The organism is Plantactinospora sp. B5E13 (assembly GCF_039871775.1).
Lineage (GTDB): Bacteria > Actinomycetota > Actinomycetes > Mycobacteriales > Micromonosporaceae > Plantactinospora.
Window position 1 is genome coordinate 1 of sequence record NZ_JBDPLT010000017.1, and the last position, 55,350, is coordinate 55,350.

Below are 55,350 nucleotides of genomic sequence, written 5' to 3' on the forward strand. Positions count from 1 at the left end.
TGACCGCGAGCCGCGCACCGGTGGTCAGTGGCGCGGCACGCGGTACGCCATCCAGGCCTTCAACATCCGGAACATCTGCCCGACGGTGAACTCGCGCATGCACGAGTCGACCGAATAGTCCATGAAGTTGTGGACCGGGTCGCGGCCCCACCGGGTCGGGCAGCTGTCCCGGCCCACCGGGCAGCCGAAGCCCGGTTCCGCCTCGGCCGGGGTGTCGTCGACGTCGTCACCCCGGCCGACACAGCCCTGCTGGAAGGTGTGGTAGAGGTTCAGCCAGTGCCCCACCTCGTGGGTGGCGGTGTCGCCTTCGTTGTACGACTTCTCCGTACCGCCGGGCAGCGACTCGGCGAGGATCACCACCCCGTCGTACGGGTCCAGCTTCCGCTCCGGGAAGGTCGCCCAGCCCAGCAGGTCGTCGGCGAGCAGCCCGGTGTAGATGTTCAGGGTCTCCTTGCCGCCGACCCGCAGCGCCCGCTTCATCTGCACCTCGGCCGGACTCTCCGAGACGATCGGGTACCAGGCCGGCCTGACCACCCGGTTCACCTTCTTCAACCGGAACCGGAACGGTGTCGAGGCGCCACCGGTCCGGCCGGCGAAGGAGTCGTTCAGGACCTTGAGCTGCGCCTCGATCATCGACTGCGGGATGTTGCCGCCGGCCCGGGTGCGGTCCTCCATCACGACGTGGAAGACCACGTCGATCGTGGTCCGGATGGTCTGGTGCAGGGCGGGCGGGGCGATTCCCACCTGCTCGGCGTACGTCGCGTCCAGGTCCCGGTCCCGCTCGGCCGCCTCGGCTGGAGTGAGCACGTTCGGCTCGACCGCGTACGGGCTGCCGGGGCGTGCCTTCGCGGTAGCGTGGCCGACCTGCGGGTCGCCGCAGTCGGAGTCGTTGGTGCCGGCTGCCGTGCCGCCCAAGGCGGCTGAGCCACCGGGGCGACCGGACGCGGCCGCAGGGGCCACCGGCACCGCCGTGGAACCGAGCAGGAGTACGAGCGCGGCGGTCGTGACGCCGAGCAGGCGTACCGACCGTCGATGTGTGTGCAACGCCATTGCCTCACCCTTTGCCTCCGCACAGTGGCCATATGACAACTGAGTGCCACTGTTGCAAGTGGGGCGGACGTTACCCGTGGACCTGACCTTTACAAACGACCACTTCCGGCGTGGTTTCGGCAGACCTGTCACCAACGGACAGCTTGTCCGCAGCCACGCCGGAGCCGGCCCCGGTGAGTGCGCGAACGCCGTCAACCAGGTACAGTGGGGGCCGCTCGCGGGTGTAGTTCAATGGCAGAACATCAGCTTCCCAAGCTGACAGTGCGGGTTCGATTCCCGTCACCCGCTCCACAAGCTGAGGCCCAGGTCAGAGAGCAATCTCCGATCCTGGGCCTTCGCTTTTGTGGATCACTGTCCGGCCGTCGTGCCCCCTGCGTGCCCCTCCGGTTCCGCGTGCCCTTCCGTGCCTCCGTCCTGTGGCCGGCCGGATCGGTAGGCGGGCCCCTCAACCCTGGACAACCTTTGCGATCTGCAGGGCGCCCTGGGCGGGCGTGAGGTGCGTGGTGTCGATGACCTCGGTTCCGTCGGGTAGCCCCACGTGCGAACCGCCCTCGCGTAGGGCTCGAGGTATCTGCGGCGGAACGGGGAGGGGATGGTGTGTTCTTCGGTGAAAGCCGTTTCCGGGTCCCGTCATGGCTGCCCCGTCAGCGAGCGAATCGCTACCAGCGCGTGATAGGCCAGTAAGCCGGCTACCGTCCGGTGACACGATGACGTCATCGCCGGCCCAGTCCTGCGGCGGATCCCGGCCTCGTGCCAGGGACCAACCCGTGCGGTTCCGCTGACCAGCTCTCTCACCGCTCGCCCCAGCGGTCGACGCTGCCGATGCGACCGCCCTGCTCGGCAACCCCGCCCCGCCCGATCACGGCGCCACCCGCATCCAGCGCCTCGATCGTGACCCCGGCGGGCTGCGCGACCGTCATCACCACACCGGCGTCGCGTACCGGTGCCTCGGCGACCGTCTCACCGTCTGGGTCGAGGACCCGCAGCGTGGCAGCGTCGGCCGGCGTGACGACCAGTACCGTCGAGGTGTCCTGTCCCAGCCGCACCGCGAGTACCGAGGACGGATCGGTCGGATCGGTGTCCGTTGTGAAGGATTGCCCGGTTCCCGTCGCGCCCCCGCCATCCGGGCGGTCGTACACGATTTTCACCTCGCCCAGCCACCCGCCGCGTACGGCCGGCGCGGCCGAGACCACGGCGCGACCGTCGAACGGTCCGTTGAGGTCCGCTTCGGTGCCGACGGTGCGGCCGTTCCAGATCACCTGCGGCAGCGCCTTGATCGCGTACCCGTTCCCGCCGGCCATGTCCGCGATGGCCGCCCGGGACAGCTCCCGGTCGAAGGTCCCGCGGACACTGCCGACGGCCTGGTCGAGTTGTGCGTCTGTGAGAGGGCCGCTGACGAGGCTGCCCGGTGCCGGTTGGGACGCCCGCACCACACCGTCACAGGTAACCTGCCACCACTCGGGGCGCTGGGTCTGCTGCGTGCGCACGATGTAGGAGCCGGTGGGTTCCGGCTGCCAGGCGGTGGCCTCTGGCAGGGGGGCACTGGCGAACTCGCAGCCGGTGGGGGCGATGGCAATCGAGATCGGCTCGACCGGCTCCACGCCCTCGCTGGGCACGGTGATGCTCATGAGGGGCTCCAGCCCGTCGCCCGTCTGGTGGCTCGACGTGGCGACGAGGGCCGCCGCGCTGGCTCCCCTTGGTGCAACGAGCCAGGCGTGTGCGTTGGGCCACTGGGTGGAGGTGTCCGGCTGGGCGAGCGCGAACGCGACCAGGGCGATCCGCCGTGGGCCGACGTCGTCAACAAAGAGCACCTTGATGTGACGTACGGGTGCCTTCACCCGGTAGCCTCCCGCTCGCTGCCGCTCCGCGATCCGGTCCGCGAGGTCGGCGACGAAGACGCTGTCCGCCCCCACCGCCCCGCGCGGCGGGGATTCCGCCAGCCGTTCGGCCCACCTGAGCATCGACTGCCAACCCGGCTCGGGCTCGGTCGCCGACAGGTCGCCACCGCGACTGGGCCCGATGACCGTCGCGCCGGTCACCGACAGCGCGGCGGCCGCGCAGAGCCCCACCGCGGCGCGACGCCGGCGCCGGCTCCGCTGGAAGCGGGCCCGCACCCGGCCGTACGGATCGGGTTGCGGTCGCAGCCCGTCGGTCATCTCGGTCAGGGAACGTCCGACCAGGTCGTCGATCGTCACGCGTCTCTCCCCACTGTTTTCGCTGATTGGTCGACCGGGCTCAGCACGACCCGCAGCCGGGCCAGGCCGCGCGACGCCTGACTCTTCACCGTGCCGATCGAGCAGCCCAGGGCGGCGGCGACCTCCGCCTCCGGCAGGTCGGCCACGTAGCGCAGCACGACCACCGCCCGGGTACGGCGCGACAGTGACCGCAGCGCGGCGTCGAGGGCCTGGCGCTGGGCCACCCCCTCCGCGATGTCGCCCAGGGATCGGTCCGGCGGCGTCGCGGTTGTCACCTCCCGACGCCGGTACCGGTGCCACAGGCTGATGTGCTGGTTGACCATCACCCGCCGCAGATAGGCCATTGGATCGTCGACCCGCTTCCACCGGCGCATCACCTTGACCAGCGAGCCCTGGAGCAGGTCTTCGGCTTCGTGGGCCGAGCCGGTCAGCAGATAGGCGATGCGAAGCAGATCCATGTACCGCGCATCGACGAACTCCCTGAATCCGTCGTCATCGCCGGGCATCCGGCCTCCGTCTCGTCTCGGCTATCCGTTACGACCCGGGCAGTCGCAGAAAAGTTGAGATCGGAGGCGAGGTATCTACGGTGGAGAGCCTGCGGCTCCCGGATCAGGGTGGCTGCAGCGCCGACGACTGCCGTCACAACCCGACGTCTCAGGAGGAGATGACCGGCTGCTCATGCTCGATGCCGAGGGCACTGAGGGTGCCGGGGGCCGGGTGGCGGAACAGCGCGTGCGACCTCGGCTGCGGTCTGGACCAGCTCGTGGTCGACGGGGTGGGTCTGCGTGGTCATGTCCTCTGCCTTCGGCGAGCGTCAGGCACCGTGCGTACCGTCTTCCCGATCTCGGCGAATCGGTCCGGGTGATTCTAGGCCCGAGTCGCCAGGTCAACGACGCCGTGCATCGTCTGGACCACGGCCATCGGCGTCGGGTTCGGGTAGGCGCGCTCCCAGTGGCCCACGTGCGGGCCGCCGTGGCGATGAGGACCAGTTCGTCTGCCGTCGAGGTGTGCTCGACGATGTTGTCCAGGAGGTGTCTCAGGTAGGTTCGTTTCGTGTCGAGCAGGGACCTTCCGTCGTCGGAACCAAGGTGGGACGGGCCCATCGAGCGGTACCGACACGACGTGGACAGATGGACTGTCGGACAGCTACGTGCCGCGCTCGACGGGCTCCCGGACGACATGGTGTTGAGGGCAGAGGTCGCTTACGGCCCGAGCTCTGATCATCCCGACCCGTGGGGCAATGACCAGTTCGTCGTCACCGACGCCATCGTCGACGATGGCGAACACCTCTGGTCGGATGAGTTGGTCATCCGGGTGGACTATTCCTCTGACTGGTATGTGCGACCCGTGAGCTCAGCACCTGGGGACGACTTCGGCACCGTCCCGTTACCTTTTTGATCGTCCCCAGCCGGGGACTCCTCGGTCGCCCGGCCCGGTATGACTTACTGCCCCTGTCGTACGGATGATCCGGGGGGTGTTGTCGCCGGGTCGGGTGGCGTCGGCGGACCGCTGATAGGGACCCGGCCGCCCCGCCTGGGGTTGGTCTCTTCGTAACGTGGATGCCGGCAGTCCGACGCTCAGACCCGGCGGCCGAGGCCACCGCATGGAAGGGAGGCGAGGGATGCGCGACGGGTTCGGCGTCTTCGTGGGACTCGACGTCGGCAAAGAGGGACACCACGCGGTCGCGCTGAGCCGCGATGGTAAGCGGCTGCATGACGCCACGCTGCCCAACACCGAGGCGGGACTGCGCAAGCTGTTCGACAAGCTCGGCCGGCACGGCCTGATCCTGGTCGTGGTCGACCAGCCCGCCTCGATCGGCGCGCTGCCCGTGGCCGTCGCGCGCGCGTGTGGGCATCAGGTGGCCTACCTGCCGGGTCTGGTCATGCGTCGGCTGGCCGACCTGCATCCCGGCACGGCCAAGACCGATGCCCGAGACGCGTACGTGATCGCGGATGCCGCCCGGACCCTGCCTCACACGCTGCGACGGGTCGACACCGGCGACGAGGCCCTGGCCGAGTTGGAAGTCCTGGTCGGCTTCGACGACGACCTCGCCGGTGAGGTCACCCGGGTCGCCAACCGGATTCGTGGACTGCTCACCCAGATCCACCCGCCGCTGGAACGGGTCCTCGGCCCGAACGTGCAGCACAAGGCAGTCCTGGAGTTGCTGTCGCGGTGCGGCGGACCGGCCGGGCTGCGCAAGGCCGGCCGGGCGAAACTCCTCGAAATCGTCAAGGCCCGCGCACCTCGGATGGGTACCCGCCTGGTCGAGCAGATCCTCGCCGCGCTCGACGCGCAGACCGTGATCGTGCCCGGCACCACAGCCGCTGAGACCGTCCTGCCCCGCCTGGCCGACAGCCTGCGTGACCTGCTGCGCCAGCGTGACCAGCTCGCCGGCCAAGTCGAAGAGATGCTTGATGCGCACCCTCTTGCCGGGGTCCTGACCTCGATGCCCGGCATCGGCGTCAGGACCGCAGCCCGCATTCTGCTCGAAGTCGGCGACGGCACCGCCTTCCCCACCTCCGGCCACCTCGCCGCCTACGCCGGCCTGGCGCCGGTCACCCGCCGCTCGGGTACCAGCATCCGCGGCGAGCACCCACCAAAGGGCGGCAACAAGCAGCTCAAACGCGCGTTCTTCCTGTCCGCGTTCGCCGCTCTGGCCGACCCTGCCAGCCGCACCTACTACGACCGGAAACGGGCCGAAGGCAAGAAACACAACGCCGCCCTCATCTGCCTCGCCCGCCGCCGCGTCGACGTCCTCCACGCCATGCTGCGCACCAAGTCCCCCTACCAGCCGAAACCAGCGGACGAGCCCCGCCTCGCGGCTTGACAAACCCATAGGGACACCCCCCCCGTCGGACCAGGGCGTGTGATCGCTCACCGTGCCCGAACCTCGCCCGATCCAGCGGTGACATCGGTTCCGGTGAGCGCGCCGGATGGTGCGATCTGCACGTGCGGTGCGCCGGCCTGATTGCTGATCTTGTAGGTCGAACCGGCCCCAGAGTGACAGTGACAGTGCAGGTCCGGCCGGCGCCCCTTCACGGGCTGAGGCCCAGGTCAGAGAGGAGTCTCTCCGATCCTGGGCCTTCGCCCTTGTCGAGTTCCGTCGTTCCGTCGTGCGCTTTCTCGCCTTCGCCGTGTCCCCCGCTCACATGGCGGTGAGCGGGCGTCCGTGACCGGCCGCAGCCTGGTCAGCGGATCTCAGCCCGAATCCTGTGCCGGGACCTCAGGGCAGGGCGATGTAGAGCCGTTCACCAGCGGGTTGGTAACCGACGCGCTGATACACCCGCCACGAATCCTCGCCGGAGGCCTCCAGCCAGGCGGCCTCCGCGCCTGCCGTGAACAACCGTCTGGTTATCTCGGCGGTGATCGCACCCGCCACTCCGCGACCGCGGTACGGCGTACGGACGGCGATGCCGGCGACCTCGCTCACCGCGTCGGCGGGTGGAACCGCCCCGCCACCGCCCGCGCAGGTGCCGTCGTCGGTGAGGGCCATCACGGCCACGCCTCCGTTGCCCTGCATGCGCCGAAGCCGAGTTACGTCGGCCTCGGTGGCCACCGGGTCGCCGCCGAAGGCTTCGTTCTGCGCGCTGATCAGCGCCGCACGCTGGGGATCGGTGGCCGGTTCGTGCAGATCGAGCCGGTCGGGCGTGGGTGGTGTCCTCAACGTGTCGGGTGTGCAGAGCAGGTAGGTGTGTCGGGCTTCCACGGTGAAGCCGGCGGCGGTCAGAAGTACCTCCAGGCCGGGGGCGCAACTGGTGACGTACTCCAGGCGGGGTTTGCGACCAGCGGCGCGGAAGGCTGCGACCAGGGCGGTGACGTCGGCCTCGGTGACGGCGGTACCGGGACGCGGCGTGGCGTAGTTGATGTGGGGACTGGTTGTTGTCGGATCCAACCCAAACACGAACGGCCCCACCTCTACGGGGGCGGGTCGGTTGCACAGGTTGGCGACGACGGACTGCTGGATGCGGGCATCCATGATCAACGTAGACCTCGATACATGAGGGAAGCTGCGGTGGGCGGAAGAATCGTTGGGCCGCTCACCGTGACGAAGCCGCGCGCCGATCGCTCGTCGCGTGGTCGACACTCAGGCGGCCGCTCGGCCTACCTGGATCACAGGCGTCATTCCCTCATGCAGAGCGCCCACGCCGGGCGCGTGGTCGGCTGCAAGATTGCCGCAGCGGCCCCGAGCTGTCAACCCTGATCGGTGACGCGGTGCATCAGGCTGACGGCCGCACGGCGGGTCAGCTTCGCCAGGACCGCGTCCAGGGTCAGGTCCGCGGCGCTGGTGAGCAGCAGGTCCGCGGCGGTGAAGCGTGCCCTGTCCGCGTACGGGTTCGGTACCGCCACGCAGCGCAGCCCGGCCGCGTGCGCCGCCGCCACGCCGTGCGCGGTGTCCTCGAACGCGATTGCCTCCTCCTCCGGCAGTCCGAGTCGCTCCAGCGCCACCAGGTACACGGCCGGATCCGGCTTGTGCGCCACCACTTCCTCGCCGGTCGCCAGCACCTCGAACCGGGTACGTAACCCGACCCGATCCAGCATCGTGCCCACGTGACCCACCGGGGAACTGCTCGCCACCGCCAACCGCAGGCCCAGCTCCGCGGCCCGGTCCAGCCACTCGACGATGCCCGGCGCCGGCTCCAGTGCCGCGTTCAACTCCGCCCGGTACGCCATCCGCAGGGCGTGACTGGACTCGCGTTCGTACCCGGGTCCGACCGCCGCGGCGAGCGCGGCGTACCGCGGCCCGTTCGCGTCGCCGCCGTGGTCGGCGAAGAACCCCTGCGGGTCGAGTTCCAGGCCGTGCCGTCGCCATTCCCAGCGCCAGCTCTCCAGCAGGGTGGTCTCGGTGTCCATCAGCAGGCCGTCGAAGTCGAAGATGAGCGCCTTGACCGTCACGGCGGCAGTATCCCAAACACGTTCCCCGAGGTCAGCGCTGGAGATCAGAAGCGGCGATCATTGTCGAACCATCTGTTCGCGAGGGCTTCGGGGATGCGCAGGCGTTCGGCGAGGGCCAGGAAGACATCCCCTACCTGATCGCGGTAGAGCGTGTCGATCAGGCCGTACCGGGCGTCGATGGTGTTGAGATCGGCCACGAGGGTGCGGAGCGCCCGCTCACCGGCGGCGGGAGCGTCCGGCGCCTCCGGGTCGATCGCCTCGACCGCCCGCCAGGCCCGCAGGTACGCCTTGCAGGCCGCTTCCCCGAACGCACGGGAGTCCTCAACCCAGTCCCGGAACGGATTGTCGAGATACGCGGCCAACCAGGCTTCCGACTTCGCGCCGTTGACCGACAGTTCGACCGGGCCGGGTCGGTACCTACGCCGCAGTGCCGTCGCGGTGCTCCGGCGCGTGCCGTTCAGCACAAGCTGACGAAGCTGCGGCAGGTCGGGCAGTACGTCGGGCTCCAGGCCGTACGCGTCATCGAGTTGCAGGGTGTGCAGTCCGTGGTGCTGCCGCAGGTCGGAAAGGTCGGTGATGGCTCCCGGCCCGGCGTCGAAGGTGAGCGTCAGTTGCGCCAGGCCGGACAGCGGGGTGAGTACCCCTGCGGAGACCGCCCCACCGACCCAGAGCCAGACCTTGGGCGTACGGTGCAGCCCGCTGGGTATGACGACGTCCGGCCCGTACTGGAACAGTCGCAGTTCCAGCCGGGCGCCGTCGTCGGGGGCCTCGACCCGGAGGTTGGCCGGCGGTCTACGCAGCAGCACGGTGTCGATCGACGACGGAAGTCGGACGCTGCCGAGCGCGGCGCCCTCCAACCGTACGGTGCCCAGTCGCGTCGCGCGGAGGTCGAGGTCGCCGGCGGCCTCACTCCAGTAGAGGAAGCGGATGCCGGGGTGGGCGCCGACGGCTTCGACGATGCCGCGATCCGGTCCGGACCACTCCACCGTGCGGCAGTACGGCAGTTTGTCGAGTTGGGTCCAGTCGACCGGACCGTCCGTCGGTACGAGGCCACCGGCCGGCGTCAGGTCGAGCACCGTTGTACCAGGAGTCAGCCGGCGCGGCCCGGCGCCGAAGTCGATTTCCACCCCTGCGGGCGGCCGGCGTATGTCGCGTACAGAACGGAAACCGCCGGCGGCTGCTGACACACGGCCATGCTACGTAGCTCGGCTGGCGGGAGCCGATCCTGTTTCCCTGCGGCCGTCCACGAACTCGGATCTTCGGACGACTCGGCCCTGCCGCATCATGGTGGCCGTGATCTGCTTCGTGTACCGCTCCCCGTACGAGGGTGTGCTCGGCAAGCACGTGCGCTGGCTCCCGGACGCCACGGTGCTCGACTGGTTCCGCCGTGCCTGGAAAGAGGTGGCCGCCGACCCCGACACCTGGCTGCGGCACGAGCTGGGTGTTGACGTCTACGGTCTCGACAGCATCTTCAGAGCGGCGACCGAGCACGGTCTTCCGGCCCCGACGTCCACGGAACATCTCCGGGAGCTGCTCGAACAGCATCTGTACGTCGAGGGTGAGGTCGTTGTCGACGACCTCGGCGTGCGGGCGTGCACGGACGACGACGAGGTCCCGCTGGCGTACTTCTTCCTCGACCGTCGGCTGCTCGCCGCGTACCCGGACCGACTCGCCTATGCCGTACAGGAGGACTGGCCGCTGCCCGACGAGGCGGACGGGCCGGGCGGTGCCGAGCCGGTGACGACAGTCGTCATGTCGCTGCTGGGGGACGTGGACTGGGAGACGCAGGCCGAGGTGGTCCGGTTTCCCGGCGTCCGGCTGCCCGACTTCGCCCGGCACCTCCGGACGACCGAGGTGACCGAGGGGTGGCTGGACGAGCTTGTCCTGCTGAGGGCCGCGATCGGCCCGGACGACGACCTGGAGGAGGCGCTGCGGACGGTGAACCGGTGGGCGGCGTGGGACGACCAGTATCTCGACGTCGCCGGGCTCGACGGGGACCAGCCCGAGGCGTACCGGATCACCCGCGCGGTCCTGGCCGACGTCGCCGGGCTCGACGAGCTGCCCGGCCCGCTCGGCACCCGGCGGCCGGGCCTCGGCCGGATCGCCGTGGCCGAACATCTCGCCCAGGCGGTGTTCCACGTTCACGACAACTACGGCTACCAGCAACTGTTCGTCTTCGACGACGTGTGGGCCGGAAACCACCGGCACCTGGCGGCGTCACTGCGGCGATGGTTCGGCGGGCAGTGGGATCTGCTTGACGGGAGTCTTCACCCGGTCGGGCATGACTCCACGAATCGCCGGTGGGTGGGCCCTCGCCCTCACTAGCGTCCGGTCGTGAACAGGCCGAGCAGGCGGCGTACGCAGCGGCTGGCCGGAACCCCGCCCGTGACCGTCGAGGAGCATCGTGTCCAACCACTTCAGCGCCGACAACCTGGGGTTTCCCGGCGACGACCGCCGTCTTGAGCTGACCGACGTGTACGCCTTCGCCTCGATGGAGGACCCCGACCGGACGATCCTGATCATCGACGCGAACCCGACGGTGGCGCCGCCTCCGATCCCTCCGGCCACCACCGGGCCGGAGTTCTGTCCCAGCGCGGTCTACCGGATCAACATCGACACCGACGGGGACGCCCACGCCGACGTCGCCTTCACCTTCACGTTCTCCGAGTACCACAACGGTAGCCAGACCGGGACCGCCTGGTACGGCACCGGAGCCGACGCCCGCCAGCCCGAACCCGCCGGCCGGGTGATCGCCGAGTCGTTCCCGGTCAGCTTCGACGGCACCGTGCAGCCGGTCCTCATCGAGGAACCGGGGCCGATCCGGCTCTTCGTCGGGCTGCGCAGCGACCCGTTCTTCGCCGACGTCGAGGGCGCCCTGCACGGCATGAAGTGGACGGGCCACGACGACTTCGCCGGCAACAACGTCGACTCGATCGCGCTGGACGTACCCTTCGACCTGCTCGGCGGTCCGGAGATCGGGGTGTGGGCGTCGATCAGCCGGCGCCGCGACGACGGCACGCTGGAGCAGATGGACCGGGGTGGAAACCCGACCATAAACCCGTTCGTCAATCCGGACGGGGAGAAGAACCGGTACAACTCCCGGCAGCCGGCCGACGACGTGGCCAACTACCTGGGCCCGTGGTCACAGATGTTGGAGAAGGCCGGCTATTCGCCGGAGGAGGCCAAGCGGACCGCGCTGCAGTGCCTTCCCGACATCCTCCGCTACGACCGGACCCAACCGGCCGCGTACCCGAACGGTCGGGCGCTCGTCGACGACGTCTTCAGCTACCGCTTCGCCTGGCTGACCAACGGCAAGGTGCCGCCGAGCGGGCTGCGTCCGCACGACGATCTGTTGCTGCACTTCCCCTACCTCGGGCCGCCCAACCCGATGCCGTGACCTCCGGGTGGCCGGTGCGGACCGCTGGCGTCCCGCGATCCCGCGCCGATCGGCGGGCCGGCCACCGTCGTGGTTCCGCCTGATCGGGTACGCCCGTCAGCCGTCGACTCGTCCGCCGTGCGCCGGTCGACCGGCTCTCGAGATGTCGCCGGACACCCTGTGTCGACGCGTGATGTCGCGGGGAAGGGTGTCACGAGGAGGGATGTCCGTCAACCGGATCGGTGGAAAAACGGCCAACTGCCTCTTTCCATTTTCAGAATATAGCCGACCCGGGGGCTTGCGGCAAGGCCCGGGTAATGCCGCAGAATTGCCGGCCGAGGCCAGCACCTGCGGAAATGGGATGCGCTGAATGCGATCGCGGACAGGGCGGATTTGCTTCGCCGTACGCGATCACCGACAGCGACCCGGATCGGAACGATGAATTGACCTTCCCGACGACACGTGCCTTCGCGCTGCCCGACCACCTCGCCGCCAAGGCCGACCCGACGCTGATCGCCCGCGACGAGCGGCACTTCGCGGCCATCGCGGAGAGTCTCGAACAGACGATCTCCGACCTGACCGACCGTCTCGACACCACGCGTAGGGCGGCGGGCGGCATCGGTCAGGCGGCGCTGGACCGCGACCAGGAGATCCACCGGCTGACCGCCCGACTGCGGGCCCTGCGCCGCTTCGGGCTGGACCTGTGTCTCGGACACATGGTTTTCGCCGACGACCCCGAACCCGTGTACGTCGGACGACTCGGTCTCACCGACAGCACCGGGCGTCGGCTCCTGGTCGACTGGCGAACCCCGGCGGCCGAGCCGTTCTTCGCGGCGACCCACGCCCACCCCGCCGGACTGGTGAGCCGGCGCAGGTACCGCTGGACCCGTGGCCGGATCACCGACTACTGGGACGAGGTCTTCAACCCGGACGGGCTGGCCGGGCACGCCGCCCTCGACGACCAGTCCGCCTTCATCGCCAGCCTCGGCGGCAACCGGTCGGCCCGGATGCGGGACGTGCTCGGCACCATCCAGGCCGACCAGGACGCCATCATCCGGGCGAGTTCCCGAGGCGCGCTGGTCGTCGACGGCGGACCGGGTACCGGCAAGACCGTCGTCGCACTGCACCGCACCGCGTACCTGCTCTACTCCGACCCCCGCCTCGGCCACCGTCGGGGTGGCGTGCTCTTCGTCGGCCCGCACCAGCCCTATCTGGCGTACGTCGCCGACGTGCTGCCCAGCCTCGGCGAGGAGGACGTGCAGACCTGCACCCTGCGGGACCTCGTTGCCGAGGGGTCCTCGGCGACCGTCGAGGCCGACCCGGAGGTGGCCCGGCTGAAGTCGTCGGCCGACCTGGTGAAGGCGGTCGAGGCGGCCGTCCGGTTCTACGAGGAGCCGCCGACCAGCGGGATGACGGTAAGCGTCGACGATTCGGCGATCCGGCTCGGCGCCGACGACTGGGCCGACGCGTTCCGGGCGGCGGGACCGGGCACCCCGCACAACGAGGCCCGGGACCAGGTCTGGGAGGAACTGCTCACCATCCTGTTGGAGAAGTACGACGGTGACGAGCCGGACGACCTGGTACGCCGGTCGCTGCTGCGGAACCGGGAACTGCGTACCGCGTTCCACCGCGCGTGGCCGCTGCTCGACGCGGCCGATCTGGTCGGCGACCTCTGGTCGGTCCCCGCCTACCTGCGCAGGTGCGCCCCCTGGCTCGGCCCCGACGAGATCCGGCGGTTGCGACGCGACGACCCGCGCGCCTGGACCGTCTCCGACCTGCCGTTCCTGGACGCGGCCCGGCAGCGGCTCGGTGACCCGGAGGTGTCCCGACAGCAACGCCGGCACGCCGCCTCGGTCGCCGCCGAACGCGAGCGGATGACCCGGGTCGTCGACGACCTGATCGCGTCCGTCGACGACGAGTACGGGATGGGCCTGGTGACGATGCTCCGCGGCGAGGACTTCCAGGATGCCCTGGTCGACGACTCCGCGCTGCCCGCCACCAGCCCGGACCGGTTGGCCGGGCCGTTCGCACACATCGTCGTGGACGAGGCCCAGGAACTCACCGACGCGCAGTGGCAGATGCTGCTGGCGCGCTGCCCGTCCCGGAGTTTCACCATCGTCGGGGACCGCGCCCAGGCCCGGCACGGGTTCACCGAGTCCTGGCCGGAACGGCTGGCCCGGATCGGGCTCGACCAGGTCAACCTGGCCTCGCTGACCATCAACTACCGGACCCCGAAGGAGGTCATGGCGGAGGCCGAGCCGGTGATCCGGGCCGTGCTCCCGGACGCCAACGTGCCGACCTCCATCCGGGAGAGCGGGATTCCCGTCGTACGCGGGTCGAGGTCTGAGCTGGATCGGATCCTCGACAGCTGGCTGGCCGCGCACGCCGACGGGATCGCCTGCGTCATCGGCGATCCCACCTTCCCGGCGACGGCCCGGGTCCGGTCGTTGACGCCGGAGCTGTCGAAGGGGCTCGAGTTCGACCTGGTGGTGCTCGTCGACCCGGAGGCGTTCGGTGCGGGCGTCGAGGGAGCGGTCGACCGCTACGTGGCGATGACCCGGGCGACCCGGCAACTCGTCATCCTCCGGCGACCCTGACCGGAGTGCTGGAGGCGATCACGGCGCGGCCGGGACGGCGAAGCCTTGGACGTACCGCCGCTGCCAGGGGGTTTCGACGGCATGCCTGTCGTAGTGCTGCCGGACGTACGAGACCGCCTCGGTCGGCGGCACCCCGTCGAGGACGGCGAGGCAGGCCAGCGCGGTGCCGGTACGACCCCGGCCGCCACCGCAGGCGATCTCGACGCGTCCGGTGGCGGCGGCCTCCCACGTCTCCCGCAACGTCTCCCGGGCCTGTGGGCGATCGCTGGGCAGCCAGAAGTCGGGCCAGCGCAGCCACCGGCTCTCCCACTCGACCGGCGGCGGCGTGCGGCCCAGCAGGTACACGCCGAAGGTGGGCGACGGACCGCTGGGCAGGGGCCGACGCAGGCCGCGACCGCGTACCAGGCGGCCGGAGGGCAGACGGAGGACGCCGGCTGCGGTGGGTTCCCAGGTGGTGGACGAATTCATGATCGTAGTCTCCCGGTCAGTGGTGTCGGAGGATGGCGTGATCGTAGGAACCGGTGGGGGGTGCGGTTTTCCGCACCCGGTGGACTGCGGAGGTGCGGATGATTCCGGCGGTCGCCCTCATGGTCGCCGGGTCGGCGATTCCCTAGCCTTCCCAACATGATCCGTTCATCGCTTGTCGCGACCCAGGTGGAATTGTTGGCAGGGCAGTCCGAGTCGCCGGACGGCGGTCTGGTCGGATACGTCACCGATCTGGTGGAGCGACTCGGCGGCCCGGGCGCCGGCCTGGCGGTGGCGTTGGAGAACCTGTTCCCACCGATCCCGAGTGAGGTGATCCTGCCGCTGGCCGGGTTCACCGCCAGTCAGGGCAAGATGAACCTGTACGGAGCCATCGCCTGGACCACGCTCGGCTCGGTGGTGGGTGCCATGCTGCTGTACTACGTGGGTGTCGCCGTCGGTCGCGACCGGATCCGGGCGATCGTGGCGCGGCTGCCGCTGGTGAAACTGGAGGACGTGGACCGGACCGAGGCGTGGTTCCACCGGCACGGCGGGAAAGCGGTCTTCTTCGGACGGATGATTCCGATCTTCCGCAGCCTGATCTCGATTCCGGCCGGCGTGGAACGGATGCCTGTCGCCCGGTTCCTGCTCTACACCACGCTCGGCAGCGCGATCTGGAACACCGTGTTCGTGCTGGCCGGCTATCTGCTCGGCGAGAACTGGCACACCGTCGAGTCGTACGTGGGCACGCTGCAGAACCTGGTCATCGTGGTCTGTGTCCTCGCGGTCGGATACTTCGTCGGCTCCCGGCTGGTCAGGGCACGCCGGAACCGGTCGGTGGCCGAGCACGGGCCCGCCCCGGACCACGCGCCCGAACCGAGCTGGTCACGGGCGGACTCCCACTCCCGCCCGGCCGTACGGGGCACGCTGTATGGCACGCCTCGGCGTACCGGGACCGACCGGTGACACCGGGCGTCGCGGAGTACGGCGTGGCGGAGTGTGCCGGGGCGGCGACCGTCAGCGTTCTTCGACCGGGGCGCCGTGCCAGCGCCACTTCTCCAGCCGGGGATGTCCGGGCAGGTCGAGACGTCCGACGGACCACTGGAGCACGGTCCACGGGTCGAGGTCGAGGAGTTCGGCCGGGGTGTCCGGGAACAACCGCGTGAGGACCCGGGCGCAGATGTCCCGGGGCGGGTCGAGCCGTACGCCGAGCCCGTCGGCGATGTCCTGCCCGTGGGTGAGCACCTCGACACAGCCCATCGCCGCGAAGCCTCCGGGGTCGGCCATCCCGGACGGGTGGTAGGCGCGTACCTGGGCCGGGGTGGTGCGGACGGCGGCGGCGAGCAGGCCGCCGCCGGCGCGGACGAACTCCAGCATCTCCGCCGGGCCGGCATCGGCGTCGGCGTTGGCCAGGAAGCGGACGTAGCGGCTGGTCGGGCGGGCGACCAGCTGGGCCGCGTACGACATCGCCATGGTATTCGCCGACGTTCGTCACCGTCCCGGCGAGCCGGGAGACGCCGGGATCACGATCTCGCCGGGCAGACCGAGTACGTCGCGGGGGCGGAAGATGAGGATGCCTGCCATCTCTGAGTAGGGTGCGGAAATGACAAGAAGCGAGCGGCTCGCGGACCAGCTGGACTGGTACTGGCACAAGAACCTGCGGGCGCGGCTGGACGGGCTTACCGACGAGGAGTACTTCTGGGAGCCGGTGCGCGGCTGTTGGAGCATCCGCCCACGCGGCACGTCGGCCGCACCGATGCCGGCAGGTTCGGGAGCGTGGACGATGGACTCCGCGTCCCCTGACCCGGTGCCGGCGCCGGTGACCACGATCGCCTGGCGGCTGGCGCACATCATCGTCTCGTGCCTGGGCTATCGGGTCGGATGGCACTTCGGCGGCCAGGACGTCGACTCCCAGACGTTCGCCTACGCGGGAACCGCTGACGAGGCGCTGAAACAGCTCGATGAGATGTATGGGAGATGGAACGCGGGGGTCCGCGAACTCTCGGACGCCGACCTGGAGAATCCACCCACGGTGGGTCCCGAGCGGCGTCCCATGGAGGTCATCGTCCTGCACGTCAACAGGGAGTTGATCCATCACGGCGCCGAGATTTCCCTGCTGCGCGACCTCTACCGCTGGCAGGACGGAGTCGTACCGCGCCGACCATGACTCTTCGGTGACCGACGATCGAGCTGCGGAAACGCACGTGGCTTCCGTGACTCCCCGTGGCTGCGGTCCGTCGTCGTCCAGCCCGGGGCCGACGTGGATTGTCGGTCCCCGGCGGTAGCGTTCGCCCCATGGCCGAATATGTCCGCGCCGACCTCAGCGGTTCCCGGTTCGAGCACGTCGACCTCCGTGACTCACGGTTCGAGCGCGTCGACCTCAACAACACGCGGTTCCGCTCCGTCGACCTGGCCGGTGTGCAGATTCGCGACGCGTTCCTGCGTCAGGTGGTGATGCGTGGCGTCGAGCTGGTCGACGTGGAGATCGACGGTGATATCGAGAACGTGACGGTCAACGGCGTCGACATCGGCCCGCTTGTCGACGCCGAGTTGAACCGGCGCTATCCGGACCGGGCCAAGATGCGTCCGACCGACCCGGCCGGCTTCCGCGAGGCGTGGGACGTCCTGGAACGGCTCTGGGACGGGACCGTCGACCGGGCCCGCCGGCTCCGTCCCGAGCTGCTGCACGAGTCGGTCGACGGGGAGTGGTCGTTCATCGAGACGCTGCGGCACCTGGTGTTCGCCACCGACTGCTGGGTGAACCGGGCGATTCTCGGTGATCCGGCACCGTGGCACCCGCTGGGCCTGCCGTGGGACGAGATGCCCGAGACGCCAGGGGTGCCGCAGGACCGGGAGGCCCGCCCCTCGCTCGACGAGGTGCTGGAGCTTCGCCGGGACCGGAGGGCGACGGTGCGCCGGCTGCTCGACGACCTGACCGACGAGGCGTTGGCCGGCCACACCACGCCGGTCGAGGCGCCCGGCTGGCCGAAGCCGGACAGCTATCCGGTACGCAAGTGCCTGTCGGTCGTCCTCAACGAGGAGTGGGAGCACCGCATGTTCGCCGAGCGTGATCTTGCCGCGCTGGAGGCGCGCGAGTAGTCCCGTCGCCGGTGATGGGGTCCCGAGCGCCTCAGTCTCCTGGTACGAAGCGGTACGAAGGTCCGTTCCACACCGGCGAGGGCAGCAACCCGTCGGTCGGGGTGAAGGACCGGAGTCGGGCGAGTGCCGCCCCGACCGACGCCGTGTCGCCGAGCGAGACGGTGATGCTGCGAAAGTCCAGCCAGGCGTCGGCGGTGACCGGGTCGATGCCCAGGTCGTCGAGGTCACCGGAGAGCGTGGTCCGGACGTGGAGCCGGGGCCCGTGCTGTTCGACGATCTCCAGGTCGATCAGGTCGTACTGGTGGTGTTCGAAGAAGTAGACACTCGCCTCGGCGGGTTCGCCGACCCCGCGGACAACCTGCCCGGCCATGGCACGCCAATCCGCTCCGGGCAGCGGTAACCAGTCGACGTCCACGAAGATCCGGCTCTTCCCGTACTCCCTGGAGACCTCCTGGAACGGAAACCGGAAGCTCCAGGTCAGAGCCGGCGCCAACCCGATGCCCGGGTTGTCGAACAGCAGCCCGCCCCACGTCCCGCCCTCGACCGGTACCAGCTCGGCGGGCTTGAGAGCCTCTTCGGTCATCGTGGGATCCTCACCGCTGCTCAGTGTTACGGCCGGGCCGCCCGCCACTCCGGCGCGAGCACCGACCAGACCTCGATGTCCTGCCGCACCCCGCGGTATGCGACAGCTTCCCGGAGTACGCCGTCCCGGGTCATCCCGAGGCGTCGGGCGACCGCGATGCTCGGTGTGTTCTCCGACGCCACCTGCCACTCGATCCGGTGGATGCCACGGGTCTCGACCGCCCAGTCGATCAGGACGCGTACCGCCCGGGTGACCAGTCGGCGCCCGACCGCCGACGGTTCCAGCCAGCAGCCCGCCTCGGCGTAACCGGTCGCCACGTCGAACCTCCGGAAGAGCACCCCGCCGACCAGCGTGCCGTCCGCCCAGATGCCGCAGAGCCGGCCGGTGTCGGCGGCCGCCTTGTCCGCGTACGCCTGGAGGAACGACCGGGCCGACGCCAGGTCCGAGACCCGGTCGGGCAGTGGGACGTACTGTCCGATGTGGTCGCGGCCCCGGTCGATGTGGGCCAGGAACTCCTCGGCCTGCCACGGCTCGAGCGGGCGCAGTTCGGCGTGGTCGTCGCCGAGCGGTATCGCGTACATCGGGCTCCCCGTTATCCTCGACCGGCACCAACTCCGGATGATCTTTCCAGTCGAGGTCGGAGCGGGCCAGACGAGCGGCGACGGATGCCTGCCGAATCAGGACTGCCGGACGTACGTGCCGCGCTGCGGCAACGTCACGACCAGTCCGCGGTCGCGGAGCAGCGCCACCGCCGAACGAACCGTGCCACGGGCGACGCCGTACTCCTGGCGGAGATGGATTTCGCTCGGGAGGAGTTGTCCCGGCGCCAGTTCACCCTTCTCGATCTTCTTTTCGAGTAGATCGGCGAGCTGCACGTACAAACGGTGTGGGTGACATGGGGTTGATCATGGGGTTTACGGTAAGGACGACCTAGACGCCGCCCTGGTCATCAGGTACGTCCTAGACGTTCTGGACGAGTAGGACTAGCACGCTCGGCCAGGCTGCCCGGGCCAACCGGCCACCCCGATGAACCTCGGCGGAACCGCACCCCACCTGCCGCTGCGCCCGCTCTGGTGCTGCCGCCGGTGCGGGCACCCGTGGCCGTGTGCCACCGCCCGGCTGACCCTGCTGCACGACTACCGTGACAACCGGGTCGCCCTGCACATCTATCTCGGCTCGGCGCTCTTCGCCGCCAGCGCCGACCTGTACCGGCTCAATCCGCAACCCGGACCCGACCCGGCTGCCCTCTTCGCCCGCTTCCTCGGCTGGGCCCGCCCATCCGTCGCGCCGTGAGGGGCGGGGTGAGTGGTCGGCGGCGCAGCATTCACGGAACGTCGAGGGGCATCGGGAGGGCCCTTCCGCTACCGGAGGCGACAGCAAGGGCCCTCCTCCTGACGGCAGCTCAGCGTCGGCGGCGCCTGACCCGCAGCAGGATCAGCAGTCCGACCACCACGACGACCACAAGGAGACAGCAGAGGCTGGCGACGACAACGGTCAGGGTGCCGCCGATTCGGTCGAGCAGGCTCTCACCCTCCGGCGGCCCGGGATCACCCAGCGGATTCTCCGTCACGGCGGGCCGGTCGCTGGTGACCGCGGCGCCGGCGTCTACGATTCCGGCCCCGAAGCTGCTGTCCGGCCCGGCAGGTCCGGCGTCCCGGGCCGTGTGGAGCAGCCGGTCGACGACCGAGGCGGCGTTGAGCTCCGGAGACCGGGACCGGATGAGCGCCGCCACACCCGCCACGATCGCCGACGCCTGCTGGTCGCCGGCGGCCGTGATCGGACCGTAGCCACCGTTCGCGCCCGGGTCGGTCAGCCCGACCAGCCCGAGTGTGGCGCCGGGCGCGGCGAGGTCGATGCGGCTGCCGAACGACGTCCGGCCGTTCCGTTCACCCGCCTCGTTCACCCCGCCGACGACGAGTACGCCGGTGGTCGCCGGCTCGGCAAGCCGGTCGGCGTGCTCGGCGTCCATGATGACCACGACGTCGTTGGCCACCGCGTACCGGATCCCGTCGATGGCGCGTACGTTGTCGTCGACGGTGAACCCGCCGGACATGTCGATGACCTTCGCGCCCTGGTCGACCAGCCAGCGCAGCGCGACCGAGACACTGCCCTCACCGATCGGCCCGTTGATCGGCTGAATCTCGGCACGCGGCGCCACGCCGAGCGGACCGTCGCCTCCGGCTGCGGCGACCAGCCCCGCCAGTCCGGTGTCGCGCTCCCGGCCGGCGGTGCTGACGGCGCTCTCCGGGCGGTCGTCGACCGTACCGTTCGCCCGGACGTACTTGTTGGGGCGAATCCGGCCGGCGAGTTCGGGGCGACTGGTGTCGACGGAGGCCAGGAACATGCCGACCAGCACCCCGTCGCCCCGCGCGACGGTCTGCGCCTCGGGTACGCCGATTCGGTCGAGGTACCACTGCTGGTCACGCGGTGGCGCCGCCGCTGCCGGTCCGGCCGCCACGAACGGCAGCGTGGCCGCGGTGAGCAGCGCCGCCGCGATACGGATGCGGACCCCACGTTGGATGCTCATCAGCTCGTCCCTACCGGTTGACCGCCTGCGGCCAGTTACCGCCGGGGAACTTCGTGTTGTCGTTCAGGATGATCCGGGCCTCGTTCAGCTTGCTGACGCTGTCGACCGCGTGCTGGGTGGCCTTCTGGGCGAGTTCGAGGATCGCCCCGAGGGCGTCGGCGATCGCCGCCGCGATCGTGTCGATGGCCTCTAGGACGCCGAACACCGTGGCGATCTCGATGATCGCCTCGACGATGGCCTCGACAATGTCGATCACCGGCGTGGTGATGTCGACGAGAAAGTGGGTGTTGAGTGCCGCGACGTCGACCAGCCACTGGGAGGTGTCCTTGACGACGCCGCTGAGGCCTTCGAGCGCGTCCCGCTGACCCCAGCGCTTCTCCTGGTAGGCCTCGCTCGCGTTGCCGCTCCAGGCGTGCAGCGCGTTCGCCTTGGCGTCCCTGGCGATGCCGGGCATGCCGCTCAGCTCCGGCAGGATCTGCTGATTCCAGCTGGTACCCACGTAGATCAGCGAGAAGACCGGTGTCGAGGACTCCAGGAACTTGCGGACCTGCTTCAGCACCTCCGCGATGTTCTCGCTCAGCTCGTCCATCCGACCCTGGACCTTCCGGCTGAACAGCCAGCCGGCCAGCGGGGAGACGAAGGTGGCGGTGGTGAGGACCGAGTTGATTTTGTTCACGAGGTTCGCGTGCTCGGTGGTGACCCGGTTCAGCTCACTGTCGAGCTTCGTCCGGGCTGCCTCGAGCGCGCCCTCGGGGGTGCCTTCAGCGCCGGGGGCCATTCACCACTCCCATGGGTCGACAGATCACTGGTGTTCTCCGTAGATCTTGACGAAGTCGGACGCGGAGGTCCGGTCGCTACCGTCGTACAGGTCGCGAGCGATGATCAGGGCTCGGGAGAGCTCGTGGAACTCCTCCTCCCCCGCGGCCATCAGGGTCTTGATGAGTTCGTGGATGTCGGTGTAGGCGTCGCCCAGTTGCTTCGCGGTCAGCGGGTTACCGCAGAAGAACGCGAGCGCCGAGAGGTCGAGCCCGCTCGCCGTCGTCTTGAGCCCCGCCATGTCCTTCGCGAGCCCCGTCCACTTCTCCGACTCGATGTCGAAGGCATCTCGGACAACCCGGATCTCCGACTTGTCTTCCGGCACGTCACACCACCTTTCCGTCGTCCAGCCCGCCGGCTGCGGCGGAGTCGGAGTAGAGCGGCCGGAGGGCCAGTACGATGTCCTGCGCGAGGTCGCGGGCCCGGCTGCGGCCCACCGAACTACTCACCGTGATTCCGGTGACGTCCGTTCCGCGTACGGTGATGTCGGCGAGGCGGGACGGGCCGGTCACCACCCGCTCGTCGGTGGAGCGTCCGGTCAGCCGCCGGCTGCGCTGGTACTCCCGCTCGTACTGCCGTTCCTCGAGTTCGCGCAGCGCCGCCCACACGTCCTTGAAGGTCGGCCTCGGGTTACTGCGGACGTACGGTGGCGGGCTGTAGGTCGACGGCTCGCCCCGGGAGGAGAGCTGCCGCAGCGCTTCCTCTTCCTCGGCACGGTCGATCCGCTCGACGCTGGCGGTCATGGCCTCGGTCATCGCCGCCTGGTACGCCTCGAGCAACGCCGGGCCCAGGTCGACCGTCCCGCGTCCCGCGAACCAGTCCGGGTTGATCTCGACGGATCGCACCTGCCCGGCTCCGTTGGCGACCAGCGTGACCAACCCGGTCCCGTCCCGACCCTGGTGGCGGGTGTCCGTACGGGTGGCGGACGCCAGGGTGCGTCGGAAGGCCCGCAGCTCGCCGGAGAGTCGGGTCAGCTCCTCGATCGGGTCGGAGTCGGTGTCCCGGCCGAACATCATCATCGGGCCGTCAGGTGTTCGGCGCGGGCCGTGGTGGTCCCGCTGGACTCCGGTCGCCGGAGTGTGGTTGCCACTCTTCCGGTTTCGCTCAGCAGCATCAAGCCTCCCGTGGTCTGCCTGTCCGTGTTCGTTCATAGTCGACTGACGACCGTCTGTCTGGACAGTCAGAGACAATATCCCTCGGCCACCACCCCGGTCTGCCCGGTTGTTCCGGGGCATCGACCTTCCGTTGTGGACGGCGTCGACAAGCCGCAGGTCAGGGGGTGCGCCACTTATCGGCGGTTGGTGACCATCCAGGTGGTGGCGAAGCCGACCAGCGTTCGCTGCGACATCAGCCGGGCGTCCGCGTTGCCGACCGGGCCGACCGTGACCCGGCCGGATGCCTCGAAATCCGCGCCGAGCCGTTCGAAGACCTCCTCGTGGGTGTCCACGTCGACCCACTCCGTCCACCGGCTGGTGCCGTCCGGCTCCAGGATCGACGCGCCGGTGGTCGCCCGGGGCGGCGACTCCTGCCGGTACTCGGCCAGGTGCAGCGACGTGTTCGAGTCGTGGCCGCAGCCGAGCAGCAGCACCCGGCCGTCGAGCCGGTGGACCGCGCCGAGGGGTGAGGTCTCGCCCAACCCGTCGTCGAGCCGGTGATCGGCCAGGATCTCCGCCGCCTGCGCGCCCAGCGCGGCGAACGAGACCTGCGGGTGCGAGCTGCGCAGCGCACCCGGCCAGGTGCGGACCACCTCGGCGATGATGCCCATCCACCGGCTCGGCGTTTGTGCCGGGTCGAAGCCGGGGGTCTGCGCGCGGATCACCGGCCACCACGACTCGGGGACCGGCGGGCGTTGCCAGCCGGCCGGGTCCGTGTTGTCGGGGGTGTGGGTCGGTACGACAAGCGTCCCCGCCGGCCCGAGCACCTCCAGGAACGCCTGCACCACCGCCTGGACGCCGCCGGCCACGAACCCGAGACTCCGGTACGACGAGTGCAGCAGCAGTACGTCACCCCGGGCGACGCCGAGCGCGCCCAGCTCGGAGGCCAGGGATCGGACGGTGTGCGGGGCGGCCTGGTCCATCCGACGGAGTGTAGGCGTGGCACCTCAGGGAGCGGCTGCCCCGATCGCGTCCTCGTGCACCCCGACCTTGTAGTTGACCAGGTCGAGGCAGCGGGTGAGCTGGGCGATCTGCGGGAGCGCCCGCTCACGGTGCACCCGCATCAGGGCGAGTCGTTCGGCCTCCGTACCGACGCCCAGGCGGACCAGTCCGGTGTATAGCGGCGGATTTCCGGCAGCGGCATGCCGGACTCGCGCAGCATACCGCCCGTTACCGTGCCGCCGGACGGTTGACGATTGCTCCTGTTGTTCTAGTAGTATGCGAACATGTTGTTCAGTGTGGTGCCGGAGAGCGGGACTCCGTTGGCCGAGCAGATCGCGGCCAACGTGCGCCGCGCATTGGCCGAGGGCGCATTGCGGCACGGTGATCGCCTGCCGGCGGCCCGGGAGCTTGCCGACACGTTGGGCGTGAACATGCACACGGTTCTGCGGGCGTACGCGGCACTGCGTGACGACGGGCTGATCGAGCTGCGACGCGGTCGTGGTGCGGTGGTGACCGGTGCGGTGCCCCGGGAGCGGGCGCAGGTGATCGAGTGGGCACGGCACCTGGTCAGCGACGCGCGGCGGGCCGGTGTCGGCCTGGACGAGGTGGTCGCCCTGGTGCGCCAGCAGTATGCGAAGGAGGCAGGCGGATGAGGACAGCACGGTGGATTGCCGGCATGGGGCTCCTGCCGGGGGCCCTGCTCGCCGGAACGACAACCCTGACAACGGCGTGGCGGGGGCGCCTGCCGGAGCATCTGCCCAATCAGGGCGGAGTCGGCGACCGGCCGATGGAAACGACGATCCCGGTCAACACACTGATCGGGATTCTGATCGGAGTGGCCCTCGCCGCCTGGATCACCGGCATCGTCGCCTTCCTGGCCGCCGGCAGGCTGCCCCGGATCCCCCGGCACTGGCTACGTGCCGGTGTCCAGGCCGCGGTCGCCGCCGTCGTCGGTGCGGCGGTGACGATCCTGCTGATGGTGCTGGCGGCAGCGCTCGATGCGGCTACCGCCGCCGACGTACGTATGTCCTGGAGCTACTTCGTGGCCACCATGGCGGTGCCGGCCGCGGTCGCCGTCCTGTCAGCTGTCGTGGCGATCCTGCTGGCCGGCCGCCTGCCGGCGCAGCCGGCAGACCCCGCTGCGACGATCGTCGAGGCGACACAGCCGGCCGATCCCGCCCAGCGAGCCGCCGCGGGCAACGGCGAGCGGCTGCTCTGGTGGGAGTCGCGCTCGCTACGCCCGGTCGTATGGGCGACGGTCGGACTCGCCCTCTCCGGTGTCCTCCTTGCTGCCGTGCTGGTGCCCTTCGTGGGCCTGCCCGGCTGGGCGGGACTGGCGCCGACAGTGACCGCTCCCGTCCTGCTCCCGTTCACCCGCTACCGTCTCGCCATCGACGCCCGAGGGGTCCGGCTCACCTTCGGTCTGTACCGGTGGCGACTGCCGCTGACCGCCATCACCACAGCGGAGGAGGCTCAGCTGGATGCGGCGACCTGGCTTACCAGGGGAATGCTGCGCGGCGCGACCGACCGGACGCTGCCGCTGCTGCCCGGCCAGGTGCTGGCCCTACAGCTCACCGACGGCAGCCGTCGCTTCGTCACCTGCCGCGACGTCCCCACGGCGGTCAGCACCGTCAACACCCTGCGCGCCCAGCTCACCGCTGGCTGAGGCACCACCGTCCCGGGGACAACGCGTCGGGGGCCCGCTCAGCGGTTCCAGTCCTGCTTGGCGGCTCGGACCAGCTTGTCCTTCAGCTCCCGGGTGTGCCGTCGGCTGACCGGCAGTTCGGTCTCGTCGATCACCACGACGTAGCCGGAGTTGGTCAGCCGCAGTTCGGCGATGAGTCGAAGCTGGACCAGGTACGACCGGTGGATCCGGACGAACCCGGCGTCCGCCCACCGTTCGGCGAGGGTGGCCAGCGGCACCCGGACCAGGTGGGAGCCGTCGGCGGTGTGCAGGCGGGCGTAGTCACCCTGCGCCTCCACCCAGCGCACCGCCGAGCGGGGCAGCATCCGGGTGGTGCCGGCCAGCTCCACCGGGATCGTGGGATCCGGCTCGGAGCGGGCCAACGCCGCCGGATGGGTCGGCACCACCCGGGCACCGACCACCCGACGCAGCGACTCGGCCAACCGTTCGGCCCGCACCGGTTTGCGTACGTAGTCGGTGGCGCCCAGGTCGAAGGCGTCGACCGCCCCGTCGTCGTACGCGGTGACGAAGACGATCGCCGGCGGCCGGGCGAACCGGCGCAGTACCCGGGCCAGTTCCATGCCGTCGAGTCCGGGCATCCGGATGTCGAGGAAGACCACGTCGACGTCGGCGTCCCGGAGCAGGCGCAACGCCTCGGTGGCGTCGGAGGCGGTGTGCAGCCGGGAGACACGTGGATCGGCCCGCAGGTGGTACGCCAACTCGTCGAGGGCCGGCGGTTCGTCGTCCACCGCCAGCACCCGCAGGAAACCGGTCATGTATAAACCTCTCGTTCGCGACTGCGGGGCTCGCTTCGCTCACTCCTCGCGCTCAGGGTCTCTACCTCTCGTTCGCGACTGCGGGGCTCGCTTCGCTCACTCCTCGCGCTCAGGGTGCCTGCGCCCTCCTCGGTCACGCGCTCGCCCGGACGTGGCGGTGGAACTTCGGCACCCGCATGCTCACCTTGGTACCGGATCCGAGGCCGGTCTCCACGACCAACCCGAACTGGTCACCGAAGACCGACCGGAGCCGTTCGTCCACGTTGGAGAGCCCGACGTGCTGGCCGGAGTCGTCGCCGGTGTCGGCGGCGGCCTCGGCGACCCCGGCGGCGAGCACCGCCGGATCCATCCCGACCCCGTCGTCCTCGACCATGATGTGGCACTCCGCCCCGGCGTCCCGCGCCTCGATGCTGAGCATCCCCACCCCCGGCTTGCGGGACAGCCCGTGCCGGACGGCGTTCTCGACCAGCGGCTGCAGACAGAGGAACGGCAGGCTGACCGGCAGCACCTCGGGGGCGATCTGCAGCCGTACCTGCAGCCGGTCGCCGAACCGGGCCCGTTCGATGGTCAGGTAGCGGTCGATCGACCGCAACTCCTCGGCGAGCGTGGTGAACTCGCCGTGCGCCCGGAACGAGTAGCGGGTGAACTCGGCGAACTCCAGGATCAGCTCCCGCGCCCGTTCCGGGTCGGTCCGGACGAACGAGCCGATCGCGGTCAGCGCGTTGTAGATGAAGTGCGGGCTGATCTGGGCGCGCAGTGCGCGTACCTCGGCCCGGGCCAGCCGTTCCCGGGACGAGTCCAGTTCGGCGAGGGCGAGCTGGGTGCCGGCCCAGTGTGCGGTCTCCAGCGCGGCCTGGACCAGGCCGGGTGCCGGCTGGTCGTCGACGATCGCGACCATCGCCCCGGCGGCCCGGCCGTCGGGGCCGGCCAGCGGCGCCAGCACCGCGCCCCGGACCGGGCAGTCGACCCGGTCGCAGCGCAGCTCGGCCTCACCGAGTACCGACGAACGGCCGGTGTTGATCGTCTGTGCCGCGGCGGCCCGCAGCTGGTCGCCGTGGTGTCCACCCCGGCCGTCGAGCGCCAGGATCCGGTCGTGGTCGGCCAGCGCCAACCCGGCGGAGCCGACCAGGGTACGCAGGTGGCGTACCGCCTTCGCGGCGCTGGCCGGAGTCAGCCCGGTCCGCAGCGGCTCGGCGGCCAAACCGGCGGTGTGCAGGACCTCGTAGGTGGCGCGCTGGGTGGCGGTGGCGATGCCCCGCCGGGCGAGCAGTCGGACGACGGCGAAGAGCGCGGCGCCCAGCGCGCTGATCATCGCGACCACGGCGACCGCCGTGGACAGGTTCGGCCCCACGCAGAGATCCTGACCGTTCCGACCCGGTTCGCCAACCCCCGGATCCGCCGACCGCCCACGGGCGGCCGGTCGGATCAGTACGCGCCCTTGCGGGCCAGTACGACCCCGATGGTGCGCCAGAGGATGCTGAGGTCGTACGCCAGCGACCAGTTGTCGACGTAGTAGAGGTCGAGCCGGACCGCCTCGTCCCAGGAGAGGTCGGAGCGTCCGGAGACCTGCCAGAGGCCGGTGATCCCGGGACGGACCAGCAGTCGGCGTCGTACGTCGCCGAGGAAGTCACCGTCGTCGGCGGGCAGCGGCCTGGGGCCGACCAGGGACATCTCGCCCCAGAGCACGTTGATCAACTGCGGCAGCTCGTCCAGTGAACTGGCCCGGAGAAAGCGGCCGGCCGGGAAGACCCGGGGATCATTCTTGATCTTGAACAGCATGCCGTCGGTCTCGTTCTGGTCGACCAGACTGGCGAGCCGCTGCTCCGCGTCGACGTACATGGTCCGGAACTTCCAGACCCGGAACGTCCGGCCCTCGTGCCCGACCCGGGGCTGCCGGAAGAAGACCGGTCCGGGGTCGGAGATCCGGATCGCCAGCGCGATCGCGACGAACAGCGGCAGGAGCAGCAGCAGCCCGAACCCGGCCGCGCACCGGTCCAGCAGGTTCTTGGCCAGCAGCGCCGGACCGGAGAGCGTCGGCTCCTCGACGTGCAGCAGCGGCAGACCCTCGATCGGCCGGATGTGCACCCGGGGACCGGCGATGTCGGTCAACTGCGGCGCCACGATCAGGTCGACGCCGGAACCCTCCAGCTGCCAGGCGATCCGGCGCAGCTCACCCGGCTCGGTGCTGGCCGAACCGCAGACCGCGATCGTGTCGGCGCCGACCTCGCGGACCAGCGACAGGATGTCCCGGCCGGCGTACACCGGGATCGGGGTCTGGATGCCCCGGGCCGCCGCGTAGCCGTCGGTCAGGTGGATCGCCACCGGGACGAGCCCGGCGGACGGGCTGCGGCTGACCGCGGTGTAGACCTCCAACGCCTCCGGCAGGGTGCCGATCAGCACCATCCGCTGGGTGGCGGTGCCGCCGTGCCGGCGGACCGTGTGCAGCACGATCCGGGCCAGGTAGCGGGCGAGCAGGATCAGCAGCAGCGTGCCGAGCAGCGCGGTGCCGACCGTGTACCGGGACAGGTCGGTCTTGGTGGCGAAGGCGAGGAAGGAGACACTCGCCGCGACCGCCACCGCAGCCCGGGTCACCCGTTTGAACTCGTCGGTGCCGAGCCCGAGATAACGCCGGTCGTACGCGCCGTTGGCCCAGAGGATGACCAGCCAGCCCAGCGGAAGCAGCAGGTAGGAGACGGTGTGGAACCAGGTGGGGTCCTTGTCCGCGTCGCGGAAGCCGGACGCCGCCTGGTCGAACCACTGGATCGCGATCCAGCTGGCCAGCACCGCCGCCCCGAAGTCGAGCAGCAGCAGCACCGCGACGTAGGGGCGGTGCCAGCGGGACACCCGGCGTCGGGCCCGGGCCCACGCGGAGCGTGGCACACCGTTGGGCTGCGGCGCGGTCGGCGGCTGGATCTCGAAGCTGTCGACATGCCGCAGCGCGCCGGGCTGGCCCGTGCCGCCTATCGGGCGCTGGAGGCTTGTCGTCACCTCAGCCACGTCCTCCCGCATGACACGTGCCGCCCATTCGCCATAAGGGCTCGGGTCGCCCACCGTCACAGTCTCTCCCATGCAGGCCCCACGGGGACGCCGACCCGAGGGACAGTACGCCGCCCGCTCCGCCAGCAACGAGAGCCGACCGCCTCGAAAGCGGAGTCGCAGACCGGGCCACTATACCGATGGACAGGCGTGACGGTAGAGCCCGGAGGTGGCCGGTTCATTGCCAGCTGGGCGTTTTTGACCCCGGTTGCGGCCCGGGACTACTCAACGTACAAGCAGAATCGCGCAGCGGCCAGGTGTCGCCCTCCGGTGGCGACGCGACGGTCAGCGGACGAGTCGGGACAGCCGTCGGTCGGCCAGCGGCTTGCCGCCGGTCTGGCAGGTCGGGCAGTACTGCAGGCTGGAGTCGGCGAACGACACCTCACGGATGGTGTCGCCACAGACCGGACAGGGCAGCCCGGTCCGGTTGTGCACCCGCAGCCCGGCCCGCTTCTCGCCCTTCAGTTCCGCCGCCCGCTGTCCCAGCGACCGGGTCACCGCGTCGGTGAGCACCTCCCGGGTCGCGCCGTACAACACCGCCAACTGGTCGTCGGTGAGCCGGTTGGTCAGCGCGAACGGCGACAGCTTCGCCGCGTGCAGGATCTCGTCCGAGTACGCGTTGCCGACCCCGGCCAGCACCTCCTGGTCGGTCAGCACCCCCTTCAGCTGCCCCCGGCGACCCCGCAGCCGCGCGGCGAAGGTCGGCAGGTCGACCGCGAGCACGTCCGGGCCGAGCCGCCCCACCCCGGGCACCGCCTGCGGATCGGTTACCAGGTACGCGGCCAGCCGTTTCTGCGTACCGGCCTCGGTCAGGTCGAAACCGGACCCGTCGTCGAGGCGTACCCGCAGCGCGATCGGGCCCTTGCCCGGCTTCAGCGGCACCCCGGAGTTGAACGACTCCCGGTAGTGCAGCCAGCCCGCCCGGGACAGGTGCACCACCAGGTGCAACTCGTCCCCCGCATCGTCGTCGAGTCGTACGTCGAGGAACTTGCCGTGCCGGCCGGCGTCCACGACGGTCCGCCCCGCCACGGCCGACGGCGACGGGTCGTACGTCTTCAGGGCGCTGATCGCGGCGACCTCGATCCGGTCGACCCGACGCCCGACCGCCCGCTCGCGCAGGTAGCCGGCGAGGGCCTCCACCTCCGGTAACTCAGGCACGAGATAAAAGGTAGCGTTCAATCCCGCGGACGCGACCCTCACGCGCCCGCAACAGGTGCGGCCAGACCGCGGATAAGGGGCGAATCGGCGTGCGGGTGATCGTTGCGCACAACCGGTACCGGGAGGCACAGCCGTCCGGCGAGAACACCATCGTCGACCAGGAGATCGGCCAGCTCCGCGCGGCCGGGGTGGAGGTGTTCCCCTTCCTGCGCTCCTCCGACGAGATCGCCCGGTTCTCCACCGCCGACAAGGCGCTGCTGCCGCTCTCGCCGATCTACTCGCCCCGGGCCCAGCAGGACCTGAGCCGGCTGATCACCGAGCACCGCCCGGACGTGCTGCACCTGCACAACCCGTACCCGCTGCTCTCGCCCTGGGTGGTCCGGACCGCGCACAAACACCGGGTTCCGGTGGTGCAGACCGTGCACAACTACCGGCAGGTCTGCTCCTCCGGGCTCTACTTCCGGGACGGCCGGATCTGCCAGGACTGCCGGGGCCGGGCGCTGGGCGTGCCGGCGATCGTGCACCGCTGCTACCGGGGGTCCCGGGCCCAGAGCGCACTGATGGCGACCACCCTCGCCATACACCGGCCGACCTGGCGCTCGATGGACCGCTACATCGCGCTGACCTCCGGCATCGCCAACCACCTCCGGGACTACGGCATCCCGGAGGACCGGATCGTGGTCAAGCCGAACGGCATCCCGGACCCCGGGGCACCATCACCGCTCGGCGACGGTTTCCTCTTCTTCGGCCGGCTCTCCCCGGAGAAGGGCGTCGGGCTGCTGCTGGACGCCTGGCGCCGGCACCCGGACGGCGCGCTCGGGCCGCTGCGTATCGCTGGCGACGGTGAACTGCGCCCGCTGGTCGAGGAGGCCGCCGCGCAGCGCGCCGACGTCGAGTTCCTCGGCCCGCTGGACCGGGCCGGGGTGGCCGCCGCGCTGCGGTCCGCCGCCGTGGTGCTGACCGTGCCGACCTGGCACGACGTCCTGCCGACGGTGGTGATCGAGGCGCTGGCCGCCGGTCGCCCGGTGCTCGGCACCGCGCTCGGCGGCATCCCGTACCTGGTCGGCGCCGACGAGCCCGCCGCCACGACCGGGGCCGGACTGACCACCGGTGAGGCCGGCTGGCTCGTGCCACCGGACCCGGCCGCGCTCGCCGCCGCACTGCCCACCGTCCGGGCCGCCGCCGCCACCGTCGCCCCGCACGCCCGGGCCCGCTACCAGCGCACCTTCCACCCGGACGTGGTCACCGGCCAGCTCCTCGACATCTACGCCAAGATGTGAGGCGCATACACCAGTATGTGAGGCGAGCCCGGCTCAGCGCAGCGAGGCGCGGGCGGAGAAGGTGATGCTGGCCAGCAGGAAGCCGCCGTTGACGAGGGTGAAGACGGTGATCAGCCAGATCGTCCAGGACGGTACGAGGGTCAGCACCAGCCCGGCCACGAAGATCACCGCCCCGTAGTCCCGGACCAGCTTGGCCAGCCGGACCGGCAGCGAGGTCGAGGTGACCATGCTGGCCGCGTTCGGACCGGCCTGCATCACCGAGGTCACCAGGTTGACCATCCAGGTGCCGGCGAAGGCCGCGATCAACCAGATCGGGGTCGACGGGCGCTGCGCCAGCGCGGTCGCCGACAGGGCGGTGACCAGAGCGATCTGCGCCGCCACGTCGCAGAGCACGTCGACCCGGGCGCCCGCCGCGCTGCCCTTGCCGGTGACCCGGGCCAGTTGCCCGTCCGCGCAGTCCAGGGCGTACGCCAACTGCCAGCCGACCAGCGCGACCAGCCCGACCACCCAGGCCGGTACGGACCCGGCGGCGACCCGGTCGGCCAGGGCCACCACGGTCGCCGAGACCGCCAGCCCGAGCAGCAGGTTGGCGATGGTGAGCGCGGTCGGCGGCAGCCCCAGTCGGTGCGCGGCCACCGACAGGCCGGCGCCGATCCGCTGGCTGAGCGCCTCGCTGAACAGCCCGCCACCCCGGTTGACCCGGTAGAAGTCGGCGGCGGTCGGCGCGGGGGTCAACGCGGGCTCAGCCGAGCTGTTCACGGATTGCATCGACGTAGTTTGCCAGCCGTTCACCAATCACGTCCCGGGGGAGGTCGAGGTGTTCAAGGATCGTGTACCGACCGGGGCGGGTACAGGGTGCGTGGTGCACCGCCGCGACGAAGTTGTCGTCGGTCAGCCCCAGGTCGGCGGGGGTGGTGGCCAGCCCGTGCCGGTGCAGGCAGGAGGCCAGCTGGGCGAACCGTTCGAGGTCACCCCGGAGGTACGTGCAGAAGAGCGCGCCGAGCCCGACCTGCTCGCCGTGCGAGCCGGTGCCCGGGTACAGCTCGTCGATGGCGTGCGAGATCTCGTGGCAGCCGCCGCTGGCCGGCCGGCTCGACCCGCTCACCGACATCGCCAGTCCGCCCAGGATCAGCGCCTCGGCGAGCGCGGTCAGGAAACTGTCGTCGGTGATTTTGCCGGGGTGGTTGACCAGTGCCTCCGCCCCGGTCCGGGCCAGCGTGACGGCCAGGCCGTCGATCGGCTCGGCGCGTACCCGGTGGGCGAGTTCCCAGTCCGCGACCGCGTTCAGGTTGCTGATCGCGTCCCCGATCCCGGCCTGGGTCTGCCGGTCCGGGCCGTTCTCCACGAAGTCGAGGTCGACCACGACGGCGATCGGGATCTGCACCCCGTACGAGCCCTTGCCGCCCTCGTGGTCCAGGGAGGCGACCGGGGAGGCGATCCCGTCGTTGGCCAGGCTGGTCGCCACGCTCACCATCGGCAGGGCGTACCGGGAGGCGGCGTACTTGGCGGTGTCGATGGTCTTGCCGCCGCCGATCCCGACCACCGCGTCGTAGTTGCGGCGGCGCAGCCGCTCGCCGAGTTCCAGCGCCGCGTCGAGGGTGCCGCCGGTCACGGTGAAGACGTCGGCCCGGCCCAACCCCGGCCGGCACAGCTCGGCGATCCGTTCGCCCTGCCCGGGGCCGACCACCACGGCCACCTCGCCACCGGCGGAGATCCGCCGGTCGGCCAGCAGCGGCCCGAGGTCGGCGACCGCCCCCCGGCGTACGTCGATGGCCAGCGGGGTGTTGACGGTACGGGCTAGTAGCGGCATGCGATCTCCCGGGCCCGGGCGAGGTCGTCGTGGTTGTCGACCTCGACCCAGGAGACGTCGCCGATCGGCGCCGCCCGCACCTCGCCACCGGAGTCGGCGTACTCCTGGTAGCCGTCCTCGTAGTAGAGGTTCGGGTCGCGCCGCCAGGTCGTCTCCAGCGCGTCGGCGAGGTCGGCGGCGACCTGCGGTTCGATCAGGGTGGCGCCGATGTACTCCCCGTACGCCTGCGCCGGGTCCATCTCCTTGGTGATCCGGGTGAGCTGGCCGGCGGAGTCGAAGACGGTCTTCATCTCCTCGTCGGCCAGCTTCTTCAGCGTGTCGACCGCGAGCAGGATGCCGGGGCCACGCTGGGCGAGCAGGGTCCGTTCCACGCTGACCGGGTGCACGGTGTCCCCGTTGACCAGCAGGGCGCCCTGGGCGAAGTGGTCCCGGGCCAGCCAGAGCGAGTACGCGTTGTTCCACTCCTCGGCCCGGTCGTTGTGCACCAGGGTGAGTTTGACCCCGTACCGGTCCTGCAGCGCGGTCTGCCGGGCCCGGACCGCCTCGGCGGCGTAGCCGACCACCACGGTGACGTCGGTCAACCCGACCTCGGCGAGGTTGCGCAGCGCAATGTCGAGGATCGTCGTCTCGCCGTCGACCGGGACGAGTGCCTTCGGAAGGCTGTCCGTGTACGGGCGCAGTCTCCGCCCGGCGCCCGCGGCGAGCACCAAACCGATCATTCGTCGATCCTCCTCACGACAGCCGCCACCGCAGGGAGGATAGCGCCGTGTGACGGGAGAGCGAATTCCCGGCAAACGCGAGGACAACCCGGGTTGGTACGAATGTCGATGCCGGTGCCGGATGTCCCGGTCGGGCGGGATGTGCTCAGCCGGGCAGTGTGGCCAGGTCGGCGAGGAGTCGCAGCCGCTCCGGCGGGGTGAGTACGGCGTACGGGCCGGCCGCCCGCCGGTCGGTTTCCCACTCGATGGCGAGCCGTTCCGCCCCCGGGGCGAGCGCCACGATGCTCCGGGCGGTGTGTCCGGCCGCCTGCCAGGCGGCGGCGTGCGCGTCGGCCCGGTGGTAGCGCAGCGTGCCGAGCCGGTTGAGCAGCAGCACCCCGGGCGGGGTGCCGTCCGGCTCGTACGGCGGTGCCATCGCCCCGAAGGCGCCGTTTTCGCGGTCCGGTCCGTCGAGGGCGCCGTTTTCGCGGTCCGGTCTGTCGAGGGCGGCATCTCCGTGGTCCGGTCCGTTGAGGGCGGCATCTCCGTGGTCCGGTCCGTTGAGGGCGGCGGTGAGCAGTCGACCGACGACCCCGGCCAGCCGCTGCACCCGTTCGGTGTGCCCGGACCAGATCTCCTCGGTGACCCGGGCGTGCAGCTGGTACAGCTCGGTCAGGAACGCGCGGCCGCGTTCGGTGGCGCAGATCCCGCCGTCGTCCTGTCGGTGGATCATCCCGTGGGCGACCTGTTTGTCCAGCTGGCGCTGGCATTCGGCGGGGTCGGCGTAGCGGGTCAGGGCGGCCAGCTGCCGGCCGCTGACGGTTCCGCCGGGGGCGGCCAGCCGGGTCCGGAAGTCGACCAGGAAGCCGATCGCGGACGGGCCGCCGTAGCGCTGCCGCAGTTCGGGGCCGCCGCGGCTGCCGGCGGCGGCCATCGCGGCCCGGAAGACCCGGTCGACGGCCGGCCAGACCAGCCCGGCCGCCTGGTGCGGGGCGAGCGGCACGCGCTCCGGTGCCGGCACCGGGAGGTCCGTCGCGGTGTGCGGACCCACCGCCCATTCGGGCACGGGGTACGGGTTCACAGGCCGATGAGCCGTAGGGCGCGGAAGCCGTCCTCGGCGATCTGCCGGATCACCCCGTCGCCGGGCTGCCGGTGCTCGTCGAGGACCCCGATCTCGGCCTCGGTGAGCCACCGGAACTCGGTGTGCTTGCCGGGTTCGAGTCGGGGCCGGGACAGATCACCGTCGACCCGGACCAGGAAGTCGGTCTCGATCCGGTCGATACCGTCGGTGCCGGTGTAGGTGTATTCGCCGACCAGGCCGAGCACCAGGGAGACGTGCCAGCCGGTCTCCTCGGTCACCTCGCGGAACAGCGCCTCCTCGACGGTCTCGCCCGCTTCGAGGTGGCCGCCGACGATGTCCCAGGTGTTGGGGAAGAGTTTCCGGTGGGGGGACCGCCGCTGGAAGAAGATCCGGCCGTCGTCGTCGACGACGAGTGCTCCGGCGCAGCGCAGGGGTTCGGACTCGGTGGGCACCCGTCGAGATTAGTTCCCGTCTCCGGGGGCGCGCCGGGTCGGCGGTTACCGGCCGGTCGCCGCCGGTCGGCCGGTCCGGTCCGCCGGTGTCGCCGGGGGTCGGCTGCTCAGGATTCGGACATTGCCATGCCTGCGCCCCTGACGCGGAAGGCGCCCGTACGCTGGGTAGTCATGACTGTCGAGCAGCTGATCTCGTTCGCCCGTGGTGCGCCGTCGCTGGACATTGTCGACATCGACGGGCTGAAGGCGGCCGCCGGACGGGCCTTCGACGCCGACCCGGCCGGCATCACCGGGTACGGCACCTCCGTCGGATACCCACCGTTGCGCAAGTGGATCGCGGAGAAGCACGGGGTTGACGTCGACCAGGTGCTGGTCACCAACGGCTCGCTGCAGGCCGACGCGTTTCTCTTCCAGCACCTCGTCTCGCCGGGTGACGCGGTGGTGGTGGAGCGGCCGACGTACGACCGGACGCTGCTGAACCTGCAGCGGATGGGGAGCAAGGTGCACGCGGTCACCATCGAGCCGGACGGCGTCGACACCGGGGAGCTGGCGAACCTGCTGGGTTCGGGGCTGCGGCCGAAGTTGGCGCACATCATCCCGAACTTCCAGAACCCGGCCGGGGTGACCCTGTCGCTGGAGAAGCGGCGGGCGCTGATCGAGCTGGCCGCCGAGTACAACTTCACGATCTTCGAGGACGACCCGTACGCCGACGTCCGGTTCCGGGGTGAGCCGCTGCCGTCGATGTTGACCCTGGACGACGGGGACAACGTGGTGCACGCCTCCAGCTTCACCAAGACGATCTGCCCCGGGGTACGGGTCGGCTACCTGGTCGGGCCGGCGGGCCTGATCGCCGACATCGCGAAGCAGGCGACGAACCTCTACATCTCGCCGGGGATGGTGGCGCAGGCGATCGTGTACCAGTTCTGCGTCTCCGGGGACGTCGACCGGTCGATCCGCAAGGTCAGCGCGGCGCTCGGCGAGCGGGCGACGGCGTTGGCCGGCGCGCTGCGACGGGAGATTCCGGATGTCCGGTTCACCGAACCGAACGGCGGCTACTTCCTCTGGATCGAGCTGCCGGAGGACGTGCACGCGGACGAGCTGGTGCCGGCGGCGACCGAGCGGGGCGTGACCGTGGTGAAGGGTGGTGACTTCCTGCCCGAGGGTGGGGAGCACTCGCTGCGGTTGGCGTACTCGGCGGTGACGCCGGAGCAGATCGACGAGGGTGTGCGCCGGCTCGCCGACGCGGTCCGGGCGGTACGTGGCTAGGGCGGGTCGCGGGTAGGCGGCTCCCGGCCACTGGCTGGCGACCAGCTCATAGCGGATGAATGACACAGCTGGGCACTTCTGTCGGATAGTCGACAAAAGTGCCCAGCTGACGTTCCGGGGTTCCCTACGGACGGGTAAGCGGCCCACAATGCTGCGAGCGCTACTCGCGTCAAGGTCGAGAGCTGGCGTCGACGGGTGTGCCCCGGATCGGCGGTCAGCGGATCGACCGGGCGGGAGTGGCGTCGGAGACAATACCCCCGCCCCCCAGAGGCGCCGGGTGGGCCGTCCGCACCTCACCCCCCGACGTGGACGGTCCACCCGGCGCCGACCCCGCGAGGTTTCGGTCCGGTCGCTTCGGCGGCGTACGCTGCAACGCGCACTGAACTGCGGCGGAGGGGGGTGTTGATCATGTCGGATCGGATTGATCACGATCAGGCGCCAACCAACGGACGTGGCCGGTCGAGATCCCGTGCCTGGACCGCCCCGGTCCGGGCGGTCAGTCGGATGCTCAACACCGAGGTGGCCCAGCAGCGGACCCCGGTGGCCCAGACCCGGAGCGGACACGGCGGCGTGGTCGACTGCGCCCTCTACGTCGACGGGGTACGCCAGGCCGGGCAGTGGCACCACGCCGAGGCGCTGGAAGCCGCCCGACAGCAGTCCGACGCCTTCGTCTGGGTGGGGCTGCACGAGCCGAGCCTGACCGAGATGGCCGGCATCGCCGAGACGTACGGGCTGCACGAACTGGCGGTCGAGGACGCGGTCAAGGCCGAGCAGCGCCCCAAACTCGAACAGTTCGGTGAGGTCAGCTTCCTGGTGCTGCGTACCGTCCGGTATGTCCGGCACGATGAGCTGACCGAGAACACCGACGTGATCGAGACCGGTCAGGTGATGCTCTTCATCGGGCCGGATTTCGTGATCAGCGTCCGGCACGGTGACGCCTGCCGGCTCGCCGCGGTCCGCTCCGACCTCGAATCCCGGCAGGAGATCCTCCGGCAGGGCCCGTGGGCGGTGGCGTACGCGGTGATGGACCGGGTGGTGGACATCTACCTCGAGGTGACCGACCGGGTCGGTGACGACCTGGACGTGCTGGAGAGCGAGGTCTTCGCCCGGCAGGCCCACGGCCGGATCCAGCGGATCTACCAGATGAAGCGGGAACTGGTCGAGTTCAAGCGTGCCGTCGTGCCGTTGCAGCGTCCGCTGATGACGCTGACCGGACAGTTGAACCGCGAGGTGCCGAAGGAGATCCGGAAGTACTTCCGGGACGTGCAGGACCATCTGACCCGAACCGTCGAGCAGGTCGCCTCCTACGACGACCTGCTGAACTCGATCCTGCAGGCGCGGCTGGCCCAGGTGACGGTCGACCAGAACAACGACATGCGCAAGATCGCCGCCTGGGCCGCCATCGCCGCGGTCTGGACCGCCATCGCCGGGATCTACGGGATGAACTTCGAGTTCATGCCGGAGACCAAGTGGAAGTACGGCTATCCGGTCGTGTTCACCCTGATGCTGGCGATCTCGATCGGCCTCTACCGCTGGTTCCGGCGCAACCGCTGGCTCTGACCACCGGCTCTGCCGGCCTGGCACCGTAGCCGCCGGCGCTGCCGCTGGCTCCGGCTCTCTCAACCTGGCGCCGTGGGTGTCGGTTCTGCGGCTGGCTTCGGTGCCGGAACGCCACGGCGTGGGGAACGGAGCCGTCACCCCACGCCGTGGTCGTCTCGTCCGCCCGGCGCCGGCCGGGCCGCGGGTCCCGCGCTCAACTGCTGCGGTTGCGGGACGCCGCGCCGCCGGTGCCGAGCAGGTCGTCCGACTTCTGCTCGCCCCTGGCCCCGGCCTTCTTGGCGCCGTCGGTCACCGCCGCACCAGCGCTGATCTTCTCCGTGACCGCGCCGACGCGGTCCGTCATCTTCTCCATTGGCGACGACTTCGGCGAGCCCGGTTCACGGACCGCGCCGCCCGCCGAACTGCCCATGATCGTCGCGGCGTCCCCGCGTACGGTGTCCAACGCCGCCGCCGGGTCGTACTCGTCCCAGGGTTGCTGCTGCTCCCGCCGGCGCATCGCCACCGCGCCCATCGCCCCGGCGACCGCCCCCGCGACCAGCAAACCGGTCAGCATCGGCCAGCGTCGGCGCAGCATCGAATTCTTCTTCCGCATCGCTTTCACTCTCTTCGACCTCGCCTCGAGGGCGACCGAGCCGGCCTGACGGGCGCCTGCGGCGGCGGCCACGGCCAACGGCGCCACCCTGGTCATCGCCGATTCCCAACCGTCCGACGCGGTCCGCCGTACCCTGGTCGCCGTCGGCGAGAGGTAGTCCCGGGCGGCATACGCCCGCGGCCCTACCGCCGCCCCGACCCCTGACGCGGCGTGGTTGGCCGCCCGCGCCAGATGATCAAGACTCTCGCCCAGCTCGTCCCTGACGAGCTGCCTGTGGGAAGTGCGCCCCCCGAATCCGAACACCGGTCCCCACCTCCTTGGGTGTTGTTCCTCCGTCATCCTGCACCCTCGGATGCGCCCGCACCTGCAGAACGGGCACATGGGAGGATCCGCATGGAACCACCACCCGTACGTCGGCGGCGGACCTGGGCGCCGGCGGGGAGGTCCGGTCCGGCCGGCCCGGTCGGACCGGCGAACACATCGAACAAGGAGTATTCGTGGCCGAGGCCGTCTACGCGACCCTGCACACCAACGCCGGCGCGATCCGGCTGGAACTCTTCCCGAACCACGCGCCGAAGACCGTCAGCAACTTCGTCGAACTGGCTGAGGGCACCCGGCCGTACACCGACCCGCGTACCCGGCAGCCGGGCAGCGGGCCGTACTACGACGGCACCATCTCGCACCGGATCATCAGCGGGTTCATGATCCAGATGGGTGACCCGACCGGCACCGGTACGGGTGGCCCGGGTTACAACTTCGCCGACGAGTTCCACCCGGACCTGCGGTTCGACCGCCCGTACCTGCTGGCGATGGCGAACGCCGGACCCGGCACCAACGGCTCGCAGTTCTTCATCACCGTCGCGCCGACCCCGCACCTGAACAACCGGCACACCATCTTCGGCCAGGTCGCCGACGAGGAGTCCGCGAAGGTCGTCGAGGCGATCTCGAAGGTGCCGACCGGCGCGATGGACCGTCCGGTCCAGGACGTGGTCATCGAGCGCGTCGAGATCCAGCGTCAGGGCGCCTGACGTCGATCCCGGGTACCTTTGCGTCCATGGCCGAATCAGCAAGCTCAGTGACGGCATGAGCGAGTCGCCGCCGACCACGCCGGTCTGCTACCGCCATCCGGGTCGGGAGACGTACGTCCGGTGTACCCGGTGTGAGCGGCCGATCTGCCCGGACTGCATGCGGGAGGCCTCGGTCGGGCACCAGTGCCCGGAGTGTGTGGCCGAGGGCCGTCGTAGCCAGCGGCCGGTGCGTACCGCCTTCGGGGGCGGTGCCGCCGGTCGCCAGGGCTACGTCACCAAGGTGCTGATCGGGATCAACGTCGCGGTCATGCTGCTCTCGATCCTGTCGGCCCGATCCGGCGAGTCGATCGCCGGGGGCGGGCTCGGGGGTCTGCTCGGCGGGTCGACCCCGCTCACCAACTGGGGGGCGGTGCTCGGCCTGTGGGCCCCGTTCGGCCCGTTCGGGCCGCAGGACGGGATCGCGGCCGGGGACTACTACCGGCTCATTACGGCGATGTTCCTGCACTACGGCATCGTGCACCTGGCGCTGAACATGTGGGCGCTCTGGATGCTCGGTCGGACGCTGGAGGCCACCCTCGGCCCGCTGCGGTTCCTGGCGCTCTATCTGGTCGCCGGGTTCGGTGGCAACGTGGCGGCGTACCTGTTCACCAATCCGATGAGGGAGACCGCCGGCGCCTCGACGGCGATCTTCGGTCTCTTCGCCGCGCTCTTCGTGATCATGCGCCGGCTGGGTCGGGACACCTCGTCGGTGATTCCGGTCCTGGTGGTCAACCTGGTCATCACGTTCGCCGTACCGGGCATCTCGATCGCCGGGCACCTGGGTGGTCTGGTGACCGGGGCGGCGATGGCTCTGGTGCTGGCCTACGCCCCACGGGGCCGTCGCACCCTGTTCCAGGCCGGTGGTGGGGTGCTGATCGGGTTGGTGCTGGCCGGACTGACCCTGATCCAGACCGCCGCGCTGGTCGGCTGACCAGCGCCCGGTCTGCCAGGGCCGCCGGCGCCGGCGACGCGGCGGGAAGGGCAGGCTCCGCCGGCTGGTCAGCGGGGCGGCTCGCCGGTGACACCGGTCGAGTGGGTCGCCTGGACTCGGCGGAGCGTCTCGGCGACCTCGGTCGGCGCGGTGCCGAGGTCGTACCGGCTGAACAGGTGCAGCGAGTCGCCGGCGTCGACCTCCAACGTCTCGGTACGCAGTCCGAGCCGGGGCCGGGTGTCGACCCGGATCCGTTCGACCGCCGTCCACGGCAGGTGCCGTTGACCGGCGTACCCGCTGATCACCGTGATGCCGGCGGGGTCGGCGGTGAGCCGGACCGGCGCGACCAGGTCCCGTACTCCCCAGACCAGCAGGCCGGCGGCGGCCACCACCGCGATGCCGAGTTGTACCGGGTCGTTGTCGTTGGCGGCGAGCAGCGCGCCGAGCGCGACGAGCAGCACCGCAGCGCCGATCTTGACCATCGGCAGCACCGGCTGGACCCGCCACCGCGGTGCTGCACCCTCCGAACCGGACGATGGGCCGGACGGTGCGCCGGCCGATGGGCCGGCCGATGGGCGCGGCTGCCCGGGGTGGTCCGGGTCCGGCTGCCCGGTGCGGTCGATCGGCTCGTCGTAGCGGTCGGCAGGCACGGATCCAGGATGCCAGGAACATGGCCGGTGGGATCGGCCGCTGTTCACGGTACGATCGGAGCAGACAAGTTACTGGGGAGTAGACATGGCGGACGCGGTCATCGTCGGTGCGGTACGGACCCCGGTCGGGCGGCGCCGGGGAGCGCTGGCCGGAGCACATCCGGTCGACCTGTCGGCGCAGGTGCTGCGCGCCCTCGCCGAACGGACCGGGCTCGACCCGGGCGACGTGGACGACGTGATCTGGGGCTGCGTCTCCCAGGTCGGCGAGCAGGCCTGGAACGTCGGACGTAACGCCGTACTCGCGGCGGGCTGGCCGGAGTCGGTGCCCGGCACCACGCTCGACCGGCAGTGCGGCTCCAGCCAGCAGGCGCTGCACTTCGCCGCCGCGGCGGTGCTGGCCGGCCAGGCGGACCTGGTGGTCGCCGGCGGGGTGGAGTCGATGACCCGGGTGCCGATGGGCAGCAGCGTGGCGTCCCCGGCCGCCGGTCCGACGCCGACCGGGCTGCCCTACGGCGACCAGGTGCGCAACCGCTACCGGGACCGGGAGGGCTTCGCCGCCGACGAGCCGGTGCCGTTCAGCCAGGGGGTCGGCGCCGAGCTGATCGCCCGCCAGTGGGGACTGAACCGGCGTCAGCTCGACGAGTTCGCGCTGGCAAGCCACGAAAAGGCGGCCACCGCCCAGGACGCCGGTGCGTTCGAGCCGGAGATCGTCCCGGTCGAGGTGCCGGACGGGGCCAAGGTCGTCGCGGACGAGGGCATCCGCCGGGACACCACCCTGGAACGGCTCGCCGAGCTGCCCACCCCGTTCCGGGCCGACGGTGTGGTCACCGCCGGCTCCGCCTCGCAGATCTCCGACGGCGCCGCCGCGCTCGCGGTGACCAGCTCCGACTGGGCCCGGCGGCACGGCCTCCGGCCGCTGGCCCGGATCCACACCGCCGTGGTCGCCGCCGCCGACCCGGTGCTGATGCTCACCGCACCGATCCCGGCCACCGCGAAGGCGTTGCGCCGCGCCGGGCTCGGCATCGAGGAGATCGGGGTGTACGAGGTCAACGAGGCGTTCGCCCCGGTGCCGCTGGCCTGGCTGGCCGAGACGGAGGCGGATCCGGCCCGGCTCAACCCCCGGGGTGGCGCGATCGCCCTCGGTCATCCGCTCGGCGGATCCGGTGCCCGGATCATGACCACGATGCTGCAACACATGCGGGACAACGGCATCCGGTACGGCCTGCAGACCATGTGCGAGGGCGGCGGAATGGCGAACGCCACCATCGTGGAACTTCTATAAAATCATTCTCGTCCATGTCCTGGCCGCGTCATCCCCGGCGGCGTGTCGTTGAAACGGGCATGGATGTGTTCGTCCGTACGTTCCTGCCGGCCGCCGCCGAGACCGGGGTGACCAGCCCGACCGTGAGTCGGCACCTGCCGGTCCTGCGCAGCTGTGTGCAGGCCGGGGACGCCGCCGTCCTGGTGGCCCGATGTATCCGCCCCGAGCAGCCGACCTGTAGCTATCTGCTGCTGCTGACCGCCCGCCGGCTGGTGGTGACCGAGCAGAGCCGGGTGCTGCAGCGGCTGCGGCTGCACCTCAACACCGAGTTGCGGCACCTCAGCAACGCCGCCTGGACCCCGGACCCGCGTACGTCGGTGCTCGAACTGGCCGCGACCGCGGTGGACGGCGTACGGGAACGGTTTCTGATCCGGGCCGACCGGCCCAGCCAGCTGTGGCAACTCGACGCCCTGTTCAATCACGTCTTCCGAGCGAAGATGACAACTCGGGCACCACGGCCGGTTGCCTCCGCCGCTCCGGCCACTGTTCCGGTCGCCGGAGCCGGGCTGCCGGTTCCGACGCCGGCGGCCCCGGCCGCCGTGCCGGCTGGGCGGGGCGTCCGGGCCGTACCGCCCCGGCGGCCCGCGACGGGTGGCCCGTCGACCGGCTCGGGCCGGGCACCGAAGTTCCGTCCCGCGCTCGCCCGTTGACCCGCTCGCCCGTTGACAGACCGGCCCGTCGACCCGCCGACCCGTCGGCGGATCAGCCCGGATCGGGTCGGAACTGCCAGGTCGTGGGAGGGGCATTGCGGGGCGGCCAGTGGCCGGCGACGATCGTCGGAAGGACCCTCACCTGCGCTCGTGCGCGGCACCAGGCATTGTGAAGGCTGCCGATCAGGCTAGGCTAGGGCCCGATTCGTCGTCCGCACCGTGGAGATTCCCGTGAAGCTCTCGATCCTCATGCCGGTCTACAACGAGGAAGAACGCATCGCGGACGCCCTCAAGCAGGCTCTCGCGGTCGACTACCCGTGCGAGATCGAACTTGTTGTCGTCGACGACGGTAGCCGCGATGGTACCGGAGAGATTCTCGGCCGGGCAGACGACTCCCGGCTCCGGGTGATCACCCATCCGCGCAACGCGGGCAAGGGCGCGGCGATCAAGACCGCGGTCGACAACGCCGAGGGTGAGTACATGGTCATCCTCGACGCCGACCTGGAGTACGACCCGCAGGACATCCCGAAGCTGCTTGCCCCGGTGCTGGACGGCCGGGCCACGGTGGTCTACGGAAATCGGACGTTCGGCAGCCACAGCGCCTACAGCTTCTGGTACGTGATGGGCAACAAGGCGGTCACCACCGCCGCCAACGTGCTGTTCAACTCCTACATCGGCGACCTGGAGACCTGCTTCAAACTGCTGCCGATCGCGCTCTACCGCTCGCTGGACGTCCGCTCCCGGGGCTTCGGGATGGAGGCCGAGGTGACCGGCAAGCTGCTCCGCCGCCGGATCCGGCCGTACGAGGTGCCGATCAGCTACCGGGCCCGGGGCCGCGAGGAGGGCAAGAAGATCACCTGGAAGGACGGCGTCGAGGCGCTCTGGATCCTGGGCCGGGAACGTACCCGCCGCCGGGAGCAGGCCGAACGGCGCTGAGCGCCCCGAACTGCCGCGTGGGTGGTTGGCCAGCCGGTCAGCCGAGAAAGGCGCTGATCGAACGGCGCAGCCCGGCCGAGTCCAGGCCGTGCCACCGGGCGTGGTCCGCCGCGGTGCCGTACCGGCGCAGGTCGGTGCGGCCCACGCCGAGGGCGAGCAGCCGGTGCGGTACGTCCGCCAGCCCCTCGCCGAGCACCGCGCTCGACGTACCGGCCAGGTACGGCTCGACCAGGACCACCGCCGGGGCGACCGAGGCGTCCGGCGTCGGCAGCAGTTCCCGCAGGCCGGCGATGTCGAACGGACGCGGGGTGTGGGTGTACGCCACGGTGACGTCCAGTCCGGCGATCGCCGCCAGCAGCGGATGCAGCATCGGGCCGACCGCCACCACGACCGGTGCCACCGGGCTGCCCCGGTGCACCACGGTCAACCGTCCGGCACCCGGTCGGGGCAGGTCGTTGACCTGGGTGGAGAGCCGCAGGTAGACCGGCTCGTCATGCCGGGCCGCGGCGCGGAGCAGCGCGGGTACCTCGGCCGGATGCCCGGGTACGTGCACCGTCCAGCCGGTGAGCGTGTCGACCAGCGCCACGTCGGCGGGGGACAGGTGGGTGCGCCCCATCTCCGCTCCGTCGTAGGAGGCGCCGACGCTGACCACGACCGCCCCCACCCCCTGGTGGTCGAGGTCGAGCTTGAGCTGCTCGTACGTCCGGTCGATCGCGAACGTGGCGTACGAGTGCACGATCGGGCGCATCCCGGTCAGCGCCAGCCCGCCGGCGACCCCGACCATCAACTGTTCGCGGATCCCGACGTTGAGCACCCGGTCCGGGTGCCGCCGGGCGGCGTCGACGAACCGGTCGGCGGAGATGTCGGCGAGCACCAGGGCGGTACGCGGTTCGTTCTCCAGCAGGTCGGTGGTGGTCTGTACGAACGCGTCCCGCATCTCAGTACTCCTTGGGGGCGACGGCGGCCACGACGACGTGTGGCCGACCGGGGTGTCGGGTGGTCAGGGCTTCCGCCAACTCGTCGTGGTCGTGCCCGTCGACGGTCGAGGCGGTCCAGCCGTTGACGGTGAACCGGCTGGCGATCCCGCCGGGCCAGCCGTGGCTGGCGGAGCGGTTGTCGACCACGATCGCGGTCAGCGCGTCGAGTCCGGTCGCGCCGGCGTAGGCGATCGCCTCGTGGTTGGCTCCCTCGTCGAGTTCGGCGTCGCCGAGCAGGACGTACACCCGGGGTTCGGTCAGGCCCTGGGCCCGCAGCCCGAGTACGGTGCCGACGGCCAGTCCGAGTCCGTGGCCGAGTGAACCGCTGCCGATCTCGACGCCGGGGACCAGCAGCCGGTCGGGGTGGTGGCCGAGCCGGCTCTCCGGGCCGGCCAGGTCGTCGAGCCAGTGTTCCGGGATGAACCCCTTGGCGGCGAGTACGGCGTAGTAGGCGGCCGGTCCGTGTCCCTTGGAGAGCAGGAAGCGGTCCCGGTCGAGGGCGTCGACCGTTTCCGGGCTGATCCGGAGCACCCGGTCGTAGAGCACCCACAGCACGTCGAGGGTGGAGTGCGCGCTCGGCGCGTGTTTCTCGTCGCCGGTGAGCCGGCGCAGCAGCGGCCCGAGCACGGGCCGGGTCGGGGTGGAACTCGGCGTTGTCATGTCACTACCCTGCAAGTTGAAGTGCGCTTCAACTCAAGACCTTGTGACGAGGGATTTCGATATGTGGGAGGGGCGGAGGGTGCGGCACGAGACGCTGACCATCGGAGAGCTGGCGGCGCGGTCCGGGGTGGCGACGTCGGCGTTGCGTTACTACGAGCGGCTGGGGCTGATCCGGGCCGGCCGGACCAGCGGCAATCAGCGCCGGTTCGACCGGGCCGAGATCCGCCGGGTGTCGTTCATCCGGATCGCCCAGCAGGTCGGGGTGTCGCTGGACGAGATCCGGACGGCGTTGGCGACGCTGCCCGAGTCACGTACCCCGACCAAGGCCGACTGGGCGCGGCTCTCCACGCTCTGGCGAAGTCGGCTGGACGCGCAGATCGCGCTGCTCACCGGGCTCCGCGACCGGCTGAGTGGCTGCATCGGCTGCGGCTGCCTGTCACTGCGTAGCTGCGCCCTCTACAACCCGGACGACCAGCTGGCGGCGAACGGTCCCGGCCCGCACCGCCTGCTGCCCCGGCAGCCGGTCGCGGAGCAGTCGACGGATCAGCCGACGGTGAGCAGCACCTTGCCGAAGTGATCGCTGGCGTCGACGAGCCGGTGCGCCTCGGCGGCCTCGCTCATCGGCAGCCGGTGGTGGACGATCGGCCGGATCGCACCCGACTCGATCAGCGGCCAGACCTCCTCGCGCACCCCCCGGACGATCGCCGCCTTCTCCGCCGCCGGCCGGGACCGCAGTGCGGTCGCAGCCACCGACCCCCGCTTGGCCAGCAGTTCGGCGAGGTTCAGCTCACCCTTGCGGCCACCCTGCAGCCCGATCACCACGATCCGGCCGCCGGTGGCCAGCGCCGTGACGTTCCGTCCCAGGTACGACCCGCCCATGATGTCCAGGATCACGTCGGCGCCCCGGCCGTCGGTGGCCCGCTTCGCCGCCTCGACGAAGTCCTCGGTCGTGTAGTCGATCGCGAGCGCGGCGCCGAGCTCCCGCAGCCGTTCGTGCTTGTTGGCCCGGGCGGTGACCAGCACGGTCGCGCCGAGTGCGGTGCCGAGCTGGATCGCGAAGGTCCCGATGCCGCTGCCGCCGCCGTGCACCAGCAGTGTCTCGCCGATGCCGAGCCGGGCGAGCTGCACGACGTTCGACCAGACCGTGCAGGCGACCTCTGGCAAGGCCGCCGAGTCGGCCAGGTCGACACCGTCGGGCACCGGCAGCAGTTGCCCGGCGGGGACCGCGACCCGCTCCGCGTAGCCGCCGCCGCTGAGCAGCGCACAGACCGGCTGGCCCAGCTCCCAGCCGGTCACCTCGGGCCCGAGCACGCTGACCACCCCGGCGCACTCCAGACCCGGGTACGGCGACGCGCCGGCCGGCGGCGGATAGAACCCCTGCCGTTGCAGCAGGTCAGCCCGGTTGACCGCACTGGCCCGGATGTCGATCACCACCTCGCCCGGCCCCGGGGTCGGATCGGGGACCTCGGCCCAGACGAGCGCGTCGGGTCCACCGGGCTCGGGGATGGTGATCGCCTTCATTCGTACAGTCTTACCCGATCCATGTTTCGGCGCGCGCCCCCCGGGCCGATCACGATGGTGCGCTCGCAGCCGCCCGGCGGGACTTCGGGAGACCGGGTACGCGCGTCAGGTGGACGCTCGTGGCAGACTAGGCACGGCCGCGACCGCCGTATCGCCGGCGACCGTGGCCCAGGAGGGCTCGCCTAGTGGCCGATGGCGCTGGTCTTGAAAACCGGTAGGGCGGCAACGTCCTCGTGGGTTCGAATCCCACGCCCTCCGCTTCCCGCCCCGCAAAAACGCCTCTTGGCCAGCGCGAACACCGGTCAGGGGGCGTGTCTGTAGGTGGTAAGTCGGTCTTACTTCGTCTCGCCAGGGGTTGGTGTGGCTCACCAATCGTGTCGTTCACCTGTCGGCGGTCCCGGGCTCCTCCTCGACCGGATCCCCAGTTCTCGACGCGCCTGCGACACGTGTCGCATCAGGTTACGTCGATCCAGTAGTCCAGCTCGACCCGGTCAGCGGGTATGACGATGTCGGTGGCAACCTCGACAACGCGCTCACCGGCGTACGTCTGGCGGGTGATCGTCACGACCGGCACCCCACCAGGGATCTTCAGGGTCTCGATCTCGTCTTTCAGTGGCATCCGTGCGCGAACCCGTTCCCGGATGCCGGTGATGACCACGCCGAGGCTGTGGAGTTGACCGGTGTTGCCACCGGGCCAGGGCTCGCGGTCCGGGTCGGCCACCGGCGTGCCGCGAACCATGTCCAGTAGCAAGGACGACGTGGACATCTGCTGCGGCACGCCCTGGGCGCGGAACACGAAGCGCCGCTCCAGCAGCGGCGTTCCCGGTCCGATGCCGAACAGCTCGGCGGTTGTCGTATCGGCAGGGACCTCGCGGAATTCCTTGTCCAGCCGGTAATCCGACCAGTCGATCTGCTGGTCCGACGTGAACGAGGTGCCCAGCTCGCCGCTGCGGACCTGCTCCAGCTCGCGTCGATACCGGTCGGAGCCGAGTCGGCGTACCGGTAGCACAGGCCGGGCGTAGGTGCCCCGCCCCATCTCGGTGACCGCCAGCCCTTCGGTTCGGAGCAGCGCAATCGCCTCGCGCACCGTGCCGCGTGCCACGCCGAACTCCTCGATGAGGGCTGACTCGGACGGCAGGATGCTGCCGGGCGGAATCGCGCCGGACATGATCCTGCGGCGAAGTTCGTCTGCGACCTGGCGGTAGCGGGGCCGGTCGTGCGGGGTAGGCACGTCGGTCACCGTACCCCCGATCAACGTCGTCGCAATGGGTTGTCCTCGCCCCGGCTTACCCGTCTAGACAGGCTGTCTGTACGGGAGTAGCTTAACGTCCAAGCGGCCGGCACGGTAGGTGATCTAGGGGTAGGCGCTTCCGGGCCGGTCGCCCACGATCCAGCGGCTGAGGAGGCGATGGTGGGTATCCGGACATGGTGGAGGCGGCGTCGGGCGGCGGCGCCGTTCAAACGACATGCCGTCGAGGTTCTGCGGGTCGCCGTCGAACGCGACGCGGCTGAGGCGGCGCTGGCCCGGCAGCGGGTCATCGACCTGGCTCGGCGGCAGCGCGACGAGCGCGACCGGCGGCTCACGATGAGCTGGGTGGGACCGACCATGATTAACGGCCTGCCGCTGCTTACCTACGGTCAGAGCCGCCAATACCGGGTGGGTCGATGAACGTCGACCCGCAGCCGGAGCTGCCACCCGCGTCCGCCACCGCCGCCGTCGTCAGGGCGCTGACCAGCGAGACTGCCCGTCGTCATCGCGACCCCGCAGCCACCCCACCGCCGATCGTGACGCCGACCCTGACGGTCCCTGATGTCGAATCCGGCACCATTCTCAAGCTCCGCCCCGACGAGCGGTCCCACTGCGCCAGTCTCCCGATCGGCTCGTACGTCGACATGTCCGTCTCCCGGATCCATCGGAATGTGACCAGGCTTGACGAGGCGGGTCTCTGGGTCTGGGTCGTCGGTCATGAACAGCCGCGGTGTTCCCACACCACGACGCCCGCACACGGGTCGTGGCTACACCTGATGGTGCGGGTCGACGCTCTCACTAAGGCGGCCCGGCGATGATGATGCCCGAGGGGCGCCCGCGCTTCGCCATCGAAGACGCGTACCGGATCATCACCGCCCACGCGGAGGGTCGAGGTTGCCAGGAGTGTCGTCCGGGCTGGTGTCCGACCCAGGAGTGGGCGCTCTGGGTCGTGGTGACGGCCGGCCGGCAGCTTCCAGCCCAGCTGCGGCCGATGGTGACGGTGGTGGCTCGGCTTGTCATGACCGCCCACTGGCCGCGCGGCATCGACGGCTGCCGGCCGTGCGGCCAACCGGACTGCGGCCGGATCATCGTCGCCGGGTCCTGGCTGGAGACACACGATCCGGGCTGGGCTCCGCCGCAGCTCCGGGCGGTGCTGCCCAGTCGGGTGCCGTCGGACGAGGAGTTACGCCGGATCACCGGCATCGGCGAGTCCGGGTCCGGCCCGGGATGAGGGTGGCTCGATCCGTCACGTGGGAAGTGTCGGACGGCTGGTTGACGGGGATGCGGTGCGATCTACTAACCTACCCAAAGTAATCGCCTGGTGATTCTGTGTAGGTGCCGGTTTGGGTTGGTGGGGGTCCGACCGGCCTGCCCCCGAGTGGGCGGACGACGTGAAGCGAGGGCATGCATGGAGCTGCTGTCCCCGGTGCAGGTGCGGAACCGACTGATCCTGGTGGCTCGCCGGATCGTCGCCGAGCACACCCCGGACCGTGAGGGAATCTGTCCGATCTGTGGCGTACTGCATTGTGAGGCGCTCGCCGTCGCGCTCGGCTACCTGGCCCGGGTGGAACGTCCGGAGCCACCGCTCGTGGTCGAGATCCACCGTCGGGCGGCCGTACCGCCGCCCGGGGTCACCGCCGCCGAGCTGCGGCGTACCGCCGACACCGCGCCGGGGACGGAGGCATGGGTCGACGACCTGCCGGAGCGACGGTCCTGGGACGGGACCGGGGGATGCCCCGGGCGCTGAGAAGTCGGCGACCCGGGGGTGAGGTGCGGCGGGTGGCGGCCGCGTCAACGGGTAGAAAGGGACCCGGCACCGCCGATTCGGTGGGGCACCTGAAGCGCTGAAAGGACCTCTTTCGATGACCCTTGACCGACCGATTCCGCCCGACCCGTACGCGGTGCTGCCGGCCGTACCGGAGTTCACGGTGACCAGCGCGGACGTCCAGGACGGCGAGCAGATGCCGGCGGAGTTCGGGCACCCCAGCGTGGGCGGGCAGAACCTCTCCCCGCAGCTCGCCTGGTCGGGTTTTCCCGCTCAGACCCGCAGCTTCACGGTGACCTGCTACGACCCGGACGCGCCGACCGGCAGCGGATTCTGGCACTGGGTGCTGGTGAACGTCCCCGCCGACGTGACCGAGCTGCCGAAGGGCGCCGGAAGCGACTCGTCGGCCGGCGTGCAGGGTGCGTTCAGCGTCCGTAACGACTACGGCGAGCAGTCGTACGGTGGTTCGGCGCCGCCGGCCGGGGACCGTCCACACCGGTACGTCTTCGCGGTGCACGCCCTCGACGTCGAGCAGCTCGAGGTCACGCCGGACGCCAGCCCGGCGTACGTCGGCTTCAACCTGACGTTCCACACCCTGGCGCGGGCGGTGATCCGCCCGACGTACCAGGTGAAGGGCTGACGGTGAACCGGGCCGGCATCGCCATCCGGGACTGATCGGGGTGATGCCGGCCCGTGGCCCCGCGAACAGTCAGGCGGGGACCCGGGCGACGGCGAAGACCGACTGGCCGAACGGCGGACGGACCACCTGCTCGGCGGCCTTGGTCACCGGCAGGACGAGGGTGTCGTACACCTTGACCATCGGGCCTTCCTTCGGCATCAGCCGGAAGACGTTGGTCGCCATGTAGTAGCCGATCAGGCCGAGCGCGTTGGCGTAGTGCAGGGTCTCGACCTGCAGTCCCGCCTCCTCCAGGGCCGCCCGCATGGTCTTCTTGGTGTAGCGGCGCACGTGCCCGGTGGCGATGTCGGCCGGGCCCATCGCGAACTCGAAGGCCGGCACGATCAGGACGATCGCCCCGCCGGGCCGGACCAGGCCGCGCATGCTGCGCAGCGCGCCGACGTGGTCCTCGATGTGCTCCAGCACGTTGTAGGAGACGGCCGCGCTGTAGTCGCCCTGCTCGTTGGTGGGCAGCAGCATCTGCCGGACCTCGATGTTCGGTTCGCCGGAGAGCCGCTCCTTCAGGGCGATCAGCCGGTCCGGGTCCGCCTCGGTGGCGGTGAAGCGCTGCAGGAACGGGGCCCACTCGATGGCGTAGTCGCCCAGGCCACTGCCGATCTCGATCGCGTTGTCACCGAGGTACGGCAGGGCCAGCTCGACGAACCAGCGCCGGTGGTTGACGGCGGTGGCGAGGCCCTCGAGCACCTCTTCCTGAACCCGCTGATCTCCAGTTATTTCTGCCATGCGTCGATTCCTCACGCTCTGACTCGACTTGCACTGGACCGACAGAGTGAACCATCTACGACGACCGTAGGGAAATTGGGGCACTCGTGCGAGCCGAACTCATGACTTGCACTTCGGTTGTGACCAGTTCGGGGGTGTTTTGTTACCAGACCAGCCCGACGATATCTCGACCGCCCTCGCAGGTTGTACCGACCCGATTACGACCCGGTGTCGGTTCGTCGATCTCGCCCTCCCCGTCAGGGTCCCGGCCGACAGCCGGAGCGGACCCGGTGCGCCCGGAAGAGATCGACGGCGGTCAGGCGGAGCGCAGGCAGCAGCCGGTGCAGACCTTCGGCTGCGGCAGGGTGAAGGCCAGACAGCAGGTCCTGCGCTGCACGGTCAACTCCCCGGCCGGGCCGGGGACCAGGTCGATCAGGTCCGCCACGCCGAGGGTCTCCAGCAGGGTGCCGATCGTCTCCGCCGAGCCGCCGGGCAGCGAGTCGGCGGCCCGCAGCACCCCGTGCGCCACCCCGGAGGCGACCGAGCCGAGCAGCGTACGGGCACCGAGCCGGACCTGGCCGTGCATCGCGTCGAGCAGCGGGGTGAGGTGGGCGTCGAGCAGTGAGGTGCGCAGGACGTCCAGGAGTTCCGCCTCGTCCGCCACGACCCGGATCTCGGGAAGGTCGGTCAGGGCCAGCGGGTCCGACGGAAGCACCGCGATGGTGGTGCAACGCCGCAGTCCGATCTTGAGCAGCGGCCGGTGCGCCTCGAGATGGACCAGGACGTTCTCCGGGTGCAGCAGTGGCACCCGCCGGGCCGAGGCCCAACCGAGCGCCACCGGCAGGCAGAGCCAGTAGGCGTAGCCCTTCCAGGTCAGCGCGGCGGCGGCGTGCGGGGTGGCGTTCCAACGCTGCCGGGCGGCGGCCAGCACCTCGGGCAGCCGGGTGCCGTCGACCAGTTCGGTGGCCGGGGACCAGCCCGGCTCGTCGGCGACGAGCAGGCCGGTCGCGAGCCCGGGCAGGTCGTCGGTGCCGAAGGCGGCGCGCAGCGTGGCGGTCACCGGAGCCAGGGGTGCGGCGGTCCGGTCGCCGACCAGGACGGTCACGCGGAGTCGCCAAGGCGTCGCGGGGTGGAGTGTCGCCATGCGGCCGGCGCCCCGGCCGTCAGCGGCCTGGTCTGCCCTGATGCCAGCAGTGCCACGGGATGTCCACCCTCCGGTTGACTAACTCATCGTCACCCTAGCCTACTAAGGCTAGGCTAACCAGAGTTAAGGCGATCACGTAGAGCTTCCGCCAAGGTTCCCGTCCGCCGGTCGGCTAATCGACTCCACCACGGCCGCCCACACACATCCGGCGGCGCCGACCGGACAGCGACTCCCGGCGGGTCGGACCGGGGTTGGTCAGCGGATCGGGGAGGATCAGAGAAGCTGGCCGAAATGTCAAGCCATTGTCGCGAACGCGGCAGTTCTGTCAGACTGGGCGGCTTGGCCGGCAGACTGAGATTCCCGGCCAGAGGAATGTGATGACGACCTCGCCTATCGAACGGGCTGCCGACTCGTTCGCGGCCGAGCTGTCCCGCCGACGGGTCGAGCGGGGCATGACCAAGAAACAGCTCGCGGCCCGAATGGGTTTCGACCCGTCGTACGTCAGCCACGTGGAGGGCCGCCGCCACCGACCGACCGAGGACTTCGCCCGGCGGGCCGAGGCCGTGCTCGGCGCGTCCGGCGCGATCTGGCAGCGCTTCCAGGAATACGACGAACTCCGGCAGGCCCGCACCACCGCCGTCGCCCACCGGGACCCGCCGGTCCCCGAGCAGTGGATGCCGCCCGGCACCGGACTGATCGTCGAACAGGAGACCGCGACCCTCGCCTTCCACGACGACGCGTACCGCTGCGTGATTCGGCGGGCGCTCTACAACGCCGGCACCGAGCCGGTGACCCGCTACCTGGTCCGGATCGCCGTCGACCGCTACCCCAACGACCCGGCCCGGTCCAACCGGCACCACCGGGAGAACCCGCTCACCTTCGCCGAGCTGGACCTGCAGGCGTACTGCGACGACCAGGGCACCCGTGAGTCGATGGAGTGGCGCAAGAAGCACGACCGGGACGCGTTCAAGGAGGTGTGGCTGCTCTTCGAGAACGCCGACGGACGGTTCCCGCTCTACCCCGGCGAACGGGTCACCACCGAGTACTCGTACCGGGTCAGCCAGGACAAGTGGGGCCAGTGGTTCCAGCGGGCCGTACGGCTGCCCACCCGGCGGCTCGCGCTCCGCCTCGACCTGCCGTTGGAGCTCGACCCGCAGGTCTGGGGAGTGGAGATCTCGCTGTCGGCCGAGGAAGGGCCGCTGCGTACCCCGTTGCAACGCCGCGACGACGACGGCCGGGCACTCTTCGAGTGGTCCACCGACGAACCGCCGCTCAACGCCCGCTACCGCCTCGAATGGCGGTACCGCGCCCAACCGGCGCCGCCGGCCCCCGCCCCGGCCGAACCACCGGCCCGGGCCAGCGACCGGATGCGCGCCGCCGGCATCGTGCAGCTCGGCGCAGACCTGCTCCGACAGCCGGCCCGGCAGTTCGACCTGCCCCGCGACGAGGCGAACGCCCGGGACGTGGTCGCCCGGCTCCGCGCCGCCCTGGCCCGACTCGACGAACTGCACCCGTTCAACAAGGGCGTCGGGCTCGCCGCGCCGCAGCTCGGGCTCCCCTGGGCCGCCGCCCTGGTCCGGCCACCGGACCGGGAGGCCGAACCGGTGGTGCTGCTCAACCCACGGGTGGTCGACGCCGCGCTGGAGACCGACGAGCAGTACGAGGGCTGCCTCTCCCTGTTCGACCTGCGCGGCCTGGTCTCCCGGCCGTTGCGGCTCGACGTCGAACACGCCCGCTGGGACGGCGCCCGGGTGATCACGTCGTTCGAACTCGCCATGGCCCGGCTGGTCGCGCACGAGGTCGACCACCTGGAGGGGCGGCTCTACGTCGACCGGATGGACCCGGACGTGCCGCTGGTGCCGATCGAGGAGTACCGGGACACCGGCAACCCCTGGCGTTACTGAGGGCTTCTCCCTCCGGGAGAGGGGGAGCCGGGTCTCGTGCCCTGCGGGCAGGGCACGAGACCCGGCTTGGGGGGAGAGGAGGTCTAGAG

At 70.7% G+C, this 55,350-nt stretch carries 57 protein-coding genes, 2 tRNA genes and 1 pseudogene; 27 read left to right on the forward strand and 33 right to left on the reverse strand.

Translation table 11 applies throughout. The features are described 5' to 3' along the window. Positions 1-24: 24 nt before the first annotated feature. Positions 25-1,050, reverse strand: a complete 1,026-nt coding sequence (locus tag ABGB05_RS17410) for a zinc metalloprotease (RefSeq protein WP_347654461.1) — start codon at positions 1,048-1,050, stop codon at positions 25-27. Between the two features lie 217 nt (positions 1,051-1,267). Here ABGB05_RS17410 and ABGB05_RS17415 point away from each other — a divergent pair. Then, positions 1,268-1,341 (forward strand) — tRNA-Gly (locus tag ABGB05_RS17415). Positions 1,342-1,841: 500 nt separating this feature from the next. Here ABGB05_RS17415 and ABGB05_RS17420 read toward each other — a convergent pair. Together ABGB05_RS17420 and ABGB05_RS17425 are read right to left on the reverse strand one after the other, a co-directional pair. Further along, complete coding sequence (locus ABGB05_RS17420; RefSeq protein ID WP_347654462.1) at positions 1,842-3,245, reverse strand: hypothetical protein; 1,404 nt, start codon at positions 3,243-3,245, stop codon at positions 1,842-1,844. Further along, entirely contained in the window at positions 3,242-3,751 is a 510-nt protein-coding gene (locus ABGB05_RS17425; protein WP_347654463.1) for a SigE family RNA polymerase sigma factor, read from the reverse strand. Before ABGB05_RS17425 ends, ABGB05_RS17420 begins: the two co-directional genes overlap by 4 nt. Before the next feature lie 547 nt (positions 3,752-4,298). On the opposite strand from ABGB05_RS17425, the gene ABGB05_RS17430 reads away from it, so the two are divergent. Together ABGB05_RS17430 and ABGB05_RS17435 are read left to right on the forward strand one after the other, a co-directional pair. After that, positions 4,299-4,643, forward strand: coding sequence for a DUF6225 family protein (locus ABGB05_RS17430; protein WP_347654464.1), 345 nt, complete (start codon positions 4,299-4,301; stop codon positions 4,641-4,643). Positions 4,644-4,866: 223 nt separating this feature from the next. Continuing rightward, complete coding sequence (locus tag ABGB05_RS17435) at positions 4,867-6,072, forward strand: IS110 family transposase (protein WP_347654465.1); 1,206 nt, start codon at positions 4,867-4,869, stop codon at positions 6,070-6,072. A gap of 396 nt (positions 6,073-6,468) precedes the next feature. Here the strand turns inward: ABGB05_RS17435 and ABGB05_RS17440 are convergent, their stop codons facing one another. From ABGB05_RS17440 to ABGB05_RS17450, 3 genes are all read right to left on the reverse strand, one after another. Then, positions 6,469-7,329, reverse strand: coding sequence for a GNAT family N-acetyltransferase (locus ABGB05_RS17440; RefSeq protein ID WP_347654466.1), 861 nt, complete (start codon positions 7,327-7,329; stop codon positions 6,469-6,471). A 107-nt stretch (positions 7,330-7,436) separates the two neighbouring features. Further along, positions 7,437-8,138 carry an HAD-IA family hydrolase gene (locus ABGB05_RS17445; RefSeq protein ID WP_347654467.1) on the reverse strand — a complete coding sequence of 234 codons (702 nt, stop codon included), beginning with the start codon at positions 8,136-8,138 and terminating at the stop codon, positions 7,437-7,439. 44 nt (positions 8,139-8,182) lie between these two features. Further along, positions 8,183-9,214 carry a hypothetical protein gene (locus tag ABGB05_RS17450; protein WP_347654468.1) on the reverse strand — a complete coding sequence of 344 codons (1,032 nt, stop codon included), beginning with the start codon at positions 9,212-9,214 and terminating at the stop codon, positions 8,183-8,185. A 217-nt stretch (positions 9,215-9,431) separates the two neighbouring features. Here ABGB05_RS17450 and ABGB05_RS17455 point away from each other — a divergent pair, with 217 nt between their 5' ends. From ABGB05_RS17455 to helR, 3 genes are all read left to right on the forward strand, one after another. Next, complete coding sequence (locus ABGB05_RS17455; RefSeq protein ID WP_347654469.1) at positions 9,432-10,463, forward strand: hypothetical protein; 1,032 nt, start codon at positions 9,432-9,434, stop codon at positions 10,461-10,463. A gap of 79 nt (positions 10,464-10,542) precedes the next feature. Beyond that, on the forward strand, positions 10,543-11,535 hold the full coding sequence (locus ABGB05_RS17460; RefSeq protein ID WP_347654470.1) for a DUF4331 family protein: 993 nt from the start codon (positions 10,543-10,545) through the stop codon (positions 11,533-11,535). Positions 11,536-11,957: 422 nt separating this feature from the next. Beyond that, positions 11,958-14,111, forward strand: coding sequence for an RNA polymerase recycling motor ATPase HelR (gene helR / locus ABGB05_RS17465; protein WP_347654471.1), 2,154 nt, complete (start codon positions 11,958-11,960; stop codon positions 14,109-14,111). A gap of 18 nt (positions 14,112-14,129) precedes the next feature. On the opposite strand, the gene ABGB05_RS17470 is transcribed toward helR, so the two are convergent. Beyond that, positions 14,130-14,579, reverse strand: a complete 450-nt coding sequence (locus ABGB05_RS17470) for a protein phosphatase (protein ID WP_347654472.1) — start codon at positions 14,577-14,579, stop codon at positions 14,130-14,132. A gap of 156 nt (positions 14,580-14,735) precedes the next feature. Here ABGB05_RS17470 and ABGB05_RS17475 point away from each other — a divergent pair, with 156 nt between their 5' ends. Continuing rightward, positions 14,736-15,539, forward strand: coding sequence for a DedA family protein (locus ABGB05_RS17475; protein ID WP_347654473.1), 804 nt, complete (start codon positions 14,736-14,738; stop codon positions 15,537-15,539). 51 nt (positions 15,540-15,590) lie between these two features. Here the strand turns inward: ABGB05_RS17475 and ABGB05_RS17480 are convergent, their stop codons facing one another. Continuing rightward, entirely contained in the window at positions 15,591-16,040 is a 450-nt protein-coding gene (locus ABGB05_RS17480) for a maleylpyruvate isomerase N-terminal domain-containing protein (RefSeq protein ID WP_347654474.1), read from the reverse strand. Positions 16,041-16,176: 136 nt separating this feature from the next. On the opposite strand from ABGB05_RS17480, the gene ABGB05_RS17485 reads away from it, so the two are divergent. Then, positions 16,177-16,740 (forward strand): DinB family protein, encoded by a 564-nt coding sequence (locus ABGB05_RS17485; protein ID WP_347654475.1) that lies wholly within the window; start codon positions 16,177-16,179, stop codon positions 16,738-16,740. A 128-nt stretch (positions 16,741-16,868) separates the two neighbouring features. Then, positions 16,869-17,672 (forward strand): DinB family protein, encoded by an 804-nt coding sequence (locus ABGB05_RS17490; protein WP_347654476.1) that lies wholly within the window; start codon positions 16,869-16,871, stop codon positions 17,670-17,672. 31 nt (positions 17,673-17,703) lie between these two features. Here the strand turns inward: ABGB05_RS17490 and ABGB05_RS17495 are convergent, their stop codons facing one another. From ABGB05_RS17495 to ABGB05_RS17505, 3 genes are all read right to left on the reverse strand, one after another. Continuing rightward, a complete protein-coding gene (locus ABGB05_RS17495) occupies positions 17,704-18,255 on the reverse strand; it encodes a hypothetical protein (RefSeq protein ID WP_347654477.1) in 552 nt (183 codons plus the stop codon). A 26-nt stretch (positions 18,256-18,281) separates the two neighbouring features. Next, positions 18,282-18,836 (reverse strand): GNAT family protein, encoded by a 555-nt coding sequence (locus ABGB05_RS17500; RefSeq protein ID WP_347654478.1) that lies wholly within the window; start codon positions 18,834-18,836, stop codon positions 18,282-18,284. A gap of 96 nt (positions 18,837-18,932) precedes the next feature. Next, positions 18,933-19,130 (reverse strand): winged helix-turn-helix domain-containing protein, encoded by a 198-nt coding sequence (locus tag ABGB05_RS17505; RefSeq protein WP_347654479.1) that lies wholly within the window; start codon positions 19,128-19,130, stop codon positions 18,933-18,935. A 151-nt stretch (positions 19,131-19,281) separates the two neighbouring features. On the opposite strand from ABGB05_RS17505, the gene ABGB05_RS17510 reads away from it, so the two are divergent. Then, the gene (locus ABGB05_RS17510; protein ID WP_347654480.1) at positions 19,282-19,548 is read left to right on the forward strand and encodes a hypothetical protein; all 267 of its coding nucleotides are present in this window, start codon (positions 19,282-19,284) and stop codon (positions 19,546-19,548) included. A 109-nt stretch (positions 19,549-19,657) separates the two neighbouring features. On the opposite strand, the gene ABGB05_RS17515 is transcribed toward ABGB05_RS17510, so the two are convergent. The 5 genes from ABGB05_RS17515 to ABGB05_RS17535 all read right to left on the reverse strand — a co-directional run bounded on the left by ABGB05_RS17515 (position 19,658) and on the right by ABGB05_RS17535 (position 23,675). Continuing rightward, the gene (locus ABGB05_RS17515) at positions 19,658-20,782 is read right to left on the reverse strand and encodes a S8 family serine peptidase (RefSeq protein WP_347654481.1); all 1,125 of its coding nucleotides are present in this window, start codon (positions 20,780-20,782) and stop codon (positions 19,658-19,660) included. Positions 20,783-20,792: 10 nt separating this feature from the next. Further along, complete coding sequence (locus tag ABGB05_RS17520; protein ID WP_347654482.1) at positions 20,793-21,560, reverse strand: hypothetical protein; 768 nt, start codon at positions 21,558-21,560, stop codon at positions 20,793-20,795. Between the two features lie 24 nt (positions 21,561-21,584). Next, positions 21,585-21,923 (reverse strand): hypothetical protein, encoded by a 339-nt coding sequence (locus tag ABGB05_RS17525; RefSeq protein WP_347654483.1) that lies wholly within the window; start codon positions 21,921-21,923, stop codon positions 21,585-21,587. A gap of 1 nt (position 21,924) precedes the next feature. Then, positions 21,925-22,617 (reverse strand): YbaB/EbfC family nucleoid-associated protein, encoded by a 693-nt coding sequence (locus ABGB05_RS17530; RefSeq protein ID WP_347654484.1) that lies wholly within the window; start codon positions 22,615-22,617, stop codon positions 21,925-21,927. A 269-nt stretch (positions 22,618-22,886) separates the two neighbouring features. Next, on the reverse strand, positions 22,887-23,675 hold the full coding sequence (locus ABGB05_RS17535; RefSeq protein ID WP_347654485.1) for an AAC(3) family N-acetyltransferase: 789 nt from the start codon (positions 23,673-23,675) through the stop codon (positions 22,887-22,889). A 303-nt stretch (positions 23,676-23,978) separates the two neighbouring features. Between ABGB05_RS17535 and ABGB05_RS17540 the strand changes: the two genes are divergently transcribed. Together ABGB05_RS17540 and ABGB05_RS17545 are read left to right on the forward strand one after the other, a co-directional pair. Further along, the gene (locus ABGB05_RS17540) at positions 23,979-24,347 is read left to right on the forward strand and encodes a GntR family transcriptional regulator (RefSeq protein ID WP_347654486.1); all 369 of its coding nucleotides are present in this window, start codon (positions 23,979-23,981) and stop codon (positions 24,345-24,347) included. Next, positions 24,344-25,360 (forward strand): hypothetical protein, encoded by a 1,017-nt coding sequence (locus ABGB05_RS17545; RefSeq protein ID WP_347654487.1) that lies wholly within the window; start codon positions 24,344-24,346, stop codon positions 25,358-25,360. Before ABGB05_RS17540 ends, ABGB05_RS17545 begins: the two co-directional genes overlap by 4 nt. 38 nt (positions 25,361-25,398) lie before the next feature. On the opposite strand, the gene ABGB05_RS17550 is transcribed toward ABGB05_RS17545, so the two are convergent. The 4 genes from ABGB05_RS17550 to ABGB05_RS17565 form a co-directional block, all read right to left on the reverse strand. Continuing rightward, complete coding sequence (locus tag ABGB05_RS17550; protein ID WP_347654488.1) at positions 25,399-26,154, reverse strand: LytTR family DNA-binding domain-containing protein; 756 nt, start codon at positions 26,152-26,154, stop codon at positions 25,399-25,401. A 133-nt stretch (positions 26,155-26,287) separates the two neighbouring features. Then, positions 26,288-27,505: a histidine kinase gene (locus tag ABGB05_RS17555; RefSeq protein ID WP_347654489.1), complete on the reverse strand. Its 1,218-nt coding sequence runs from the start codon at positions 27,503-27,505 to the stop codon at positions 26,288-26,290. A gap of 74 nt (positions 27,506-27,579) precedes the next feature. Further along, a complete protein-coding gene (locus ABGB05_RS17560) occupies positions 27,580-29,091 on the reverse strand; it encodes a sugar transferase (protein WP_347654593.1) in 1,512 nt (503 codons plus the stop codon). A gap of 384 nt (positions 29,092-29,475) precedes the next feature. Then, positions 29,476-30,348 (reverse strand): DNA-formamidopyrimidine glycosylase family protein, encoded by an 873-nt coding sequence (locus ABGB05_RS17565; protein ID WP_347654490.1) that lies wholly within the window; start codon positions 30,346-30,348, stop codon positions 29,476-29,478. An 89-nt stretch (positions 30,349-30,437) separates the two neighbouring features. On the opposite strand from ABGB05_RS17565, the gene ABGB05_RS17570 reads away from it, so the two are divergent. After that, entirely contained in the window at positions 30,438-31,628 is a 1,191-nt protein-coding gene (locus ABGB05_RS17570; protein ID WP_347654491.1) for a glycosyltransferase, read from the forward strand. Positions 31,629-31,661: 33 nt separating this feature from the next. Here ABGB05_RS17570 and ABGB05_RS17575 read toward each other — a convergent pair whose 3' ends face one another. The 5 genes from ABGB05_RS17575 to ABGB05_RS17595 all read right to left on the reverse strand — a co-directional run bounded on the left by ABGB05_RS17575 (position 31,662) and on the right by ABGB05_RS17595 (position 35,669). Then, positions 31,662-32,387 (reverse strand): CDP-alcohol phosphatidyltransferase family protein, encoded by a 726-nt coding sequence (locus ABGB05_RS17575; protein WP_347654594.1) that lies wholly within the window; start codon positions 32,385-32,387, stop codon positions 31,662-31,664. Next, the gene (locus ABGB05_RS17580) at positions 32,371-33,438 is read right to left on the reverse strand and encodes an iron-containing alcohol dehydrogenase family protein (RefSeq protein WP_347654492.1); all 1,068 of its coding nucleotides are present in this window, start codon (positions 33,436-33,438) and stop codon (positions 32,371-32,373) included. The genes ABGB05_RS17575 and ABGB05_RS17580 overlap by 17 nt, the downstream gene beginning before the upstream one ends. After that, positions 33,426-34,157: a phosphocholine cytidylyltransferase family protein gene (locus ABGB05_RS17585; RefSeq protein ID WP_347654493.1), complete on the reverse strand. Its 732-nt coding sequence runs from the start codon at positions 34,155-34,157 to the stop codon at positions 33,426-33,428. The genes ABGB05_RS17580 and ABGB05_RS17585 overlap by 13 nt, the downstream gene beginning before the upstream one ends. A 145-nt stretch (positions 34,158-34,302) precedes the next feature. Then, positions 34,303-35,157, reverse strand: a complete 855-nt coding sequence (locus ABGB05_RS17590; protein WP_347654494.1) for a hypothetical protein — start codon at positions 35,155-35,157, stop codon at positions 34,303-34,305. Between the two features lie 56 nt (positions 35,158-35,213). Further along, positions 35,214-35,669: an NUDIX domain-containing protein gene (locus ABGB05_RS17595; RefSeq protein WP_347654495.1), complete on the reverse strand. Its 456-nt coding sequence runs from the start codon at positions 35,667-35,669 to the stop codon at positions 35,214-35,216. A 171-nt stretch (positions 35,670-35,840) separates the two neighbouring features. On the opposite strand from ABGB05_RS17595, the gene ABGB05_RS17600 reads away from it, so the two are divergent. Both ABGB05_RS17600 and corA read left to right on the forward strand, forming a co-directional pair. Further along, a complete protein-coding gene (locus ABGB05_RS17600; RefSeq protein ID WP_347654496.1) occupies positions 35,841-36,935 on the forward strand; it encodes a PLP-dependent aminotransferase family protein in 1,095 nt (364 codons plus the stop codon). Positions 36,936-37,343: 408 nt separating this feature from the next. Then, positions 37,344-38,495: a magnesium/cobalt transporter CorA gene (gene corA / locus ABGB05_RS17605; RefSeq protein WP_347654497.1), complete on the forward strand. Its 1,152-nt coding sequence runs from the start codon at positions 37,344-37,346 to the stop codon at positions 38,493-38,495. Between the two features lie 193 nt (positions 38,496-38,688). On the opposite strand, the gene ABGB05_RS17610 is transcribed toward corA, so the two are convergent. Then, complete coding sequence (locus ABGB05_RS17610; protein WP_347654498.1) at positions 38,689-39,087, reverse strand: hypothetical protein; 399 nt, start codon at positions 39,085-39,087, stop codon at positions 38,689-38,691. 497 nt (positions 39,088-39,584) lie between these two features. Between ABGB05_RS17610 and ABGB05_RS17615 the strand changes: the two genes are divergently transcribed. Together ABGB05_RS17615 and ABGB05_RS17620 are read left to right on the forward strand one after the other, a co-directional pair. Beyond that, positions 39,585-40,115 carry a peptidylprolyl isomerase gene (locus tag ABGB05_RS17615; RefSeq protein WP_347654499.1) on the forward strand — a complete coding sequence of 177 codons (531 nt, stop codon included), beginning with the start codon at positions 39,585-39,587 and terminating at the stop codon, positions 40,113-40,115. A 55-nt stretch (positions 40,116-40,170) separates the two neighbouring features. Continuing rightward, positions 40,171-41,085: a rhomboid family intramembrane serine protease gene (locus ABGB05_RS17620; RefSeq protein ID WP_347654500.1), complete on the forward strand. Its 915-nt coding sequence runs from the start codon at positions 40,171-40,173 to the stop codon at positions 41,083-41,085. 68 nt (positions 41,086-41,153) lie between these two features. Here ABGB05_RS17620 and ABGB05_RS17625 read toward each other — a convergent pair whose 3' ends face one another. Beyond that, positions 41,154-41,567: a PH domain-containing protein gene (locus tag ABGB05_RS17625; RefSeq protein WP_347654501.1), complete on the reverse strand. Its 414-nt coding sequence runs from the start codon at positions 41,565-41,567 to the stop codon at positions 41,154-41,156. Positions 41,568-41,820: 253 nt separating this feature from the next. Between ABGB05_RS17625 and ABGB05_RS17630 the strand changes: the two genes are divergently transcribed. The 3 genes and pseudogenes from ABGB05_RS17630 (at position 41,821) to ABGB05_RS17640 (ending at position 44,642) form a co-directional block, all read left to right on the forward strand. After that, positions 41,821-43,017, forward strand: a complete 1,197-nt coding sequence (locus tag ABGB05_RS17630) for an acetyl-CoA C-acyltransferase (RefSeq protein ID WP_347654502.1) — start codon at positions 41,821-41,823, stop codon at positions 43,015-43,017. Between the two features lie 59 nt (positions 43,018-43,076). Beyond that, positions 43,077-43,496: pseudogene (locus ABGB05_RS17635) on the forward strand (hypothetical protein); the annotation flags it as partial. 441 nt (positions 43,497-43,937) lie between these two features. Further along, entirely contained in the window at positions 43,938-44,642 is a 705-nt protein-coding gene (locus ABGB05_RS17640; protein WP_347654503.1) for a glycosyltransferase family 2 protein, read from the forward strand. 37 nt (positions 44,643-44,679) lie between these two features. Here ABGB05_RS17640 and ABGB05_RS17645 read toward each other — a convergent pair whose 3' ends face one another. Together ABGB05_RS17645 and ABGB05_RS17650 are read right to left on the reverse strand one after the other, a co-directional pair. After that, entirely contained in the window at positions 44,680-45,579 is a 900-nt protein-coding gene (locus ABGB05_RS17645) for a transketolase (RefSeq protein WP_347654504.1), read from the reverse strand. A 1-nt stretch (position 45,580) separates the two neighbouring features. Beyond that, the gene (locus tag ABGB05_RS17650) at positions 45,581-46,279 is read right to left on the reverse strand and encodes a transketolase (protein WP_347654505.1); all 699 of its coding nucleotides are present in this window, start codon (positions 46,277-46,279) and stop codon (positions 45,581-45,583) included. 79 nt (positions 46,280-46,358) lie between these two features. On the opposite strand from ABGB05_RS17650, the gene soxR reads away from it, so the two are divergent. After that, positions 46,359-46,856, forward strand: coding sequence for a redox-sensitive transcriptional activator SoxR (gene soxR, locus ABGB05_RS17655; RefSeq protein ID WP_347654506.1), 498 nt, complete (start codon positions 46,359-46,361; stop codon positions 46,854-46,856). Here the strand turns inward: soxR and ABGB05_RS17660 are convergent. Beyond that, positions 46,823-47,800: an NAD(P)H-quinone oxidoreductase gene (locus ABGB05_RS17660; RefSeq protein WP_347654507.1), complete on the reverse strand. Its 978-nt coding sequence runs from the start codon at positions 47,798-47,800 to the stop codon at positions 46,823-46,825. The two genes, soxR and ABGB05_RS17660, sit on opposite strands and share 34 nt — an antisense overlap. A 171-nt stretch (positions 47,801-47,971) precedes the next feature. Here ABGB05_RS17660 and ABGB05_RS17665 point away from each other — a divergent pair. Beyond that, positions 47,972-48,058: transfer RNA gene (locus ABGB05_RS17665), tRNA-Ser, on the forward strand. Positions 48,059-48,254: 196 nt separating this feature from the next. On the opposite strand, the gene ABGB05_RS17670 is transcribed toward ABGB05_RS17665, so the two are convergent. Beyond that, complete coding sequence (locus tag ABGB05_RS17670) at positions 48,255-49,031, reverse strand: GntR family transcriptional regulator (protein WP_347654508.1); 777 nt, start codon at positions 49,029-49,031, stop codon at positions 48,255-48,257. Between the two features lie 180 nt (positions 49,032-49,211). On the opposite strand from ABGB05_RS17670, the gene ABGB05_RS17675 reads away from it, so the two are divergent. The 4 genes from ABGB05_RS17675 to ABGB05_RS17690 all read left to right on the forward strand — a co-directional run bounded on the left by ABGB05_RS17675 (position 49,212) and on the right by ABGB05_RS17690 (position 51,454). Next, a complete protein-coding gene (locus ABGB05_RS17675; RefSeq protein WP_347654509.1) occupies positions 49,212-49,469 on the forward strand; it encodes a hypothetical protein in 258 nt (85 codons plus the stop codon). Positions 49,470-49,863: 394 nt separating this feature from the next. After that, on the forward strand, positions 49,864-50,280 hold the full coding sequence (locus ABGB05_RS17680; RefSeq protein ID WP_347654510.1) for a hypothetical protein: 417 nt from the start codon (positions 49,864-49,866) through the stop codon (positions 50,278-50,280). A 177-nt stretch (positions 50,281-50,457) separates the two neighbouring features. After that, complete coding sequence (locus tag ABGB05_RS17685) at positions 50,458-50,796, forward strand: hypothetical protein (RefSeq protein WP_347654601.1); 339 nt, start codon at positions 50,458-50,460, stop codon at positions 50,794-50,796. A 115-nt stretch (positions 50,797-50,911) separates the two neighbouring features. Next, the gene (locus ABGB05_RS17690) at positions 50,912-51,454 is read left to right on the forward strand and encodes a YbhB/YbcL family Raf kinase inhibitor-like protein (RefSeq protein ID WP_347654511.1); all 543 of its coding nucleotides are present in this window, start codon (positions 50,912-50,914) and stop codon (positions 51,452-51,454) included. 69 nt (positions 51,455-51,523) lie between these two features. Here ABGB05_RS17690 and ABGB05_RS17695 read toward each other — a convergent pair whose 3' ends face one another. After that, complete coding sequence (locus ABGB05_RS17695; RefSeq protein ID WP_347654512.1) at positions 51,524-52,234, reverse strand: class I SAM-dependent methyltransferase; 711 nt, start codon at positions 52,232-52,234, stop codon at positions 51,524-51,526. Between the two features lie 295 nt (positions 52,235-52,529). After that, on the reverse strand, positions 52,530-53,309 hold the full coding sequence (locus ABGB05_RS17700; protein WP_347654595.1) for a ferric iron reductase: 780 nt from the start codon (positions 53,307-53,309) through the stop codon (positions 52,530-52,532). A gap of 425 nt (positions 53,310-53,734) precedes the next feature. Between ABGB05_RS17700 and ABGB05_RS17705 the strand changes: the two genes are divergently transcribed. Continuing rightward, positions 53,735-55,261 (forward strand): peptide deformylase, encoded by a 1,527-nt coding sequence (locus ABGB05_RS17705; RefSeq protein ID WP_347654513.1) that lies wholly within the window; start codon positions 53,735-53,737, stop codon positions 55,259-55,261. Positions 55,262-55,350: the final 89 nt, after the last annotated feature.

Coding starts and splice junctions, on each gene's coding strand:
- ABGB05_RS17410 (WP_347654461.1), bottom strand. CDS start 1,050: ATGGCGTTGCACACACATCGACGGTCGGTACGCCTGCTCGGCGTCACG.
- ABGB05_RS17425 (WP_347654463.1), bottom strand. CDS start 3,751: ATGCCCGGCGATGACGACGGATTCAGGGAGTTCGTCGATGCGCGGTAC.
- ABGB05_RS17435 (WP_347654465.1), top strand. CDS start 4,867: ATGCGCGACGGGTTCGGCGTCTTCGTGGGACTCGACGTCGGCAAAGAG.
- ABGB05_RS17470 (WP_347654472.1), bottom strand. CDS start 14,579: ATGAATTCGTCCACCACCTGGGAACCCACCGCAGCCGGCGTCCTCCGT.
- ABGB05_RS17475 (WP_347654473.1), top strand. CDS start 14,736: ATGATCCGTTCATCGCTTGTCGCGACCCAGGTGGAATTGTTGGCAGGG.
- ABGB05_RS17480 (WP_347654474.1), bottom strand. CDS start 16,040: ATGTCGTACGCGGCCCAGCTGGTCGCCCGCCCGACCAGCCGCTACGTC.
- ABGB05_RS17485 (WP_347654475.1), top strand. CDS start 16,177: ATGACAAGAAGCGAGCGGCTCGCGGACCAGCTGGACTGGTACTGGCAC.
- ABGB05_RS17490 (WP_347654476.1), top strand. CDS start 16,869: ATGGCCGAATATGTCCGCGCCGACCTCAGCGGTTCCCGGTTCGAGCAC.
- ABGB05_RS17495 (WP_347654477.1), bottom strand. CDS start 18,255: ATGACCGAAGAGGCTCTCAAGCCCGCCGAGCTGGTACCGGTCGAGGGC.
- ABGB05_RS17500 (WP_347654478.1), bottom strand. CDS start 18,836: ATGTACGCGATACCGCTCGGCGACGACCACGCCGAACTGCGCCCGCTC.
- ABGB05_RS17510 (WP_347654480.1), top strand. CDS start 19,282: ATGAACCTCGGCGGAACCGCACCCCACCTGCCGCTGCGCCCGCTCTGG.
- ABGB05_RS17515 (WP_347654481.1), bottom strand. CDS start 20,782: ATGAGCATCCAACGTGGGGTCCGCATCCGTATCGCGGCGGCGCTGCTC.
- ABGB05_RS17520 (WP_347654482.1), bottom strand. CDS start 21,560: ATGGCCCCCGGCGCTGAAGGCACCCCCGAGGGCGCGCTCGAGGCAGCC.
- ABGB05_RS17530 (WP_347654484.1), bottom strand. CDS start 22,617: ATGATGATGTTCGGCCGGGACACCGACTCCGACCCGATCGAGGAGCTG.
- ABGB05_RS17535 (WP_347654485.1), bottom strand. CDS start 23,675: ATGGACCAGGCCGCCCCGCACACCGTCCGATCCCTGGCCTCCGAGCTG.
- ABGB05_RS17540 (WP_347654486.1), top strand. CDS start 23,979: ATGTTGTTCAGTGTGGTGCCGGAGAGCGGGACTCCGTTGGCCGAGCAG.
- ABGB05_RS17545 (WP_347654487.1), top strand. CDS start 24,344: ATGAGGACAGCACGGTGGATTGCCGGCATGGGGCTCCTGCCGGGGGCC.
- ABGB05_RS17550 (WP_347654488.1), bottom strand. CDS start 26,154: ATGACCGGTTTCCTGCGGGTGCTGGCGGTGGACGACGAACCGCCGGCC.
- ABGB05_RS17580 (WP_347654492.1), bottom strand. CDS start 33,438: ATGCCGCTACTAGCCCGTACCGTCAACACCCCGCTGGCCATCGACGTA.
- ABGB05_RS17585 (WP_347654493.1), bottom strand. CDS start 34,157: ATGATCGGTTTGGTGCTCGCCGCGGGCGCCGGGCGGAGACTGCGCCCG.
- ABGB05_RS17600 (WP_347654496.1), top strand. CDS start 35,841: ATGACTGTCGAGCAGCTGATCTCGTTCGCCCGTGGTGCGCCGTCGCTG.
- corA (WP_347654497.1), top strand. CDS start 37,344: ATGTCGGATCGGATTGATCACGATCAGGCGCCAACCAACGGACGTGGC.
- ABGB05_RS17610 (WP_347654498.1), bottom strand. CDS start 39,087: ATGCGGAAGAAGAATTCGATGCTGCGCCGACGCTGGCCGATGCTGACC.
- ABGB05_RS17620 (WP_347654500.1), top strand. CDS start 40,171: ATGAGCGAGTCGCCGCCGACCACGCCGGTCTGCTACCGCCATCCGGGT.
- ABGB05_RS17625 (WP_347654501.1), bottom strand. CDS start 41,567: ATGGTCAAGATCGGCGCTGCGGTGCTGCTCGTCGCGCTCGGCGCGCTG.
- ABGB05_RS17630 (WP_347654502.1), top strand. CDS start 41,821: ATGGCGGACGCGGTCATCGTCGGTGCGGTACGGACCCCGGTCGGGCGG.
- ABGB05_RS17645 (WP_347654504.1), bottom strand. CDS start 45,579: ATGCGGGACGCGTTCGTACAGACCACCACCGACCTGCTGGAGAACGAA.
- ABGB05_RS17650 (WP_347654505.1), bottom strand. CDS start 46,279: ATGACAACGCCGAGTTCCACCCCGACCCGGCCCGTGCTCGGGCCGCTG.
- ABGB05_RS17660 (WP_347654507.1), bottom strand. CDS start 47,800: ATGAAGGCGATCACCATCCCCGAGCCCGGTGGACCCGACGCGCTCGTC.
- ABGB05_RS17680 (WP_347654510.1), top strand. CDS start 49,864: ATGATGATGCCCGAGGGGCGCCCGCGCTTCGCCATCGAAGACGCGTAC.
- ABGB05_RS17685 (WP_347654601.1), top strand. CDS start 50,458: ATGGAGCTGCTGTCCCCGGTGCAGGTGCGGAACCGACTGATCCTGGTG.
- ABGB05_RS17690 (WP_347654511.1), top strand. CDS start 50,912: ATGACCCTTGACCGACCGATTCCGCCCGACCCGTACGCGGTGCTGCCG.
- ABGB05_RS17695 (WP_347654512.1), bottom strand. CDS start 52,234: ATGGCAGAAATAACTGGAGATCAGCGGGTTCAGGAAGAGGTGCTCGAG.
- ABGB05_RS17705 (WP_347654513.1), top strand. CDS start 53,735: ATGACGACCTCGCCTATCGAACGGGCTGCCGACTCGTTCGCGGCCGAG.